The organism is Saccharopolyspora sp. NPDC000995 (assembly GCF_053599315.1).
This window is the reverse complement of sequence record NZ_JBSFLZ010000025.1, coordinates 1-55658: the sequence shown is the minus strand read 5'-3', so window position 1 is coordinate 55658 and position 55658 is coordinate 1. Positions and strand designations below refer to the sequence as shown.

Sequence of the window (55658 nt, the reverse complement as noted above, 5' to 3'; positions counted from 1 at the left end):
GGTGGACAGCAGCGACAGCGTCGGCCGGAACAGGGCCTGCTGCAAGGTTACGAAGGCGACCAGCGTGCCCAAGGTGATCAGCGGGACGCCGAAGGTGGTGGTGACGCCGGCCGCCCAGTAGATCAGCGCGGGGAGCGCTGTCATCACGATCTGGATGCTCGACATCCGCCACCGGCCCGCCATGCTGGAACTGACTTCGATGCGGGCCAGCTCGGCCGACTCGGCGGCGAAAGCATCGGTGAGCGATCGCGCTCGGCCCGTCGTGCGACCCAGCAAGATTCCGCTGACGGAAAGGGATTCCTGCACGCCGGCGGACATCGATGCGAGTTGGCGCTGCCGCTTCGCGGTGATCCTCTTGCGTTCCCGGCCGATCCGGCGGCTGACCCACACGAACACCGGCAGCAGGGCCACCGACGCGATCGTCAGCCGCCAGTCCAGCGCGACCATCGCGATCAAGGTGGCCATCACGGTGGTGAGGTTGGAGACCAGCGAGGTGGCGGTGGACGTGACGGTGGCCTGCATGCCGCCGATGTCGTTGGCGATGCGGGATTGGATCTCGCCGGTTCGGGTGCGGGTGAAAAACGCCAGCGACATGCGTTGCAGCCGGGCGTATACCGCGGAACGCAGTCCGTGCATCACGCTCTGCCCGATCTTGGTGGACAGGTACGTCTGCGCGACGTTGAACACGCTGGTCGCGATGGTTACGCCGATCATTGCGAGCACCAGTGCGGTCAGCAGGCGGAGCCGTTGCTGCGGGATGGCGACGTCGAGGACCTCGCGCAGCAGGAACGGCGACGCGACGGAGACCAGGGACGACGCGGCGACCAGCAGCGCGACGACCAGCAGCATGCCTCGGTGCGGGTGGAAGAGGTGGCCGATGCGGCGGAGCTGGGCGGGCGGGGGAGTGGTTTTCTCGGGCGCGGACATAGGCGGCTCCAGTGGTGAGCAGATTCAGAGGCGACTTCATATTTACCATAGTTCACTATTACTGTCACTCTGTTAAACTGGCCGGGTGGATGCCGGTGGTGAAGAAGAACGTCTCGGCGGGCTGTTCCTGCGGCTCGCCAAGGCCGCGCATGTCCTGCAGCGGCGCGGTGCCGGGGATCTCGGGCTGACCCCGGCGCAGGCGCGTGCGCTGTCCGTCCTCGGCAGGTGCGAGACGCCACCGCGCATGGCGGAGCTGGCGGAACTGCTGCACGTGGTGCCGCGAGCGGTGACGCCGATCGTCGACGCCCTCGAGGACACGGGCCTGCTGCGGCGCGAGGTCGATCCCGGCAATCGCCGCTCCACCCTGCTGGAGCTGACCGGGCAAGGCCGCAAGATGTGCAAGCGGCTGGCCGACATCCGAGCCCGCGCGGCGGCGCAGCTGTTCGCCCCGCTCACCGCCCAACAACGGCAAACCCTGCTGGAACTGCTGGAAAAGGTCGACCCGGCGATGACGGGCTGACCGACCGCGTCAAGTTGTCGTCGTAGGCGATGGCGACGGTGTTGTTGACCGCGTTGTAGGCCCACACGCGGTTGTCGCCCTTGGTCCCTCTGCCGCGGTCGCCCGGAACGGATCGCCGTTGGCAGCGGTCGTGCTCATCCCGGTCGGCCTGTCCTTCGCCGGTCGCAACGGGTTGGGCCCGGTGGTGATGAGGCTTGCGATGGCAACCGGCGGTTCCGCCGGGTCGTTCGCGCCGATCAGCCTCTTCGGCATCATCACGACCAGCATCGCCGGGCGCAGCGGGATCGACGTGAACGTCGTCGCGGTCGACCTCGCCCTGGGCGTTGTCCTCTCGCTGTGCTACGCCGAGAGACCGCGCAGGCGGCCAAGGAGATCGACTGGTCCACGGTCCTGCTCATGGGCGGCATCGCCACTACGTTGGTGTCCTGGAGAGCAGGGGCCGGTGCGGATGGTAGCCCAGACCGGCGCCGTCATCCCGATCCCGGTGCTCGGCGGGCTGATCTCGGCCTTCGGTTTTACCACTTCGCTGCTGGCGATCATCATCCCGCTCGCGCTGCCCAGGTGGCGGCCGGTGGAGTGTCCGCGGCCGGGGTGATCTGCGCGTTGGCGCTGTCGTCGTCAGTTGTTGACCTAAACCCGAGGCCACCATCGGTGCCACCGTGTCGCCTCCAGGCCAGAGCGGATCTGCCCGGCGATGCGGAGTTCTTCTTCCGCTGGGGATTGCCGATGGTCCTGGTCGGATCCGTCGCCACCTGCGCCCTCCTGGTCCTGCCCGGCGTGCTGGCCTGACGTCCCGGGAAGACCCGAGGCCGAAGCGGTTACGCCTCCTCGGGTTCGGTCGCGAGGAGTTCCTGGAGTTCCTGGAGTGCTCGGGTGAGGTTCGCGGCGAAGGCGAACATCTCATCGGCGACCGGCCGCGGGGTGCTCAGGTAGATGTTGAAGCGGTCCGGGAGCAGCACGTAGGCGATGCCGATGCACTGGCTGCTGGTCGAGCCGAAACCGAAGTACTGGATGTTCGTCGACGGCGCCGAGCTGGTGCTCAGGTAGTCGTCGCGCATCTTGAGCCAGCCCGGCGTTTCATACAGGTCCAGGGGCTCGGTGGCCCCCAGTTCCGCGCCGCGTCGCCGCTGGATCAGCTGCAGCTCCCACAGGTGCTGCTCGGGCGCTTGCCCCAGTTGACATTCCTTCGCCCGCACGACGTGCTTTTGCGCAGCCGCGCGGAAAGCCGCACGGCGGGTCTGAGCGTCGGCGTTCGGGGCCTCCATGGCTGCCACGAACCGCAGCACCTCGGGCGTGACGACGCGCATGGCTTCGGTGCGTCCGTTCTGGAACTGGCGGGTGGCGATGGATTCGTAGGTGGCACCGGTCAGGCCCCTGGACCGCTTGTGGGCGAGTTGATAGGCCAGCTGCACGAACGCATCCGGTGACATGCCGAGTTGTTTGGCGCGGTTCGCCCCGAAGTCTTCGAACGACAGGATGGTGGTGGCGGTGTTGTCGGTATATTCCGCGAACGCGGTGGCAGCGGCTTGGACATCGGCGCGCTGGTCGGCGTCGAGCGCGAACTCGATCGGCTCCACGGCCGGCAAGCCCTGCGACGCGCGTCCTTCCACTGCAACGTGCTGGAGCAGCGTGTCGACGAAGTTGAGGATCGTGGTCCCGTCCAGGCCGCAGTGCTCGACGTTGATACCGGCGGTGCCATCGGCGAACACGATCAGCGAGACCGCCTTGTCGAACCACCGGTTGCCGCTGTCGCCGTGCAGCAGTTGGTCGCATGCTTGCAGGGTGCTCTCTGGCAAGAGATCCTCGAGGCACAGGCAGAACAGCGCGATCTCGATCGTGTCGAGCGCCACCGCGTTGCCGGGGTTGGCCAGCAGCGCTTCCCGGCTGGCGGCCCATTCGGCTCGGGCCTTGGTGGTGAAGTGGCCGACGGAGGCGTCCGTCGCGGCCCGCGCCGCCCCGGCCTTCATGACCATGCGCAGGCCGGCCGCGAGGTCGTCCGGCGTGTGCGGCCGCCCGTCCTGGTCCAGCACGTCCATCCGGAACAGGTTGCCGCGGTAGAACACCGCGATGTGGCGGGCCGGGGACGGACCGGGCCATTCCGCGGAGTAGGGCGTGCGCACCGTATCCTGTACCGCCCTGGGGATTCGGGTGGTCGAGAACAGGAACTTCTGCTGCTCCATCGAGTGTAGCTGTCCACGTTGGACGATCGGGGGAATGCGCTCCTCGTCGAGCAGCTGCTTGTAGGCCACCGCCGCGGCGACGAGGGCGGCCGCCCGCTCCACCTGCTGCAGCGGCGATTCCTTGAACAGGAAGAAGAAATTCGCGTTCAACGCGATCCGGTCGCGGCGGCCCAGGTACCGGTACGGCCAGAACGCGTCGAGCCAGCTGCGCACATCCGGCTCGGCGTCGTATTCCGCAAGCGCTGCGTGCAGGGCCCGGGCCGGGCTGTCGGGGCGCAGGAACGCGGCCACCGCCGCTTCGGTCACCGCCAGCTCGTCCGCGTCCAGCAGCGGCGCGCACCACTCTATGAACCGTTCGCAGCTGTCCTCCAGGGTCGGCAACGGCACGCGGGGCAGCCGGCCCTCGTTCTCGAAGGTGCAGGTCGCTTCACTGCTGTTCAATTTCATCCTCGACTTCGCTGGGGCGCTCGTTGTTCTCGCGGCTTTGAGATGTGGAGCTGGGCGTAGAGCCAGCCGTCGGCTTCCAGACCGCGCGGGTCCACGCCGGCGGTCGCGAGCGTGTCCAGGACCAACGACTGCTCCTGTGCGGAGGCGAACCGGCGCTGCTTGAACACGCCGACGATCGGCACGGTTTCGTACCCCGAGTCTGCCAGCCGTCGCGCCATCGGGTCGAACGGGAACATCCGAAGCACGAAGTGCGCCATCCACGGACCATCGCTCGCGTCGGCAATCCTTCCGAGGGTCCGTTCGCCGACGTAGCCGATGCAACCGGTTGAGATGACCAGGTCGACTCCGGCGAGCTGATCGCGTTGCGCGGCGGTGGGTTCGTCGTTCTCCAGGTCGGCGTGCATCCCGTCATCTAGGAATCCCGCTGCCAGTGCGTATGAAAGGGCCGTCGCGGAGCTGTCGAGCCCGACGAACCGGGTGCGCATCAGCTGGCCGCGTGAGCGGACCCAGCCCCGGTCGCGGGCTAGCAGCCGGTCGCGGTCCGCTTCGCGGGCAACGGAACTGCCGTAGTGCTCGTAGAGTTCGTCGATGGTCGCGTCGCAGCGCAGCAGGGCGGCGTTGACACCGTAGGAGCAGCCGATGTCCAAGACGGTAGGCACTTCGATCCCGGTTTCCTCGCGGTATTCCTGGATCAGCTCCAGGAAATGGGGCTTGGCCAGTTGAGGGATGCAGTAGTCGAGTTCGCGCAGGGTGGCGAAGTAGGCGCGCGGATCGGGTCGGGTGTAGATCTGTTCGAGCGAAACCTTGCCAGTGGCATCGAACTGCACGTGGGTGCTCCTCTTGACTCGACCGGTCATTTAGTCAGTCCAGCAGCTGGTCGCCCCGCACGGCGCGGCCCTCGGCGGCGAGGTGTGCGGGCAGGACCCGGCCGAAGATCTGCTTGGTCCGCGCGACGCTGCCGATCATGCCGGGGCGCTCGCTGTAAGCGAAGATGGCGGTGCGCCGGTCCTCGCGGCCCTGCACGGTCGTCACGCGGTGCAGTGAGAAACGGCCCTTGAACAGCTGGAGATCGCCGGGGCGCAGCTTCAACCGCCGGGTCAGGTGCTCGCCGCGCCCGACTAGCACCGCCCGGACGTCGGTGAAGTTCTCCGTCCGCGCCGAGCGGATGTTCGGGCAGTACTCGAAGATCCCGCCGGCCTCCGGTTCCTGAGTGAGCAGGCTGACCGCGAACTCGTTGGTGTCGAAGTGCCACGGGTGGTCCATGCCGGGCCGCACCACGTTCAGGCAGAGTCCGGCCAGCGGGTCGGCGAGCTCGTGGATGGCGGGCAGTTCGATGCAGTCGGCGATGAACCGCTTGAACAGCGGACTGGTGTAGAGCCGGTGGATGATCGAGTTCACCGGGATGTTGTCGCGGGCCACGAACGCGTTGCCACGCGCCATGGTGGTGCGAGCAGGGTGATCTGTCGGCAGGTCGGTTTTCGTGTCGATGTTGTAGGCGTTGACGACTTCGACGTCGTAATGCGCCAACGGGGCGATTTCCGCGCCTTCCCGCCGCAGCTCGTCCTGCCGGGATGGGCGGATGAAGTTAGCCAGTACGCTGCAGCCTTCGTCGTGCAGGTCGCGCCGGGCCCGGGCTATGGCGTCCCGCCAGGCGGCGCTCGTCGGATCCGCCAGCGGGTAGCGCGCCGTGTCAACCACCTGCTCCACCAGTTGAGCTTCCGATGCGCTCATGAAGTTCCTCCCCACGTGCAAAGCTCGTCACCGCCGGATTCGGGCGATCGCCGTTGATCACGCCAGCACTTACGGGTCAACGACCGGTGAGTGTGCCGGTTACTACGCGAAATGGCGGCGGGAGCAGTGATGGTGACCATATTGCGCACGCCGCGTGACCGTAGCAGTGGCGTTCCGTGTTCGGCGCCATCGGAGGTCGCCTGATCGTGCAGAACTCGGCGGGAGCCGCGAGGATCTGGGTAACCGATGAGGAAAGGCGGAACCGGCATGGACGAGGAGACCCGCCACCGGCTGGCCGAGGTGCGTTCGCTGGCCGAGGAGCTGCACCCCGAACAGATCGAGGCCGAGATCGGCCGCGCGCGGGTCGAGGCGTACCAGGAGGGCATGCGGTTCGCCGCCGACTACGTCGAGCGCGGACCGCGGCAAAGCGAGCGCGCGGACATCCCGCTGCCCCGGAACTGAGTGCTCCACAGTGGATTGTTGAGGGTCAGGGCACGGGCCGGACCGCGGGCAGGATCACTTGGTCCACGATGTCCGCGATGTCCTGCGCGGACAGCGACAGGCCCTGCAGCAGGCAGGTGTGGATGATGACGGCCGGTCCGGCTTGGATCACGAACGGGGTTGCCGCACCAGGACGGATTTCGCCCCGGTGGGCGGCCCGCTCGAAGATGGTGTGCATCGTCCGGGTCCGCGGCGCGATCACCTGCTCCCGGGCCGCGGCCTGCAGGTCCGGTGAACCCTTGAGGTCGCCGAGGATCGAGCCGACGACCTGGCCGACCGGCCCGGACAGCGTTTCGTTGATCCGGTTGAGCGCGGCGATCAGCTCCTCGCGGAGGTCGCCGGACTCCGGGACGACCGCCGCGTCGGGCAGCAGCCGGTGCACCGCAGCGGCGACCAGCTCCTCCACCGAGCTCCACCGCCGGTACAGCGATGACTTCGCGGTGCGAGCGCGGTTTGCGACGCCCTCCATGGTCAGCCCGCCGTAGCCGACAGCGGAGAGCTCGGCGAACACGGCGTCGTAGATCGCGGCCTCCAGGGCTTGGCCGCGCCGCCGCTGGCGGGTCTCGGGTGCTGATGTCACGAGGTGCATCCTACGTCCGCTATAAGAAACGATTGAGTTTCTTATAGAGTGGATATAGCCTTGTTTAGGCTACTAACACGTCTCTTGGAGAGGTCAATCATGACCGATGTAGATCTGTGGAGCCAGGACTTCCGAGCGGACCCGTACTCGGCGTATGCGGTCCTGCGAGCGGATTCACCGGTGCACCGGTTGACCGGGCCGATGGGCTTCGAGGCCTGGCTCGTCACCCGTTACGAGGACGCGCGCGCCGCGCTGGCCGACCCGCGGCTGGCCAAGGACATGGCGCACGCCCCGGAGTGGATGCGGGACCAGGGCATCGTCAGCGCTGAGGGGGAGGGGCCGATCGGCATCAACATGCTCAGCACCGACCCGCCGGACCACGCGCGGCTGCGCAAGCTCGTCACCAAGGCGTTCACCCGCCGCCGTATCGAGGGCCTGCGGCCGCGAGTCCAGGAGATCACCGACCAGCTCCTGGACGCCATGCCGACCGATGGGCGGGCTGTAGACCTGCTGTCCGCGCTGGCGTTCCCGCTGCCCCTCACCGTGATCTGCGAACTCCTGGGCGTCCCCGTCGAGGACCGCGACGACTTCCGGGCCTGGACCCGGGAGTTGGTCTCGGCGCCGCTGTCCGACGAAGGCCCCGCGATCCGCGAAAAGGCCAAAGCGGCCCGGGAGGGCTACCTTGTCGACCTGATCGCGAACACCCGGGCGCGCATCGACCCAGCCGTCGACGTCGACGACCAGCCGAACCTGGTGAGCGCGTTGATCGTCGCAGCAGACGAGCACGACCGGCTCTCCGAGCGGGAACTGATCGGCACGATCCAACTGCTGCTGATCGCAGGCCACGAAACGACGGTCAACCTGATCGGCAACGGCGTGCTCGCCCTGCTGGCGCACCCGGGCCAGCTGGAGCTGCTGCGTTTGAAGCCGGAACTGCTGGCCCCCGCAGTCGAGGAGATGCTGCGTTTCGACGGGCCCGTCGAACGCGCGACGGCACGGTTCGCCGTCGAGGACGTCGAGATCGGCGGGGTGACCATCCCAGCGGGCAGCGTCGTGTCCGTGGTGCTCGGATCGGCCGACCACGACTCGGTGCACGCCCAGGACGGCGGCCGCTTCGACATCACCCGTACCGACGGCGGCCACCTGGCCTTCGGTCACGGCATCCACTACTGCCTGGGCGCATCCCTGGCCCGCCTCGAAGGCCAGGTGGCGATCGGCGCCCTGCTGGCCCGCTTCCCGAACCTCTCCCTGGCGGCCGCACCCGAAGACCTCCGGTGGCGGCCCGGCGGCCCGGCCAACATCCTCCGAGGCCTTGAATCCCTCCCTGCGCACCTGGCGGCTTGATGAGTGAAGGACGCCGTCTGCCGACGTAATCGGCGAGAGGTCCTCACCTCAGCTCTGTGGCACAAGCCGGTCCACACCGGCAGGTTCCGCGGCGGCATGTACGGCAACCCGGATGGGCGTCCGCTCTACGAGCTCGCCGACCGCTACGGCGTCGACCTCGTCCCAAACGGCCACGACCACACCTACCAGCGGTTCGCTTTCCCAGGACGTCGACGGCAACGCCAAGTTGGACCTCGCTGCCTCGACCGGTTGACTTGCTCTACGACGAGACCGAAACCGCGTCGGTGTTGTCCCAGCGGAACATCACCCCACCGCCAGGCGGAACTACCAGCAGGTTGCGCTGGTCCGGGGGTCGCGCTCGACCATAAATCCCCGGCAAGATCGTCGACCACCATGTTGTGCAGGCCATAAGGGAACTGGCCCGTTTGCGCAGGTCAGCGGGTGGGGCCGGTGCGCCTCAGGGCGTCTTCTCCACCGATCCCCGCCACAGACATGGCTGCGCAGCCACGGATCGCGGGCAGAGTGATACCCGGATGTCTGGAATGAGTAGCGAGATATCTCGCTGGGTCAGGTGCAAGCGATCCATGCGAGTGCGGTTTCGTGCGTCAGCTGAAAGTCAGGCGAAGCCGTTGTGCTCAGCGCGCAAGCCCCCCGAGACGGCGCCTGGACCCGGAGTTCGAGCTGTACTTGCGACCCGCAGCTCCTACGAGCTCCTCCGGTTACGTCGGCTGGCTGTCCGTAGCCGTGGCGGCTGACGACATGCGATCTCGGTTGGCCTGGAGTAGGCAGTCCTCTTGGGGCAGCTGATGGACCACGTTCGCAGACTGCTCCATTCGAACCGAAACTACGGGGGTTCAGAAATGACACGTCAGATGAGCACCGAGATGCAGCAGTGCATCGACATGTGCAACAAATGCCATGACAAGTGCGAGCAGATGTTGTCCCGCTGCATGGAGATGCGCAGTGAGCAATCGATGCAGATGAGCATGATGTTGATGTCCTGCGCGGAAATGTGTCGCATGTGTGCGGACATGATGATGCGCTGTTCGAGCATGGCGAAGGCCGGTTCGGACATGGTGCAGATGTGCGTGCGGATGTGCGGAATGTGCGCCGACATGTGCGAGATGTCCGCCGACATGTGCAGGCAGATGGATGCCAAGGAGATGACGGAGCTGGCGGATCTGATGACGCAGTGCGCCGGCATGTGCCGTCAGGTGACGCCGCAAACGATGCAGCCTGCGTGACCGGGCAGGACCACGTCCACTGCCTAGTGCCTTCAGGGCGGAGGACGTGGTCCTTAACTCGCATGATTGCTCAGCACGTGATGGCTGCGGTGCAAACCCGCTTCACCGACGCTACGCAGTGGTGCCCAGGGCTGCGTCCGGGCTGCTCGGGTGGAGTATTCGACCGAGGAATGAGCGGGTCCGGGGAGTGCTGGAGATTGCCCATCGCCTTCTGCGATGGGCCGTCTTCGACGACGCCCCACGTCCATGAAGACCACGCGGTCCGCGATCTCGCGGGCGAAACCCATCTCGCGCGTGACGACCGGCATCGTCAGCCCGTCGTCGGCGAGGCCCCGCATGACGCTGAGCACGTCGCCCACGAGTTCCGGATCGAGCGCGCCGGAGGGCTCGTCGAAGAGCATCAGGTGATGGTGAAGTCGACTCCCCGCAGGACTTCCACGGGGCCGCGCGACTTGTGCAGGTCGCGGATCTCGATCGCGGCGGGATGTTGGTTTCGTCCTTGTACTCGTCGGCTGTGGCCATCGGGTCATGCCGTCACCGGGCCTTGGAATGGTGGGCGCGAGCCGGCGGGCCAGGTAGCCGACGGAAAGGTGGTGATCAGTTAGCACCGGCCCGCTACGAAGATCGGCGTCGTGTTCGCCTGCTGGCTGGCCAGGTCGCGGCCGAACTCGGTGAGTTCCCGCTGTTGCAGCGTGACGCCGAGGAGCAGCACGAGGGAGGAATACTTGAACAGGAGGACGAGCTCGTCTCCCGCGCAACGGACGGTTCGAGGAACTGCTGACGGAGTCGTCGTCAGTCTCCCCCAACGACGTGGCACCGACGCCCCCTCGGACCTGGAGCGCTTGGCTGGCGTCGAGGTAGGGGCCGAAGAAATCCAGGTTCTGCTTCCGCTCATCGTTGATCGTCATGTCTGTCGCCGATCTCGCCGTCCCGTTCGAACTGGAACGGCGGAAAGGGATCTGCCGCAGCCGTGGCCTTCCTAGTCAGCGATGACGCCAGTTTCGTCACCAGGACCGGACTCGGTGTGGACGGCGAGCGACGAACCCGGTAGCTCGAGTGGAAGCGCTGAATTAGTAGAACTCCGGGCTGCTGGCGTCCTTCCAGGTTCGGGGAACCATGACGTGGAGGGCGTTGCGCGCGACCGAGAAGCGTTGCGGGGTGCCGTCGACAAGTTCGCCATCGACGTTGATCGGCAGGTCGGGTTCAGTCACCACGTCGACCCGCGTGGTGCGGAGGTGATGGATGTGCTCGCTGTCCAGCGCACCGCGTTTGAGATCGCGCGCGGCGATGACCAGGTCGTGGAGACTACCGTGCCGCATCACGGCGATGTCCAGCGTCGCGTCGTCGATCCCGGCGTCGTGCGCCGCGAGTTGCCCGCCGCCGAAGTAGCGGCCGTTGGCGATCGAGAGCTGCAGCAGCCCATGGTGCTCCTGCGGTTCATGATCGCCATCAGGGAAGACCAGACGCGCCGAGAACCGTTGGTGTCGCAGCAATGCCTTGATGGTCGCCACCGGGTATGCCAGTGCTCCGGTCCACTTTTTCAGCGTCGACGACATCGCTTCGGCGACGCCTGCGCCGAGACCGACTGATGCGCGGTTGACGTAGTAGTTGTTCCCGCAGAGGCCGAGGTCGATGTCGACCATTTTGCCGTGCGCGATGGTGTGGCAAGCCTTGTCGAGATTCGTGGGGATATGCAGGGTGCGGGCGAAGTCGTTGGCGGTGCCCAGCGGAAGCAGGCCCATCGGCACTCCGCGGTGTGCGAGGACGTCGACCACCGAGCTGACGCTGCCATCACCGCCGCCAAGGATGATCATGTCGTGGCCCGCGTCCACGGCTGCGTTCACGGTTTCCGGCAGGCGGGCCGGATCGTGCAGCGGAAAGGTCGAGTGCAGCGGCACGCCCAGGCCGCGCAGCTTCTCGATCGCTCGCAGGTATGCCTTGCTGCCCGTGCGGGCCCGTGCATTGACCACCAGGGCTGCTCGCGTGGCGAGACCGTCGGCTGAAATGACCGCTCCTCACGAGAACAAGCTGCCAGTAACTGCAGTGTAAAGGCATCCGGCGCGTGCCTCAGCGGCTCGACCGAGTCCCAGGCTATGAGGCACCGGCCGCCGCGTATTGCGATGACCTCCGGGACGTCCTCCGCGACGCTCCTCGAAGTAGATCGCGCTCAACACGATGATCAACGGCATCGGGCTCGCTCCCGGAGGTGGGGCCGAGCATGTCTCAGCTTCCGCGCCATCGACATCGGTGAAGCATTTTAGTGAGATGAATCCGGCTTAGAGTGAAGTCAAGAGCGCGGTACCGTCGATCGCCGAGCGCCAGGAGGTCTGGTGTCGGCTGTTGGCTACTCTGCGACTGCCGCTGTGGCCCGCAACAGCGCCCGTGACCGGTGCCGGTGTGCTCCCTAGTGTGAATGTTGTTCCAGTACCAGGCGGGGCCACGGTCGTCGAACCGGCTGATCTATTCCAAGCTGAAGCCGACGGTGTTGGCGAACGGCTGCGGCAGCTGCAGGACAGGCACTTCGGACGTCAGGCACGTGGTGAGGTCGATGATGCTGATGCGGCCGAACGTCAGCGCCCGGAGCAATTCGTTGAGGACGGCCACGTTCTTCGCCTCCGGGGTCCGGGAGTTTGACGCGACGTGCGGGCACTTCCTGCCTGAGTCGCGCACCAGGAATCGTTCGGCGAGCAAAGGATAGCGACGAGCGGATCTTCCGCCCGGAACGCGCGACCCTCGCCGAGGGTTGGGTGCTGGCGGTGTTCTCGGTCCCGGAATCCGAACGGCAGAAGCGGCACGTGCTGCGCACCCAGCTGGCGCGCCTGGGCTTCGGCATCGCCGCGCCGGGATTGTGGATCGCCCCGGCCGACCTGCGGGACGCGGCGAGCTGCGTACTGCGGCGCTACGAGCTGGCCGACTACGCCGATCTGTTCCACGCCGAGCACCTCGCTTTCGGTGATCTGCGGACCAAGGTGGCGCAGTGGTGGGAGGCCTTCGCCGACTACGTGCGGATGCTCACCGACTGGCGCCGATTGCCCTACCTCGACCCCGGGCTGCCCGCCGAGCTGCTGCCGAAGAACTGGAACGGGACGGTGGCCGCGGAGATGTTCTTCACGCTGAAGTCCTGATTGGAGCAGCAGGCCCACGAGCACATCGAGGCCGTCACGGTGCGCTGATCGGTTCTGGGATCGCGGCGGTGCCCTTGAACTCGACCAGCGCCTCGGCGCCCCAGCGGCGCTGCACGCCGATTTTGGCCATCGCTGGGTAGTCCCGCCCGACGAGTTCGCGCCACACCGCGCGGAATTTCCCGGTCGTGCTCGCGGTAGTCGTCCTCGTCCACGATGTAGACCGTCAGCTCCGTCATCTGTTTCGGCCGACCCCGGCGGAGCCCAGCGCGGTGAGTAAGTTGCCAGTGCTTGGCGGAACTGCGACGCCGTTTCCGACGATCTTGCGGTTCGGCGTCGAGCGCCGTCTGGCCCGCGAGGAAAACCAGGCGGCAGTTCGAGGCCACCAGGAGGAGTCGGGTGAGCGAATCGAAGTAGCGGGACAAGCAACGGCAAGCTCAAGCGCTTCGTGCTCCGCGAGCTCGCTCGAGCCTGACCTCGCGAAGCGGGTTGGATCGTCACGGCTTACCGCGTTCGTCGAGGAGTTGGTGGAGTGCTGAGAGACCGTTTTGGACCTCGACGAAACTGGTACTCAGCGGGGCGAGGCCGATGCGGATTCCGTCGGGCGCGCGGAAGTCCGGGATGACACCGCGTTTCCAGAGCAGCTCGGTGACCTCCCGGAAGTCGGCTCGGCACACTGTGATGTGGCCGCCGCGCCGCTCGGGTTCGTGTGGTGAGGCCAGCTGCACGCCCCAGTCGGACAGCCACGCGTCCGCCAGTTCGAGGGCGTATTGGGTCAGCAGCGACGACTTCGCGCGGACTGCTTCGATCCCCGCCTCCTCGAGCATGTCCAGGCCGGTGAGCAGCGGGAGCATCGCCAGGATCGGGGGCGTGCCGCTGAGCAGGCCGCGGATGCCATCGGCGGGTTGGTACCGGGGCCCCATCGTGAACGGTTCGCGATGTCCCATCCAGCCCCAGATCGGCTGCTGTGCGAGCCCGTGGTGGCGCTGGTTGACGTAGCCGAAGGAAGGAGATCCGGGCCCGCCGTTGAGGTACTTGTAGGTGCAGCCGACGGCGAAATCGGCGTCCCACGCGTCGAGGTGCACGGGTACCGAACCGACCGAATGGCAGAGGTCCCACAGCACCAACGCACCGACTCGGTGTGCCGTGCGCGTGATGGCCTCGGCGTCGGCCAGGTAGCCGGAGCGGTATGCGACATGGCTGAACACGACCAACGCGGTGTCCGGGCCGACCGCTCCGGCGACCTGTTCGTCGGTGATGCCCGCCGCCGGATCGGTTTCGATCCATCTGAGGGCCAGGCCGCGTTCGGCGACGATGCCTTCCAGGACGTAGCGGTCGGTGGGGAAGTTGTCGGTGTCGAGGATGATTTCGCGTCGGCCGGGCCGGGCGGCGACCGCGGCGCGGGCGAGCTTGTAGAGCATAACGGTGGTGGAGTCGGCTACGACGACTTGTCCGGGTGCGGCGCCGAGAGCGACCCGGCCGAGGCGGTCGCCGATCGCTTCCGGCCAGTCGAGCCATTCGTCGGTCCACCCCCGGATCAGGCGTTGTCCCCACTGCTGGTGGATGAACTGGTACATGCGCTCGGGGATCGCACGAGCGGGTCGTCCCAGGGAGTTGCCGTCGAGGTAGGCGACGACGTCCGCGCCGTCGGGCGTCAAGAACCGTTCCTGAAAACCGCGCAGCGGATCGGCTTCATCGAGCACGTGCGCTTTCTCCAGGAGGCCGGTGCGGTAGGACATGCGTTCCTCCTTTGGTGGTCTAGTCAGGATGTCAGGGTCGGGTCGAGGACTCGGGCGGTGCGCACGGAGCTGGCGAACCGGGATGGCGCGCGATCGAGTCCGTTCGGGACCCAGCAGGAAGGACGACATTGATGGCTCGAGCGTCGAACTGGTGTTGTTCACCCATGGCGGCGTCGGCGTCGATCACCGAATGCACCTCCCGGAAGCTGCCCGGCGGCGCCAGGAACGATCGCTGGGATATCCGCCCGGCGCGGTCAGGAAGGCTCCGACCGCCCGGATCTGCGGCGACTTCGGATCGTCGGCGGCCGGCAGTTCCGCGATCAGGGCGGGAACGCTGCCCAGGTCGTCAACCTGCGCGATGCCGCTGGCGCGGACGGCGCGGAGGTCCACCAAGCTCGAGTGCACGTGGGCGTCGCGCAGCCCGGGAAGCAGGGTGCCGTCGACGTACCGGACCCGTGCGCCTCGCGGCACCGGCCAGGGTGGCAGCGGCCCGGCACCGGCGGGGCGGCCACGGCGCAGGCGCACCGCGCACCGGTCGAACCACCGTCCCCACCACGCGGAATCAGCGCTCACCCATTCGTCCGCGTCGCTGGGCATCGTGGTCCTCTTGGCCGTCTACCGGGTGATCTCGGTGCGCACCGCGTAAAGCTCGGGGAAGAAGGTCAGGGCTAGCGCGTCGCGGAGGAAGGGTACGCCGCTGGACCCACCGGTGCCCTGCTTGAACTCGATTGTGCGCTCCACCGTCTTCAGGTGCCGGAAAGCGCCAGAACTCGAAGTTCTCCTCCCCGGTGAACACGGTCTTCAACTCAGGCGCGTGGAGACAAGTCAAGCCCGGCGAGTGCCCCGGCGTCGACAGCGATGTGTCGTCGTGGGCGTGGGTGCACACGATCGCCGTCACGCGGCGATCCCCGACTCCTCCTGCTGGAGCGCGACGTCAGCCGCGCACACCTACATGCCTGAGCTCGTGCCCGTCTTACGGAAGATTTACGAGTCGGTCGCGGAGAACTGGGAGGCCTACTCTGCTTGCCCTGCCGGGCGAAACCACTGTGCATGCCGGACATGGTGACTCGACCACCATCGGCGCCGAGGCGCCGCACCTGGAGGAGTGGATAGCGCGGGGCGCTGACTTCTCTCGAATTCCGGGTCTCGAATTCCGGGAGAAGTTCCCCGGGCTGTTGACCGCGCCCTTCGCGGCGGTTAGCGTGACGTTTGATTGATATATCAATCATCGCACACAGATACACGGGAGGTCGGCCGCATGTCCGCAACGGTTGATCGTCAAGCGGTAACGAGCGCCGAACGCGCGCTCGGCCTGCCGCTGGCGGAGACGGACCCGGAGGTCCATGCGGCCATCAACCGGGAATTGGCGCGGCAGCGCGACACGCTGGAGATGATCGCGAGTGAGAACTTCGCGCCGCTGAGCGTGATGCAGGCCCAGGGCTCGGTGCTTACCAACAAGTACGCCGAAGGGTACCCGGGGCGTCGCTACTACGGTGGCTGCGAGAACGTCGACGAGATCGAGCAGCTGGCGATTGGGCGGGTCAAGGCGCTCTTCGGGGCCGACTACGCGAACGTGCAGCCGCATTCCGGCGCTCAGGCGAACTCGGCGGTCATGGCTGCGCTGCTGGAGCCGGGCGACACGTTCCTCGGTCTGGATCTCGCGCACGGCGGGCATCTGACGCACGGAATGCGCCTGACCTTCTCCGGGAAGTACTTCGACGCCGTGGCGTATCACGTGCGCGAAGACGACCACCTCGTTGACATGGCCGAGGTGGAGCGGCTGGCGAAGCAACGGCGGCCGAAACTGATCATCGCGGGTTGGTCGGCTTATCCGCGGCAGCTGGACTTCGCGCAGTTCCGGCGGATCGCCGACGCGGTCGGCGCCTACCTGATGGTGGACATGGCGCACTTCGCCGGGCTGGTGGCTGCGGGGCTGCACCCGTCACCGGTGCCACACGCGCACGTGGTCACCTCGACGACTCACAAGACGCTTGGAGGCCCGCGCGGCGGGGTCTTGCTAGCTCAGGGGGACCTGGCGAAGAAGCTTAACTCCAGTGTCTTTCCCGGCTTGCAGGGCGGCCCGCTCGAGCACGTGATCGCGGGCAAGGCGGTAGCGTTCAAGCTTGCCGGCGAAGCCGCCTTCCGCGAGCGGCAGGAACGCACTCTAGCCGGCGCCAAAATTCTCGCCGACCGGTTGCTGCAGGAGCGCAACGTCGGCGTCGTCTCTGGTGGCACCGACGTCCACCTCGTGCTGGTGGATCTCCGCAACTCCGAGATGGACGGGAAGCAGGCCGAGGACCGGCTGCACAGGGTTGGCATCACGGTGAACCGCAACGCCGTCCCGTTCGACCCGCGCCCGCCTATGGTCTCCTCCGGGGTGCGCATCGGTACTCCGGCGCTGGCTGCGCGCGGTTTCGACGATGAGGAGTTCGTGGAGGTGTCGGACATCATCGGGCTGGCGCTACGTCCCGAGACCCCGGAAGCCGGCCTTGACGCCCTCGCTGCGCGCGTCGCGGATCTCGCCCAAAGTCGTCCTCTCTACCCGGAGCTGCAGGCATGAGTGCAACCACCACGCCTCCTGGCGCGCATCTGCCCGAACATCCTGACTTCCTCTGGCGCAACCCGGAACCGAAGAAGTCCTACGACGTGGTCATCGTCGGTGGCGGCGGGCACGGCCTGGCGACCGCGCACTACCTGGCGAACAACCATGGCATCACCAACGTCGCTGTTCTGGAGAAGGGCTGGCTCGCGGGCGGCAACATGGCCCGCAACACCACGCTGATCCGCTCCAACTACCTGTGGGACGAATCCGCGGCGATCTACGAGCATTCCCTGAAGCTGTGGGAGGGCCTGGAGGAGGACCTCGGCTACCCGATCCTGTTCTCGCAGCGCGGTGTGCTCAACCTCGCGCACACCGAGCAGGACGTCCGCGACTCGGTCCGCCGCGTGGAGGCCAACAAGCTCAACGGGATTGACGCGGAGTGGATCGGGCCCGAGCAGGTCAAGGAGATCTGCCCGATCGTCAACATCTCCGCCGATATCCGCTACCCGGTCCAGGGCGCGACCTATCAGCCGCGCGCGGGCATCGCCAAGCACGACTACGTGGCCTGGGGCTTCGCTCGCCGCGCTGACGAGGCCGGGATCGACGTGATCCAGAACTGTGAGGTGACCGGGTTCGCAGTGGACGGTGACCGGGTGACCGGGGTGCGCACCTCCCGCGGTGACATAGCTTGCGGCACCGTCGCACTCTGCGCGGCCGGGCACACGTCGGTGCTGCTGGACATGCTCGGTGTGCGCACCCCGCTGCAATCGCACCCGCTGCAGGCGCTGGTCTCCGAGCTGCTGGAGCCGGTGCACCCGACGATCGTGATGTCCAACGCCGTGCACGTGTACGTCTCCCAGGCGCACAAGGGCGAACTGGTGATGGGTGCGGGTGTGGATTCCTACAACGGCTACGGCCAGCGCGGCGCCTTCCACATCATCGAGCGCCAGATGGCTGCTGCGGTCGAGTTGTTCCCGGTGTTCGCGCGGGCGCACCTGCTGCGCTCCTGGGCGGGCATCGTGGACGTCACCCCGGATGCGAGCCCGATCGTCGGCCACACCCCGTACGAGAACCTGTTCGTCAACTCGGGGTGGGGGACCGGCGGTTTCAAAGCCACGCCGGGGATCGGTTGGTGCTACGCGCACACCATCGCCCACGGCGAGCCACACCCGTACGTCGCCCCGTTCTGCCTCGACCGGTTCACCACCGGCGCGCTCGTCGACGAGCACGGCGCCGCGGCCGTCGCCCACTGAATCCGAGGACTGCCATGCAACTCATCAACTGCCCGTGGTGCGGCCCCCGCGAGGAGGTCGAGTTCCGCTACGGCGGCCAGGCCGACATCGCCTACCCCGAAAAGCCGGCCGAACTGTCGGACCAGGAATGGGCGGAGTTCGTGTTCTACCGAGACAACCCCAAGGGGCCGTTCGCAGAACGCTGGAGCCACAGTCTCGGCTGCCGCCGTTGGTTCAACGCCCTCCGCGACACCCGCACCTACGAGTTCCTCGCCACCTACGGGGTCGGCGAACCGGGCGCCGGCGTGGCGCGGGCCGAACAGGAAGTGACCGCATGAGCCGGGTCGACGGGTACGGCCGCATCGACCGCAGCCGCACGCTCGCCTTCACCTTCGAAGGCCGGACCTACACCGGCCACCCGGGTGACACGCTCGCCTCGGCCCTGCTGGCCAATGGCGTCCACCACGTCGGCACCAGTGTGAAACTGGGCCGCCCGCATGGGATCGGAGCCGCCTGGACCGAAGACCCCACCGGCCTCGTGCAGATCGAGGAGCCGTTCCCGGAGCCGATGCTGCAAGCCACCACGGTCGAGCTCACCGAGGGGCTCGTCGCCCGTGGCGTCAACGGGCAGGGACGTCTCGCCGACGTGCCCGACCCCGCCCGCTACGACCGCAAGCACACCCACACCGACACGCTGGTGATCGGCGCCGGACCGGCCGGCCTGGTCGCCGCCCGCAGCGCGGCGCGCGCGGGGGAAAGCGTCGTTCTCGTCGACGATCGCGTCACCGCTGGCGGCAGCCTCACCGGTACCGAGCGCATCGACGGCCGTCCGGCCCGGGAGTTCGTCGACGAGGTCGTCGCCGAACTGGCGGGGAATCCGGAGGTGCTACACCTGCAGCGCACCACCGCGTTCGGGCAGTACGACGACGGGTTCGTGCTTGCGCTGGAGCGGCGCACCGATCACCTCGGCGCCGCAGCGCCCGCGAACCGCTCCCGGCAGCGGGTGCACCGCATCCGTGCGCTCAAGGTCGTCGTCGCCACCGGCGCACACGAGCGGCCGATCGTGTTCGAGGACAACGACCGCCCCGGCGTCCTACTCGCCTCCGCAGCACGGGACTACCTGCACCGCTACGGCGTGCTCGCCGGACGAGAGATCGTCGTGTTCACCAGCGACGACACCGCCTATGCCGCGGCGATCGACCTCGCCGACGCTGGCGCGCACGTGACCATCCTCGACGCGCGGGACACCACGCCCGAGGAATGGAAGAATCGCGCCGTGGCGCGTGGAACCTCGGTCCATCCGTCCACTGTAGTCACCGGAACCGAAGGTGAGGAGCGCGTTTCCGGCGTGCTCGCCCGCAACGCCGGCGGTGCGGTGCGGCTGCCTGCTGACCTGCTGCTGGTCTCCGGCGGCTGGAATCCGGTGGTGCACCTGTTCAGCCACATCAAGGGAGCGCTGGCCTACGACGCCGAGCTCGGCGCCTTCCGCCCGTCCGCAACACTGCCCGGTGTCACCGTGATCGGCGCCGCGAACGGCACCTTCGACCTGGCCGGGGTGGTGCGCGAGGGCGCCGGTGACGGAGCTCCGCCCGTCGATGCCGAACCCGCCCGCACGCCGACGAAGGTGTTGTGGCGGACCGAAGGCGACCCGTACCGCCAGTTCGTCGACATCCAGCGCGACGCCACCGTCGCGGATATCCAGCGGGCTGTCGGCGCTGGACTGCGGTCGGTTGAGCACATCAAGCGCTACACCACCATCGGCACCGCGCACGATCAGGGCAAGACCTCCGGCGTGATCGCCTCCGGCATCACCGCCGAGCTCCTCGGCCGCCCGATCGAGGAACTGGGCACCACCACCTTCCGTCCGCCGTACACGCCCGTGGCGTTCGCCGCGCTAGCCGGGCGTGAGCACGGCAAGCTGTTCGACCCGGAGCGCACCACCTCGCTGCACGCCTGGCACCTAGCGGCCGGGGCGGTATTCGAGGACGTCGGGCAGTGGAAGCGCGCGCGTTACTACCCGAAGCCCGGCGAGGACATGGACACTGCGGTGCTGCGCGAATGCGCCGCCACTCGGGCGAGCGTTGGCATCCTCGACGGCTCCACCCTGGGCAAGATCGACGTCCAGGGTCCGGATGCCGGGGTGCTGCTCGACCGGCTCTACACCAACATGATGAGCACGCTGAAGCTCGGGCGGGTGCGCTACGGCGTGATGTGCGGCAACGACGGCATGGTCATCGACGACGGCACGGTGCTGCGGATCGCGGAGAACCGCTTCCTGGTCACCACGACGACCGGCGGCGCCGCATCCGTTCTGGAGTGGATGGAGGAGTGGCTCCAGACGGAGTGGCCGGAGCTGCGCGTGCACCTGGCTTCGGTCACCGAGCACTGGGCGGTCTTCCCGGTCGTCGGCCCGCGGTCGCGTGAGGTGGTCGGTGAGGTGTTCCCCGACCTCGACGTGTCGAACGAGGCGTTCCCATTCATGTCCTGGAAGGACACCGCACTTGACGGTGTGCCGGTCCGCGTCGCGCGGATTTCCTTCTCCGGCGAGCTGGCCTACGAGGTCAACGTCACCTCCTGGTACGGGTTGTCGCTGTGGAAGCGCTTGCTGGAGGCCGGGAATCGCTTCGGCATTACCCCATACGGCACCGAGACCATGCACGTGCTGCGCGCGGAGAAGGGTTACCCGATCATCGGGCAGGACACTGATGGCACGGTCACGCCTCAGGACCTCGGCATGAACTGGGTGGTGTCGAAGAAGAAGGAAGACTTCATCGGCAAGCGCTCGTTCGCCCGGCCGGAGAACCACAACCCGCTTCGCAAGCAATTCGTTTCACTGCTGCCGACCGATGGACTCACCAAGCTGCACGAGGGCTCGCAGATCGTGGAGCTCCGCGAGGACGGGACGTTACCCGAGCCGCCGGTCCCGATGCTCGGCCACATCACCTCCAGCTACCACAGCGCCGAGCTCGGGCGACCGTTCGCGCTCGCACTGGTCAAAAACGGCCGCGCCCGCATCGGTGACCTGGTGCACGTTCCGATGGGCGGCAAGCTCATCGAGGCCGAAATCGGAAACACCGTGTTGGTGGACCCGGAAGGAGCACGCCGCGATGGCTGAAACCCTCTACCTCGCGCACCCCCTGCAGGCGTGGAAAGCGGCTCTGGCCGAGCTGACGTGGGCGGTTGACGGGCTGATGGTCAAGCCCGAGGAGCCAATGGCTGCGGTGGACCTGCGCGTCGATGCTGCAGGACCGGGCGCCGCGGCAGTGGAGCGCGCGTTGGGTTCGGCGCTGCCCTTCGAACCCAACACCTGGACCCACACCACGGAGGGCCAGATCATCTGGCTAGGACCCGATGAGTGGCTGGTAACCAGCAAGAACGCCCGCCCGCACGAGCTGGAGGACTCGCTCGGCCGGGTCGTATCCGCTCACGGCGGCGCGGCCGCGGACGTGTCCGCGCAACGCACCACCATCCGGCTGAGCGGTGAGCGGGCCCGAGAGCTGCTCTCGTTCGGGTGCTCGATCGACCTGCGATCCTCGGCCTTCCCCAAGGGATCGAGCGCGCAGACCAGCATCGGGCAGACCGGTGTGCTGATCCTCGCCCTCGGCAACGGCGACGACTTCCGGCTTTTCGTCCGGCCGTCGTTCGCCGGGTACCTCGCGGACTGGCTGCTCGACACAGCCCAGGAATTCCGGCCCGCCCACTAGCTCCCAGGCGACCTTGATCGTCGGCAGGGCCCGATCTTCCATCCTCCACAGGCATCTTCGCAGCGGTCGCAGTGGATTGTTCATTTAGGAGAGACCCGTCATGAGCACCACCCCTCGCGTCGTCATCATCGGAGCCGGGATCGTCGGTGCGAACCTGGCCGACGAGCTCACCGGGCGCGGCTGGACCGAGGTCGCTGTCCTCGATCAAGGGCCGCTGCCGCTCACCGGAGGCTCAACCTCCCACGCGCCCGGTCTGGTGTACCAGACCAGCGCTTCGAAGGTCATGACCGAGCTGGCCACCTACACGGTGGAGAAGTTCAAAAGCCTCGACGTGGACGGCGCCTGGTGCTTCAACCAGGTCGGCGGCCTCGAGGTCGCCACCACCCCGCAGCGCCTCGCCGACCTGCACCGCAAGCAGGGGTGGGCCACCTCCTGGGGTGTGCCCGGTGAGATTGTCGGGCCGCAACGGTGCGCCGAATTGCACCCGCTGCTCGACCGCGAGCAGGTGCTCGGCGGGTTCCACACCCCGACGGACGGCCTGGCCAAGGCGTCCCGCGCCGTCGTCGCAGTGGCCCGCCGCGCCGAGTCCCGCGGCGCGGTGTTCCGCGGCTCGACCCGCGTCATCGAGGTCCTCCAGCAGGGCGGTCGGGTCACCGGTGTGCGCATTGATGTCGGCGAGGAGATCCCCGCCGACATCGTGGTGTCCTGCGCCGGGTTCTGGGGGCAGGCCGTCGGTGAGCTGGTCGGTATGAAGGTGCCCTTGCTCCCAATGGCCCACCAGTACGTGCGCACCGGGCAGATCGCTGAGCTCGTCGGACGCAACGACGAGCGGATCGAGGCACGGCTGCCGATCCTGCGCCACCAGGACCACGACCTCTACTACCGCGAGCACAACGACTGCCTCGGCATCGGCTCCTACGCCCACCGCCCCATGCCGGCGCGGCTGTCCGAGCTGCCCGAAGTCGACGACGACGATCTCACCGAGGCGGCGATGCCATCGATGTTGCCGTTTACCGAGGAGGATTTCACGCCGTCCTGGGAGCACAGCAAGGTGCTGCTGCCGTCGCTGCGGGAGTCGAAGATCGAGTCCGGGTTCAACGGCATTTTCTCCTTTACCTCCGACGGCGGGCCGCTGGTCGGAGAGTCCCAGCAGGTGGCCGGGTTCTGGATCGCCGAGGCGGTGTGGGTGACCCACTCCGCGGGTGTCGCCCGCGCCGTCGCGCAGCTGCTCGTGGACGGCCGCAGCGACGTCGAACTCCACGGTTGCGACGTGAACCGGTTCGACGAGATCGAGACGACCGAGGCTTACGTCAGCGAGACCTCGCAGCAGAACTTCGTGGAGATCTACGACGTGCGGCACCCGCTGCAACCGAAGCTCTCGCCGCGCGACCTGCGGGTAAGTCCGTTCCACGCGCGGCAGAAGGAATTGGGCGCGTTCTTCCTCGAGGCGCACGCTTGGGAGCGGCCCCACTGGTACGAGGCCAATGCGCGCTTGGTCAAGGAACTGCCGACCCAATGGCAGCCGCCGTCGCGCGACGCTTGGTCAGCGATGTTCCACTCGCCGATCGCCGCGGCGGAGGCGTGGAAGACCCGCACCGCGGTCGCCATGTACGACATGACCCCGCTCAAGCGCATCGAGGTCAGCGGCCCGGGGGCGATCGAGTTCCTGCAGCGGCTGACCACCGGCAAGATGGACAAGCCGGTCGGCTCGGTGACCTACACCCTCGCCCTGGACAAGGCCGGTGGTATCCGCTCGGACTTGACCGTCGCCCGGCTCACCGAGCACCTGTTCCAGGTCGGCGCCAACGGCAACCTTGACCTGGACTACTTCCTGCGCGAGGCGTCGGAGGACCACAGCGTCCAGATTCGCGACATCACCGGCGGTACCTGCTGCGTCGGCGTGTGGGGGCCGCTGGCGCGTGACCTGGTGCAGCCGTTGAGCGGCGATGATTTCTCCCATGAGGCGCTGAAGTACTTCCGCCTGAAGCATGCACACATCGCCGGTATCCCGGTCACTGCGATGCGACTGTCCTATGTGGGCGAGCTCGGCTGGGAGATCTACACCAACGCCGAATACGGCCAGCGACTGTGGGATGTGCTTTGGGAAGCCGGGCAACCGCTGGGGGCCATTGCCGCAGGACGGGCCGCGTTCAACAGCCTCCGCCTGGAGAAGGGCTACCGGTCGTGGGGCAGTGATATGACGACCGAGCACAACCCTTACGAGGCCGGTCTCGGGTTCGCTGTGAACAAGAAGAAGACCGGCTACGTCGGGTACGACGCGATCGCTGGGCTGAGCGACGAAGCCGTCACCCGCCGTCTTGCCTGCCTGACCATCGACGACGGGCGTAGCGTGGTGCTGGGCAACGAACCTGTGTTCCTCGATGGCGAAGCCGCGGGTTATGTGACGTCGGCCGCGTTCGGCCACACGATCGGCAAGCCGATCGCCTACGCCTGGCTCCCCGCGTCGGCCACGGCAGACACCTCGGTGGAAATCCAGTACTTCGGGCGGAAGGTGCGCGCCACAGTCGCCGTCGAACCGCTGGTCGACCCGGAGATGGCCCGAATTCGCCGCTGAGCGGCCCCGAGCAGGGGGCGCGGTCTGCAAATGGTCGGTGTCCGTGCACCCCAACCGACTGCGGGCCCAGGCCGCCGAGAACGAAAACACCGATGCCATGCGCATAGAAGGTCTCGAAACCTTCGTGCAAGAACTCGCAGCTCGGGTACCAGCTCCCGGCGGCGGGGCGAGCGCCGGGCCGCACGCCGCCCAGGCCGCCGTGACCGACTTGGTGGCTGGGCTGCCCCCAGTGCCCGGCGGGGCCGGACCGGTGACCACGGCGTTGTGGCCGCGCCAACCGGTTGAATCCGCTTCGCGGAGCGCAATGTGACCGAGCCGCGAACCGCTGGCACCGACCTGAGCGCTCCCACACCTGGGGCTGATGTGGGAAGTCTGCTGAGGATGATGCGCGGCCGCGCAAACTGGTGTGCGCAATCCTAAACGTCACACCGGATTCGTTTTCCGACGGCGGCGCGTACCGGAACAGCGGCGCAGCCGTTCGGCACGGGCTGCGCTTGATCGAAGAGGGTGCTGACATCCTCGACATCGGCGGCGAATCCACGCGGCCGGGCGCCCGCCCAGCACCGCAGAGGAGTTCGACCGCGTTGTGCGGGTCATCGAAGAGTTGGCGCGGCGGACGGACACTCCGCTGTCGATCGACACCTCCCGCCCGGAGGTGATGAGGGAAGCGGTGGCCGCCGGCGCGACGATCAACGATGTGCGCGCACTGCGCTATCCCGGTGCAGTCGAGATGGCGGCCGGTTCGGGGGTGCGACGTCTGCCTCTCGCACATGCTCCGGCCGCCTCACTTGATGCAGCGCAGCCCGAGCTACGTCGACGTGCTTGCCGAAGTAAGGGAGTTCCTGTGCGAACGGATCGAAGTGTGCGCGGGTGCGGGCATCGCGCGCGAGCATGTCGTGATCGACCCTGGTTTCGGCTTCGGCAAGAACCGGGAGCACAACTTGACCTTGCTCCGGTCGCTGAGCGCGTTCACCGAGCTCGGTGCACCTGTCATGGCTGGACTGTCGCGCAAGGAAGTGCCCGGGGAAATCACCGGGCGACCGGTGCCGGAGCGAGAGGCAGTTTCATCACAGCCGCCGTGCTGGGGGCGCAGCGTGGCGCGAAGATCCTCCGCGTGCACGACGTGGCCGCCATGGTCGACGCGCTCAAAGTGCTTTCCGTGGTCGAAGACTGAGCCGCTCGCGATGCGGGCCGTCAGATGATCGCCCGTATCGCCTTCTCGAATCCGGTGACGTGGTCTCGGGCGATCTTCTCGGCCCTCCGGCTCTCGCCATCGGCGACCGCTCGCAGCAGGCCCACGTGTTCCTCGATGTGCCGGTCGAAATGCGTGATGCGTTCCAGGAACACGCAGAAGATCCGGGTCGCGAGGTTGTTGTAGCGAACCAGCGTGTCCTCGAGGTGGGGGTTGCCGGCGGCGCGGTAGATCCAGCGGTGCACCCGCAGGTCCCACTGCATCAGCTCGTTGCGCGACATGATCAGCACGTCGTTGTCCTGGATGGTGTCGGCGAGCTCGGCCAGCTTCTCGCGCACGGCCTTCCCGGCGTTCTCGGCGGCCCGGCGGGCGGCCAGCGGTTCGAGCTGCACGCGGATTTCGGAGATGTAGGCGAGGTCGGTGATGTCCACGCCGGTCGCGAAGGTGCCGCGGCGCGGATACGAGATCACCAGACGATCCACCTCGAGACGTTTGAGGGCCTCGCGGACGGGTGTGCGTCCAATGCCGAGCGACTCGCTGAGAGCCAAGTCGTCGATCGGCGCCATCGGCGGGATGTCCAGCATGATCAGCTGGTCCTGGATCGCGGCGTAGGCGCGGTCGGCCAGCGAGGTGGTCGACGATTCGAGTTCCTGTCGGGCAGTGGTCACGGGCATCATCTTAGGGCCTGAAATCCATGGGGACATGCCCTGGCACTTCTTTGAAGCCGGTCTTGCATCAGATTGATATATTAATCCAATATCTGAGGGAGCGATGAAGCGACCAGGGAGCGTTGATGACCATCTCCGTGTTCTACCCGCTCAAGGTCGGGATCGGAACCTCGAGTTCGCACACGGTCGGCCCGATGCGGGCCGCTTACCTGTTCGTCACCCGACTTCGCGGGTCCGGGGCGCTCGGCCGCGCGGCCAGGGTGCGTTGTGAACTTTTCGGGTCGCTCGGCACCACTGGCCGCGGCCACGGCAGTGTCAAGGCGGTGGTGCTAGGGCTGGCTGGTGAGCATCCGCACCTGGTCGATCCCGTGGCCACCGACCCGGCGGTCGAGGCCGTGCGCGCGGACGGCCGGATAAGCCTTGGAGGAAAGCATGAGATCTCGTTCTCCGCTGACGACGTGGTGCTGCACCGCCGCAAGCGACTGGACTTCCACAGCAATGGCATGGTTTTCGCGGCCTACGGTTCTGACGGCGCCGAGCTCGACCGTCGCGAGTACTACTCGGTTGGTGGCGGGTTCGTTCTCGACGAGGACGAGGCTGGCCGGCCGGGGCTGGTCGACGACGACACACCGGTTCGCTACCCGTTCACCACGGGCGACGAACTGCTTGCGCTGACGATATCGAGCACAACCTGGGCCTGACATACGACCCGGTCGGTGGGCTGGTGCAGATCCCCTGCATCGAGCGCAATGCCGTCGCCTCGGTCAAAGCGATCACCGCAGCCCGGATGGCTGTGCGCGGCGATGGTGCGCACCACGTGTCGCTGGATAAGGCGATCAAGACCATGCGCGAAACCGGCGCGGACATGAAGGACAAGTACAAAAGGACAAGTACAAGGAGACCGCCCGCGGCGGGCTGGCTCTCAACATCGTGGAGTGCTGAGGAGATTTGCGTGAGTCACACCTTCACCCTCACCCTGAGCTGCCCCAACCGGACAGGCATCGTGCGCGCGGTGAGCGGATACCTGTTCGAACTAGGATGCGACATCGGTGAGCACCAGCAGTTCGACGACGGTGTTCGTGACCGGCTGTTCATGCGCACCCAGGTCACGGCGCCCGACGGCATCGATCTGGAGGAGCTGTCGCGCGGATTCGAGCCGGTGGCTGCTGAGTTCCAGATGACCTACGACTTCAACGCCAACCGGAACGCCCGGATCCTGGTCATGGCATCGAAGCTCGGCCACTGCCTGAACGACCTGATCTACCGGTGGCGGGCCGGAAGCCTCGGGGGTGACATCGTCGCAGTGGTGTCCAACCACCAGGACCTGCGCCCGATGGCCGAGGCCGCTGGCTTGCCGTTCGTGCATATTCCAGTCACCCCGGAGACGAAGGGGGCTGCCGAGGCGCGCCTGTTGCAGCTCGTGGATGAGTACGACGCCGAGCTGGTCGTGCTGGCGCGGTACATGCAGATCCTCTCGGACGAGACCAGCAAGGCTCTGTACGGCCGCGCAATCAACATCCACCACTCGTTCCTGCCCGGGTTCAAGGGCGCCAAGCCATACCACCAGGCGTACCAGCGCGGCGTGAAACTCGTCGGTGCCACCGCGCATTACGTCACCTCGGACCTGGACGAGGGGCCGATCATCGAGCAGGAAGTTATCCGGATCGACCACACCCACGACCCCCGTGCACTGCAAACTGTGGGGCGTGACGCCGAAGCGCTCGCGTTGTCCCGCGCGGTGCGCTGGCACTGCGAACGCCGGGTGCTGCTCAACGGTCACAGCACGGTCGTTTTCCCGTGACCACGGTGCCTGATCGGACTGCCCCGAGGATCGCTAGAACCCGCCCCTTCGGCGGGTCGGGGCAATCTCGTGCGTACCGGGACGCGCTGCTGGCAGCCCTCGGCAGGGACAGGGCGATCCGTGATCCAGCCGCTGGGTTTTGATCTCATCCAAAGTGGACCCATTGGTCCTGCTTGGCAGTGGGGTCGGCCGCAACGCCGGTGACCTTCACTTCCCCTGTCCCAGCTGGCGTGGAATCCGACGAGACGGTCAGGGGGCAACAGTGGCTTGAGCTCCGTGATTGGGGCAGAAAGGCCTTGGTTCGGTTCTGCTGTGCTGCGGCAGTCCGGCGAAATGAGGGCGCTGTGCAACGGCGTTTGACCAGCTTCGTCATCTGGAGGCCGGCTTGGGCCGGAGTCACATGAGCGATCTTGGTGGCCGGTGGTGTGGCTGAGGGATCTCCTGGTAGCGGCTCGGAGGGTTCGATGATCGGGTCCGATCGCGGGAACGGCCACGGGTCGCTGCGCTTCGCTGGGAGGGATACTGCCTGACCCCATCTGGCGTTGATCAGCGCGGCCTGCGCGATCACCGAGCAGGCGATGACGCGGTGACGATCTGGGGAGCGCTCGCTGGCGGGTTCATCGGCACCCTGGTGCTGACCACGGCGTTGCGCGCGGCGAATGAGCCCAAAATGACCCGCATCGACATCCCCTTCCTGCTCGGCACCTGCGTAACAGTCAACCGCTCCCGAGCGAAAGCCGTCGGCTACCTGGCGCACTTCGTGTTCGGGGAGCTGTTCGCCTTGGGCTACTACGGGCTTTTCGTCGCCCTGGAACTAGCAGCTGTTGGTTGGGGGCGCTGTTCGGTCTGGTCCACGGCATGTTCGCCGGCACCGCGCTGGTGAACATCCTGCTGCCGGTAGTGCACCCGCGAATGGGAACCAACCTGACCAGCGCTCCCCAGAGAGCGCACTGCTCGAACCGCCGGGTTTCCTCCTGCTCAACGCAGTGGTGACACCGATCTTCAGCCTGGGGGCATGTCCTCTACGGCGACCTCGTCGGTGGATTCATCTCGTACACCGGCTGACCGGGCGATGCGGATAGGGCAGCGGCAGTGCACCCGTCGTTGAAGCGCTGGTACCGGTTGGTTAGTGGCGGGTGGGCACCCGCGTGATGAGGCGGAGGGCATTGGCGAGGCCTTCGCGGTGTTCGCTGAAGGTTTCCGGGGAAATCCCCTCGGTGGCAATGGAAACGAGGTGGTCGGTCGCCGCGCGCAGCACCGCGCTCGTGGCGGCGGCCTGCATGCGGACTTCGAGCGCGTCGGCCGGCATGCCCATGCGCTCGGCGAGCACGTCGGCGAAGGCGGACTCGTCGCGCTCCCGCAGCACGAGGTAGGCGGCGCGCAGCGCGGGTTCGTCGTGCGTCATGCGGACCACGGCCAGTACCGCCTCGACGTCGGAGTCGGAGGAGTCGAGCACGGTCGTGTAGGCCGCGCGTAGGTGCTCGGCCAGCTCCAGTTCGGGCGGCCAGGTGCGCAGGACTTCCTGGAAAGCGTCGATCGTCTTCGTCAGCAGCGGTTCGATGCAGCTTTCCTTGCTGCGGAAGTAGCGCCACAGCGTGCGCTCGGAAACTCCGGCGGCGCTCGCGATCTGCTCGCCTGATGTCGCGGCCACGCCCTGCTCGCGGAACAGTCGCACGGCGTGGCGGGAAATGTCGAGCCGTTGCTGTTGGCGTTGCTGGTCGCTTACCGGTGGACGCCCGCGGCGGGTCTTGCGGTCGTGTCGCTCAACCACGAGCACCTCCACCAGCAGATCGAGGGTTGCGCGTTGACACACCCTAACCGACTCAACATTACTGACAGTGACTGCCAGTAATCGGTAGGGTTGGTGCTGCGAGACACCACAGGAGGAAGCCATGAGCGTTGCCGCCGAGCGCCTGCAGTTGCCCTTCGCGAGGCCGAACGTGCTTGATCTCGCACCGCTGTACGAGGTGCTGCGCCGAGAAGCGCCGGTCACGCCGGTCACCACGCCGGCCGGTGACCCCGCCTGGCTGGTCACGCGCTTCGACGAGGTCCGCGACCTGCTCAGCGACAAGCGCCTCGGGCGGTCGCACCCCGAGCCCGAGCGGGCATCGCGCATCACGACCGCAGCGGTGCAGGACGGCCCCACAGGCAACTACGAGACCGAAGAAGCCGACCACACGCGGATGCGCCGACTGCTAACCCCGGCGTTCTCGGCCAAGCGGATGCGGCTGCTCTCCGGTCACATGCAAGACCTGGTCGACGACTACATCGACCAGTTGGTCGCCGAGCACGACGCCGCGCCCGACGGGATCGTCGATCTGCACGCCGGGCTGGCCTTCCCGCTGCCGGTCGCGGTCATCTGCCAGCTGCTGGGAGTACCCGAGAGCGACCGCGAGCATTTCCGGTCGTTATCCGATCGCATGGCCAGCTACGCCAGCGGGAACGACGCCCACCAGGCGCGGGACGAGTTCGGCACGTACATGGCTGGGCTGGCGGAGGGCAAACGCACCGAGCCGGGTGAGGACGTCATCTCCGACATCGTGCGCGCCCAGAGCGCCGACGAGGGGTTCGACTACTACGAGATGGTCCGCCTGTGCGTCGGACTGCTCTTCGCCGGGCACGAGACGACGGTCAACCGCATCGGACTGGGCACCCTGTTCCTGCTCACCCGCCCCGATCAGTGGCGGTCGCTGACCGCCGACCCCACCGGCCGGGTCAACACCACCGTAGAGGAGATCATGCGCCTGGGAGCACCGGGCGACCTCGGCCTGCTGCGCTACGCCCACACCGACCTCGACGTCGCGGGCACCACCATCCACCGCGGCGATGCCGTCATCCTGTCCATCAACGCCGCTAACCGGGACCGGGCCACCTACTCGAACGCTGAGACCTTCGACCCCGACCGTGAGGAACGCGCCCACCTCGGGTTCGGGCACGGCTCGCACTTCTGCATCGGTGCCAGCCTCGCCCGCACCGAACTCAGGATCGTCTTCGCCACCCTCGCCCAGCGCCTTCCCGGTCTGCGCCTGGCCAAGGACATCGACGAACTGGAGGTGCGCACCACCATCACCGGCGGCGTCATCGAACTGCCCGTGACCTGGTAGCCGCGCCACCACGGAGGAGACGGTCCGATGAAGGTTGCAGTGGACCGAGCAGGACGTTGCGCTGCGCGGTGTTGCCGCGGAAGAGGGTGAGGAAGGGCGCGGCGGGAGGTTTCCCACGCTCCCTGGACATTCTCGAACTCGGGCGTTTCGGCGACCCGGAGCCGGATCACCAACCCGATGACGACCGGCACGATGCTTAGCCCGAACGCGATCCGCCAGCCGTAACCGAGGAACTGCGTCAGGCGGACTGCGCGCTGGTCCGGCAGGTGGGGTCAGTTGACACTCCAGGTGGGGTCTGCTGCGGTTGGCGCGTGATGGTCGCGACGTTGTTCACCAGGTGTCGCCACGTGGGCTTCCACCGCGTGGCGGCGCAGACTTGTCGTTCTTGACCCGGGCTCCAGCCCGTGCCTGCTGATCGGGCGACGTTCCACCACGCCTCGGTGCATCCGTCCACAACGGACTTTGGCGATCCGGTTCCGCACACCGGCCTTCGACTTCAGCCTCCGGCCGCAGCACAACCAGGTGCCAGGACGTCCGCACCCGGAGATCGGATCGCAACTCCACATGCGGGAGATATTGGACCCGGGAACGCTGGCCGACGCCGTCGGGCCGATCGGCGGCTCGGTGGGCCGGTTGTTCGACGCCTGGTCACGGGCCGTCCGGGGCAGGTGAGACCAGGGCGGCGACCGCGGGATCAGCCGCGATCGCTTGCCCCCGTGGTGGTCAGTCCTCCTCCGGTTTGGCGTGGTCCGGCACGCCCGGGTGCGGGTCGCAGGACAGGTCGATCAGCGGGTGCACCCCGGCACCCTCCGGTGCGGCGTGGCTGTGCCTGCCCGTCTCGGCCTCGTTGCTGGGACGGTCGGGTTCGGTGCTCATGTTCTCCTCCGGTCGACCGGAGCCGGTGCGGCAACGGCCAGCGATCACCCTGCACGAGCCGATCGCCCTGCAAGCCGTCGTGGCGGTCCGCTCACGGCTCAGACCGGTGGTAGCTGCTGTTCGACGTCGAGGAGGGACGCGAAGGGGTCCCCGACCGTTGCGATCCGGTCCAGGACGGTGCGGATCGTCCACCGGTCGGGGGTCAGGTCCGGGTCGTCGAGCTCGTCCCACTCCAGTGGGACCGACACCGGGGCGCCCGGCTGGGGGCGGGCGCTGTAGGGGGCGACCAGAGTCTTGTTGATGACGTTCTGGGTGTAGTCCAGCCGCGCCAGGCCGCGGCGGTCGGTCTTCGTCCACGCCCAGCTGACCAGCTCGGGGACGGTGCCGCCGACGGCCTTGGAGACCTTCTCGACCCAAGCCCGGGTTTCCGTGTAGGTGTAGCGCGGTTCGACCGGTACCCAGATCTGGATGCCGCGCTGCCCGGTCACCTTCGGGCGGGCCTCGACACCGAGGTGCTCCATCGCGGTCCGGTGCAGGCGAGCGAGGACGAGCACTTCCTCGAACGTTGTCCTGCTGCCCGGGTCGATGTCGAACAGCGCCCAGGTCGGGTGGTGGACGTCGGACGCGCGCGAGGTCCACGCGTGCAGTTCCAGCGCAGCGTAGTTGGCCAGCCAGGCGAGGGCGGGGACGCTGTCCGGGATGAGGTACCACTGGGTATCGTCCGGGTCGGCATCCTCGTAGCGCCAGCGACGGAGCCAGTCGGGGGCGTGGCTCGGGGCTTCCTTGTGCCAGAAACCGGGTTCGTCCACCCCGTTCGGGAATCGATGCGAGTTCAGCGGCCGGTCGGTGAGGTAGGGCAGCATCACCGGGGCGATCAGCGCGTGGTAGCGGATCAAGTCGCGCTTGGTCACCGGTGCCTCGCCGTCGCGGGCCGGGAACAACACCTTGTCCAGGTTGGTCAGCGCGAGGTTCCGCCCGGCCAGCCGCCATCGGCCCTTGCTGCCGAGCTCGTCGAGCGCCGCCAGCTCCTCGCCGGTGGGCGGATCCCAGTGCGCCTTCGCGCGGGACTTTTTGGCACCCAAGGGAATCTCGGCTTCCGACGGAGGTAGATCGCTGCGCCACATCGCTTCCGGCGCGGCGGCGACCTCCTCGTTGGTGCGGCCGCTGTTCACCGACCGCGGATGATCCTCCGGATCCCAGCCCGGCTCGGCGTGCTCGTCCTTCTTGTGCAGCAGCAGCCACTGCTTCTCGCCGCGCCGCACCAGCACGAACCGGCCCACCAGCTTGTCGCCGTGCAGGTCGAAGTGCAGCGTCCCGGCCTCGATCGCGGCGGCCGGATCGTCCTCCACGGCGTCCCAGGTGCCGCGGTCCCACACGATGACGTCGCCGCCGCCGTACTCGCCGACCGGGATGGTGCCCTCGAAATCGGCGTACTCCAGGGGGTGGTCCTCGACCTGCACGGCCATGCGCCGCGCCGTCGGGTCCAGCGTCGGCCCCTTGGGCACGGCCCAGCTCAGGAGGACGCCGTCCAACTCCAGCCGCAGGTCGTAGTGCCGACGGCGGGCCCGGTGCCGCTGCACGACGAAGCGGTCGCCGGTCGCGCGCACCTCGCCGTCGCCGCTGGGTTCGGCCGTGCGGGTGAAGTCGCGCATCTTCCGGTACTTCGCCAGCCGCTGGTCGTTCACGTCTCCCGGATACCCGATATCAGGCGGCAGCAAAAATCGGGGACCTCACTCCAGCACCAGCAGCTGGCGTTCGGCGGCGATCTCGGCACCGGCCGCTCGTAACTCGGCGACCTCCGGCGCGTCAGGGTGGGCCAGCGGATTGGTGTTGTTGAGGTGGGTGAACAGGAACCGCGACCTCGGGTGGCGGGCGATCTCCGGCAGGGCTGCCCGGATCGGCAGGTGCCCCATGCTGCTCGCGGGGCGGTCGCTGCCGGAGGCATGCGTCAGCTCGGCCTCGGTGAAGAAGGTGCCGTCCAGGAGCACGACGTCGGCGCCATCGATGACCTGCTCGAACGCGTCGCCCCAGGCGGGCAGGCACGGCGCGTACACCAAGCTTCGGCCGGAGCCGGTGAACCGGTAGGCGACGACCCAACCGGTTTCGTGCAGATCGTCCGCGTAGCGGGGGCGCTTGTCGCCGACGACGGCGATCTCGGCAGCGAGCCCGCCCGCCAGCACTTGGCGTTCGGAGACGATTTCCGGCTGAACGGCGGTGTAGCTGCCGATCACCTCGGTGATCGGGAACGCCTGCCGAAGCGCCTGGTGGACGGCGGCGGTCGCGTAGATCGGCAGCCGCGCGGCTTCCCGCAGGGTGAGCAGGCCGAGGGTGTGGTCCAGCTCGGCGCTGGTGAGCAGCACGCCTTCGACGGGGGTGTCCCGGGTGCCCGGCGGTGGACGGAGTTCGGGGGTGCCCAGCAGCTGCGTTCGCAAGTCCGGCGATGCGTTCACCAGGTACCAGGAGTTTCCGTCGCCGCTGATCGCCAGGCAGTCCTGGCTGAGTTGCACGCCGAGTTCTGCGGCCCGGCAGCAGCTCTGGCAGCCGCAGTTCCACTGCGGAAGGCCGCCGCCTGCCGCAGTGCCCAGGACACGTACCCGCATCACATCCGCCTCCGGACTGCGGGCAGCGGTTCGAACCCGGTTCGGATCAGGTCGTGGTGTTCGGACAACGAGCAGGCCGGATCGGTAACCGCCGCGTCGCCGACCAGCTGGTAGGCCTGGCACCGGCAGCCGCCGAAGTCGACGTCCTTCAACGCGCAGCTGTGGCAGGGGTCAGGCATCCACTCGGTGCCCCGGAAGCGGTTGAACGCCGCCGAATCGAACCAGACCGCCTCCAGCGCCGAATCGCGCACCGAGGGAACGTCCAGGCCGGGCAGCTGCCCGGCGGCCAGGCACGGGAGCACGTCGCCGTTCGGGGCCACCGTTAGTTGCCGGCTGCCCCAGCCGTAGTTGCATGGTTTGGGGCGCGGGCTGAAGTAGTCCGCGGTCACGTACACGATCTCCAACCGCTCGCCGTAGAGCTCGCGGGCCAGCGCCGCGTCCGCGTCCGCGAGCCGCACCTGCTCCCGGCTGGGCATCAGGGCGGCGCGATTACGCAAGGCCCAGCCGTAGAACTGGGTGTTGGCCAGCTCGACGCGTTCCGCCCCGAAATCCACTGCGAGTTCGACGATGTCGAGCAACCGCTTGATGTTCCCGCGGTGCAGAACTGCGTTGACGGTCATGGGCAATCCGGTTTCGGCGATGCTGCGCGCGACGATCATCTTGCGGGCGTGCGCGCGACGTCCGGCGACGGCGTCGGCCGACATCGCGGCCGAGTCCTGCACGGACAGCTGGATGTGGTCCAGGCCGGCCTCGGCCAGTTCGTGCAACCGCTTCGACGGCAGGAAGAACCCGCTGGTGACGAGGTTGGTGTACATGCCGAGTCCGCGGGCCGCCGCGACGAGGGAAACGAGGTCCCGGCGCAGTGCCGGTTCGCCACCGGAGAGATGCAGTTGCAGCACGCCGATCGACCTCGCCTGCTCGATGACGCGCAACCAGTCTTCAGTGTCGAGTTCGTCCTGGTAGTCGGCGAGGTTCAGGGGGTTCGAGCAGTACGTGCACTGCAACGGGCACCGATAGGTCAACTCGGCCAGCAAGCCCAGGGGCAGCCCGGATCGCGGAACCTTTAGTTGCGGGCCGGATTCCGCTACCTCCGCCGGTTCCGCCCCCAGCATTCGGCGACGCTCCAGGTCCGCGAGCATCTCGAGCACGGATTCGGCGGTCACTCCCTGGTACGCGGCCGCGAGCTCGCTGACGATGTCGGTGACCGTGCGCTTGGTGTCGCACCTGCTCACGATGTCGGCCGCGGTGTCGTTGAGCAGCAACACGCCTTCCGGGTACAGCAGGGCGTGCCTCGCGCGGACGCGATCATGCACGTACCGGACACCGCGCCGCAACCCGGGGCGGCTGTCGGCGGTCACGTCCATGACTGTCTCTTGTAGTCGACGGCGTCCAACATTGCCCAAAGCACATCGCATTTGAAGGCCAATGCCCGCACCGCGGCGTCCTGCTGCTCGCGTGTCGCGCAGTGGTCGAGCACGACCTGCAGCGTCACGGTGCTGTCCGCGCGGGCGGCCGGAATCCGTCGTTCGAAGTATGCCAGCCCGGCGGGTTCGATCCAGTCGTAGTAGCGCCGCCAGGCCGCCATCCGGTCGGACATGTGATCGGGCGAGAACATCTCGGTCAACGCTGCGGCCACACTCTCGATCCATGGCTTGCGCCGGCAGAAGTTCAGATACGCGTCAACGGCGAACCGAACGCCGGGCAGCACGTGGCGCTCGTCGAGGACCTCGGACCGCTGCAGGCCGACTGCTTCGGCGAGCACCAGCCAGTCGTGCAGGCCGCCTTGGGCGTCGCTGGGTCCGTCCTGGAAGCCTATCCGCTCGACCCAGATCCGCCGCACCTCCGGAAGCGGGCAGTTCGCCGCGATGGCCGCGTTCTTCTGCGACAGGTGCCGCTGGTAGTACCACCGGTTGGCCACCCATAGCCGGATTTCCGGCGGGCTGCAGCGGCCGTCGTGCAAGCGCCGGTGGAACGGGTGCTGCGCCCAGTAGCGCTTCGCCAACCGCTGCAAGGATTCCCGGAACTCGGTCTCGCCCAGCGGCTGGCTCACCGACTGCCGTCGTGCGCGTAAGCGGTTACTTCGGGACGGGTTTCGCACTGCTCGACCAGCGGCGGAGTCCACCTCGGCGGAGCGGGGGCGGGAACGGTTTCCGAAGAAGCGGCCATCACGAGACCTCCATTTCGCAAGAAGGGCAAGCGAAATCGAACCGTACTAGCGCCGAACCGCAAGAATCAAGGTTGCAAACCTTGAACAACACGACCGCCGCAACGGGAACCGCCGATCAGCCGAAAATTTCGCCGCCCGGCTAAGGCAACGGAAAACCGCGCTGCCGGGCAGCCTCGTACAGCAGTACGGTTCCCGCTGAAGCCGCATTCAGCGAACTCGCGGCGCCCCCGATGGGAACCCGGACGACCTCGTCGCACATTTCCTGCCAGGTGGTGCTCATCCCGGTCGTCTCGTTGCCGATAACCAGCAGGACGGGCCGGGTGAGATCGCATTCGGTGATCTCGTAGGTGCCGTTCTCGTCGGTGCCGACGACCGCGATCGGCACCCCGCACCGCCGGTGTTCGGTGACCCAGTCGAGGACGCTGCGCGGTGACGGCACCCGGACCGCAGGCACCGAGAACAGCGACCCCGTGCTCGCGCGCACCGACTTCGGGTCGTAGACGTCTGCGGCATGACCGCTCACGATCAGGCCGTCGGCGCCGAAGGCGTCCGCGGATCGCACCAGGGTTCCGATGTTGCCCGGGCTGGTGGGCCGGTCGAAGACCACGCCCAGGAAGTCCTGCTCGACCGGCAGCCGGTGGAGGTCGTCGGCCCCCAGTTCGGCGACGGCGATGAGTTCCGGTGGCTCGGATTCGCGCTCGCCGAGTTCCCAGAGCAGATCCGGGTGCACTTCAACGGTCTTGGCGGCGCATTCATCGATCAGCCGCCTGGCCCAGGAGGAGAGCTTCCTGCCCGACGGGTACAAGAGATTGCGCAGTGGCCAACCGCGCTCCACCGCGAGCGTAATCGGTCGCACACCGTGGATCAGGAATTCGCCGGAACGCTGTCGTTTGGTGCGGTTCGACAGCAGTGCTTGCCACTGCTGGAAAAGTGCGTTGCGGGTGCTGACGCGAAGACTTTGGCCGGAATGCATTCCTGCGCTGCCCTTGCCGCGGATTTTCCCCGGATCACGTCTTGCGTCTGGCACCGCGCAAGGCTAACAGGCACTGCGGAAGGCGACTTCACTGCGATTCGATGTGACTTGGGACACTGCTCGTCACGCTACTTCGTCGTGTCCCGTTCCTTGTTCGCACTCGGTTGCGCGGATTCTAGAGACGGAACCACGGCGTTTCGGATCGTTGTCGTTGGGGCTGGTTACACCGGGTTGGCCGCGGCGAACCTCCCGGCCCGGTGGACCGATGCCGAGGTGACGTTGATCGACGCGGGTGATCGGTTCGACGAGCGGGTGCGGTTGAACCAGCTCGCCGCCGGGCGGCAGTTCTGCGGGACCTGCCGTTGGCGGAGCTGGTCGAGGGCACCGGCGTGACGTTGGTCGTCGACCGCGTGAGACGGGATCGACGCTTCGGATCGGGTCGTGCGGCTGGCGAACTCGTCGCGCGTCGTGCAGTACGACCTGCTGGTTTACGCACTGGGCATTGCTGCGGACATGGGCTCGGTGCCCGGCGTCGCGGAGCACGTCTACACCGTGGCGACCGCCGATGAGGCCGCGCGGTGCGGGAGCGCATCCTCGGTAGCGATGTGGTCTCGGTGGTCGGTGGTTGCTCTACAGGGAGGCCACGCTCTACAGGGAGGCCATGCTCTACAAGGAGGCCTCCGCGGCACCATCCTGTTCGAGCGGAACCCGGTCATCCCGACCTCGTTCCAACGGTACCGGAGGGCCCGGGTTTCGGCCGGTGAGCTGGCGATCTTCCGGACAGTAGAATCTGCTCGTGGAGCTTTTTCGCGGTGCGCTCGGGGTCGGCGCGGATCAGGCGCTGGAGGTCGCGGTCGCGCATGCGATGTTGCGCGGCGTCAGCAGAGGCGAGTCGGGTCCGGCGGTGCGGGTGTACCGGCCGGACGCCCGAGTCGTCGCCTTCGGACGGCGAGACACGCTGCTACCCGGCTTTCCCGATGCCGTCCGTGCCGTTCGGGACGCCGGGTTCACGCCGGTGGTGCGCGCCCCGGGCGGCCGCGCGGTGGCCTACACCGAGCGGTCTCTGGTGGTCGATCACGTCGGCACCGACCCCGGTTACCTGGGGGGCATGGACGAGCGGTTCGTGGGCTACGCCGAGCTGTGGGCCGGGGTGCTGCGCAACCACGGCGTCGGCGCGCAGGTCGGGGCGGTGCCGGGGGAGTACTGCCCGGGCGCGCACAGCGTGAATGCGAGAGGCAGCGTGAAGCTGGTCGGCACTGCGCAGCGGATGGTGCGTGGCGCATGGCTGTTCAGTGCGGTAGCGATCTTCGACGACGCCGAAGTGCTGCGCCCGCTGCTGACCGACGTCTACCGCCACCTGGATCTGCCCTTCGACGACGACTCGGTGGGCTCGGTGGCCGCGGAGTCGCCCGGCGTATCGCTCGACGACTTCGAAGCCGAGGTCGTTGCGGTCTATGACGAACGATTCGGCTTGGTCCCGACGCGGTTGGCCGACGACCTGTTCACCAAGGCCGGCGAGCTGGCCGACGACCACCGCATCTGAAGCGCGTTCAGGCGGCGGTCACCTCGGGCGCGCAGGCCGCCGGTTCCGGCTCGGGCCGTGAGCGCTTGCGCAGCACCACCATGGCCGATGGCCGCGAAGAGGACCACGCAGATGGCGCCGAAGACGGAAACGATGACGAGCACCGCGCCGTGGCGGCGTCCGCGGTCCGCACGTTCCTGCAGCCCTTCGCGCCGGAGAATGGCTAGAACCGGCGATTACGGGCCGACGTGGATGTGGGCTGCCCAAAGGCGCGGGTCGTGGGGGTGGAGTTGCCGCATCGCCTGCACCGTGCGGTGCAGGGCCTCGGCCGCGTTGGCGGTGTCCAGCACGCCATCTTCGGCCAGGTCGGTGTACAGCGCGTCGATGATCGAACCGTCGCCGTCGACCGACCACAACGGACCGATCACGTGCTGGAAACCCCCGGCGTGGTGGAGCAGCGGCAGCAGTTGGGTGATCGAGTCGGGCGGGTTGCCCGGATCCAGCGCGACCTCGTTCGCTGACACGTAGGCGAACTCCGCCGACGATCGCAGGAGGTCGGCGATGGGCAGCGGGCTGCCGTCGGTGCCGGACAGCCGGCTCGACGCGGAGTCGTGCGCCTTCTGGGTGCCTCGGCAGGCGAAATGCACCGGCCCGGGTTCGGCCAGTGCGGCGAGCACTGCTGCGCGGGTCGATTCGGTGAGTTCGAGGACCTTCGCGGTGGGCCAGCGTTGGGTCACCGAGTCGCCTTCGGCCCGAGCGGTCGCGTGATTGCCGAGGACCACGCGGGGATCGAGGCCGGTCTGGAACTCGGACTGCCGGGCGTGCAGCAACGACTGCAACGTCGCGGTGTAGGACGGCACCGTGCGTTCCAGGACCGACCGTCCGGTGCCGGGGAGTGTCGCGGTTCCGGCCGCGTGCAGCGGCAAGAATGCGGCTGGGCCGGTGGGGCACCACCAGATGCGGGGCCACCGCCGGTCGTCGGCGGGCACTCGGCCGAAGGCGGTGACGTAGTAGTAGCTGAGCACGTTGAACACCGGCTCGGCCACTGAATGCCAGAGCCAGTCCAGCACCTCCCGCACGTCGGCCGCGTTGTCGGCCGACAGCAGGAGCCTGGTGTACTTCGCGGTGCTGCGGACGTCGAGGCTGCGCAGGGTAACCCCGACCGCCTCGCCAGCGGTGACGAGCAGGGCGTGCGATCCGTACGCACTGACGTTAACCAGGACCACGGGGCCGTCCGCGGCGGCGTCGCGGAGTTGCCCGAACGCGGGCGGTGTCAGGTACCGCTCGAAGCCGGGTTGCCTGCGGACCTCGTCCACCAGCTCAGCCCACCGGTCGGCCAGGCGGCGCTGGCGCCCGACTGCCTTCCGCCGCACCGCTGCCCCCAGCAGGTTGTCGGGGAGGTAGTCCAGTTGCCGGCGGACGCGTTGCAGATCCGCCGCGAGCGTGGGGAGTTCGCGGCGCAGCGCGGTGTGCTCATCGCCGGTGCCGAGCGCCTGCGCGAGCAAGAGGTTCCGGCCGTGTTCCAGCAGTTCGACGGCCTGTTTGGGGGTGCCGTCGTGCACCGCGCAGGCGGCCATGTCGGCGACCAGGGCGGTCAGTTCGTATCGCCGAGCGGCGTCCGGGGGCGGCCCGAACCTGGTGACCAGCGGCAGCAGGGCCATCGCCGACTTGAACATAATTGCCGCGTCTTCCCACCGGCCGGTCTCGGCGGCGAGGTGCCCGGCCAGCACCGCAGCCCGCATCCGAGTCGCGGCAGGTGCCGTCGGCAGCTCTGCGGCCGCGCGCAACGTGGCGTGCGCAAGCCGGTAGGTGCGCCGCCGGTTATGCGTGGATTGCCGCCGCAAGACGTTGCACAGCTCGACCGACACCGCCGCACGTTCAGGATCATCCGCTGGCATCGCCGCCAAGACCCGCTGGTACGCGGTGATCGCCGCATTGAGGGTCGACTTGGCCTGTGACTGCTCGAACTCGTGCACGGCGAGGCGGCCGCGATGCATCCAGTAGCCCAACCGCACCGGGCCGTCGGCAGGTGCCAGTCGATCGAGTTCGGCCAGGGCAGCTTCGGCGCGAGCGAGGTCGTCGGCCGCGCCTGCGTTCTCGAAGCGGCAGAGCAGGCAAGCCACGAAGACCCGCAGCGCGCAACAGCGATCCTCGTCCGGCGCGTCGGCGCGGGAAGCGGCCCGGTCCGCGAAATCCACTGCGGCATCGAGCGTGCGTCCGTCCCTGGTGATTGCGAACTGGCGACGCAGCAGTTCGCTGAAGGAAAGCAACACCGCAGAGAGCCGGGGGTCGTCGCCGCGAATCCGCTCGACCGACCGGTCGAGCACCTCGACCGCTTCGTCCAGCGCGCCGCGTTCCGCGGTGCAGTCGAAGTGCTCCGCGCCTGCGCCAGCCAGATTGAACAGCGCCGTTGAGAGGAGCCCGTCGTCGCGCGGGCTGCTCGTCGCAGCGCGGCTCAACGTGTCCACCGCGTATCGGAGGTCTTCGGGATCTCCGTCTTCGTCGAAGCGCATGCGCAGGGCCACGCCGAGCCGGCACAGCGCCACCCGGAGATCCGCTCCGCCGGGCAGCTCATCAGCGGCGTCGTGCAGCAGTTGAATGGCGGCGTCGAGCTTCTCGACGTCGGAGTCCTGGTTGAAGCAGTTGACCAGCGCAGTGCCCACCCGCAAGAGCAGGGTCGGCCGCTCCGGCAGGTCGAGCGGCGCGTCCGCGGCAGCTTCGCGCAGCACGTCAACGATTTCGTCCGTTCCGGTGCCGCCGAGCCGGCGCATCCGCAGTGCGTCTACCAGCCGCAAGAGCGCCGTGACGCGATGCCTCGATCCCAGCGACGCGAAGTCGGCCGCTTGCCGGGCGGCCGTCACGGCTTCCTCGGCGAGGTCCGGGCGTCGGCTGCACCGCGCCTGCTTGAGCAGCGCGAGGCTGAGATTGGACCAGTAGAGCCGCCGCTGCGGATCGGTGCGTCGCGCCGAGTCAAGAGCTTCCCGGTAGTACCTGATAGCTTCGTCCAGATCCGCCGGGCGGCCGTCGGCTTCGAACCAGAGGTGCATGGCATTGCCGAGGTTGTTCACGGCGGCGGCACGTTGCGCGTCGTTGAGTGGAATCTCTGCCACGATGCGCGACAACGCCTCGGTTGTCTCTGGGAGCGCAGCGAGATCACGGCTTCGCACCATGTGCTGGAGCGCGGCGATGACCGCGTCGTGGCTCGCTGCCTGCGGACCGCTCGGCGAACTGGTCATCAAGCTCCACTAGGTTCGGACACATCGGTGACAGGTGGCAGGGTGCGGCCAATCCGGCAGCTTTGGCATCCGCCGAACGGCGGTGCCCGGCACCCGCACGGCCGGTGCCGTTCGCCGATCGGTGCAGCGGAAATGTTTGGAGCGCTTGCGGAAACGCGAGGTCGGTCCGGAGGTTGCAGGTTGCTGCCGCACAGAGGTTAATCGCTTGACCGACCCACCGCTGTCCGGCAGATTGAGTTGTAATACCTTAACAGCGAGGTTGCTTGGAGAACCCGTGCCTGGCGAACCCGGCTCGTTGACCGACGATGCACGTCGATGAGGAGGCCGAAGATGTTCCGCACGACCACATCGGGCATCCCGAGCGGCCTTCGCGCGTTGCCCGCCGATCCCCCTCACCGCATCCGGTTGGACTAGTCGGTCGAATTATCACAGTGGACTGATTCGGATTCCCTTCTTAGTGCGCGGGAATTCGCTGTTCTGTCGATTGAGAGTTGAGAGGAAGGAAACGCAGTGTCGATTCAACAATCCAATGTGGAGGTTCTGGACGGCGCGGACGAGGCGTCGAGCGAACACTCCGCGTTCGAGGCGGACTTCGATCTGGACGAGAGCCACCTGGTGCGTGGCTACAATTGACGCACCGGTCGGTCAGCCCGTCGGCTGGTGGGGGCCGAGCCCCTGACGGGTGTAGGCCACGTGGTCCCGCATCAGCTGCTCGGTTCGAAGCACATCCCCGCCCAGCACCGCGTTGAGCAGGTCGCGGTGCTGATCGGCTGCGTGGCGCAACCCGCCCTCGTGCGCGAGCGCACGTGCCGAACAGCCAGGTCTGGTCGCGCAGCCGGGCCATGTTGTCCAGCAGGCGCCGATTCCCGGCGAGCTCGACGAAGTCCCAGGGCAACGTCCGGTCCGCCTCCAGAACGAGTCCATCTCGCCGGCGTCGGCGTAGCGCTGCATCTCCCGGGCCAGCTCGTCGAAGTGCTCCCGGTGCGTCACCGGCGGGTTGGTGGCGAGCTTCGTCAGGCTGGCGACTTGCTGAAGCTCCCGCGGCTCGTAGACGTCGTCCATGTCCTGCGGCGGTCAACTCGACGACCCGGTATCCGCGGTTGCGGACCGGGATTAACGGGCCCCCGTTGACGAGTTCGAGCAGCGCCTCGAGCACCGTCGTCACGGAGACCCGAGTTCGGCGGCCGTGGCCTGCGCGGAGTAGATCTTGCCGGGGCTGATGCGGCCGGTGACCAATGAGGTCCGGATGCGGCGGCGCGCCTGCTTGCGCAAGCGGAGACGCCCACCGGAGACCACCTCGGTCATGCGTCTGGCCCCTCTGTCCCTGTCGTGAACTTTCAATCACTGTCGCACGCAAACCGAAAATTTTTGATATAACTCCTCGCGCTCCGCCCAGGGTTGCATCGGGCGGGAGCCGTCGCGGCAACGCGTCCTGTTTGGACATTGGAATTCGGTCGAGCACGGTCGTCCAGGCAGGCACCGAAGCCCTGCGCCGAGCCCGGTGTTGGCTAGGATTGCCGGGTAAGCGCGACCAGCACGGCAAGGCGGCGGATGAGCGTGGCAGACACCCGAGGGCCCTCGGTTGCGGGTGCCCAGACCCTCGACCGGGGAATCCGTATCCTCTGGCACTTGGCCGAGCGGCCGAACGGCGAGACGCTGACCGAGATGGCGCGTTCACTGGGGATCAACCGCAACGCGTTGCACCGGATGCTGGAGGCGCTCGCCGCGCACAACCTCGTCCGACGGACCGAGGACAAGCGGTTCCACCTCGCCCACGGGCTCGTGGAGCTGGCATCGGCGGTGGACAGCGATCTGCGCGGGCTGGCTTACCCCATCATGGCGGCGTTGGCCGACTCGGTCGACGCGACGGTGCACCTGATGGTGCCGATCAGCGATATCGAGGTGCAGGCGGTGCTGGTGGTCGAGCCGCGGCTGGCCGCGGCGCACATCGCGTTCCGGACCGGGCAGCGCCACCCGATAGACCGGGGCTCCGGCGGCATCGCGATCCTGGCGGCCCGCCCGGCTCGCGACGACGATTCGGCCGAGGTGATGGCGGCTCGCGAGCAGGGCTACGCAGTGTCCACCGGGCATGTGATCCCGGGCGTCATCGGCGTTTCGGTACCGGTGGAGACGCCGTCAACGATGTCGGAGGTCAGCATCGGCGTTTCCCTCGTCGACCCGGACGCGGTCGCCCAGGTGGCGCCGCAGGTGGTGAAGGCGGCCCGCGAGCTCAGCGCCCAGCTGTTCGCCTCGCGCTCGCGGGTGCGCTGATCCGGGTGCGCGGCCGGGCCTGTTCGCGCACCGCGACCAGGCGTCACGGCCGGCAGACCGGATCTGTCCCGTCCCGGCGGGAGCGGACCCAGGCGGGGTTCAGGCTGTCGGTGATGCGCTCCACCCGGACCTCGTCGAAGACCACGACCCGGTCGGCGATGCGCCACCGGCCCTCGCGGCGCTCGAACCGGTCCACGTAGCGGCACCGGATGCTCGCCAGCTCCTGGTCGGATGCGCCGTCTTCCGGCGCCTGCCGGAGGTAGCAGAGGCAGTACGACTCGACCTCGGCCGTGTCGTCGCCAGTGAAGTCGATGAGCACGTTGCTGATGAAATGCTGGGACGAGTCGATCGTGGCGTGCCGCCGCCGGATGTCCTCGACCAGCCCGCTCACCGGACCGTGGTAGCCGCCGTGGTTGTCGATGGCGTCGGGGAAGTAGCAGTCCCGGATGCCGTCGTAGTCGAGCCGGTCCACCGCCCTCGCGTAGCGGTACAGCACCTGCTCGATGGCGACCCGATCGTCCGATGTGGTCATGCGGCGCTCCCTGCCGCATTAAGCCTTCGTGCTGCTTCTTGCCCCGCGACCCGGCCGAGCACCAGGGCGTGGGCCACGGAATTCCCGCCGCCCACGTAGCGCTCGCCCAGTATCCCCCCGGCTGCTTCACCCGCCGCGAACAACCCCGGAACCACTTGACCTCCGGTGTCGAGCACGCGTGCGCGGCTGTCGATGCGCAGCCCGGTGTGCGTGCACACCAGTTCCGCCGGGAACATCCGGACCGCGTAGAACGGACCGGTTTCCACCGGGGGCAGCCGCGGGTCGACCTGCTTGGCGGCCAACGACTCATGCCGGAGGAAGTCCTCGTCGTGTCCCCGCCCGAACATGGCGTTGAACCGCTCGACGGTGCGGACCAGGTTGTCCTCCGGCACACCCATCCGCGTGGCGAGCTCGCGCAACGTGTCAGCGCGCCGGACGGCGCCTTCGTCGACCTCTTCTAGCACCCGGTCCGCGGACCAGTCGGCGTACCCGGGCGGCAGGCCGGTGCGGGCCGCTTCGTCGAAGACCGCCCAGACGAACCCGCCGTGGCCCTTGAGGATGCCGGGACTGACCGCGTACGGGGCGTCCTCGTCCATGCACCGGTGACCGTCGGTGTTGACGTGGATCCTGGACGCCGGCGGGAATCCGCTCTGCCAGTGGTGGAACCGCTGGAACTCGGCGGTTACCAGCAGCAGGCCCCAGCCGTGGCCAAAGAGCGACAGGCCGTGCCGCTCGGCCAGCGTGATGTGATCGCCCCGGCTACCGGGGGCGGCGACTACGAACAGGCTGTCGCCCGCGATGCCGGCGTCCGGGAAGTACTCCCGCACCAGGTCGGGGTTCTGCGCCAGCCCACCGCTTGCGACGATCACCGAAGGCGCGGTTACCTCCGCATCGTCGACGACCACCCCGCGCACCACCGATCCATCGCGGACCAGGTCGGTGGCGCGGCTGCCGAGGGCGAGATCGACCTTGAGCCGTTGGCGGGCGCGGTCCAGGGCCTGGACGAGCCCGTATCCTTGGTCTTTCGGCACGTGGCCGCGCCAGACGTCCTCGACGCCGGCGCGGGTCAACCCCGGCATGTGGGCATTCCGGGACAGCTGGGCGGGAATCTCGACACCGAGGTCGAGCAGCCAGTCGATGAGCGTGCCGGACTGCTCGCAGAACATCCGCGTCGGACCGGGCAGCACTCGCCACTGGTTGAGGTCCATGTAGTGCTGGTACATGCGTTCCGGGGAATCCTCGACGCCCAGCGCCCGCTGCACGCCGGTGGCCGCGGCGGTCAGCATCCCGGCGGAGAGCTGCGTCGAACCGCCGATCTCGGCCTCGGATTCCAGCACCAGCACACGCAGCCCCTGCTGCGCCGCCGACACCGCCGCCGCCAACCCGGCGCCTCCGGCGCCGATGACGACGAGGTCGTAGTCGTAACTCATGGATATACCTCAGATGTGCTGGGAGCCGCCGTCGACCGGGATTACCGCGCCGGTGATGTACCGCGCGCTGTCGGACAACAGGAAGTACAGGGCGCCGAAGACCTCGATGGGCGCGCCGACCCGGTGCAGCGGCACGGTGCTGAGCGCGCGGTCGAGCGCCGCCGGGTCCTCCCGTACCCACCGCGTCATCTCGGTGTCGACGAAGCCGGGCGCGATCGCGTTGACCCGGATGTTGTCCGAGCCCAGTTCCACGGCCATGCAGTTGGTCAGGTGCCGCACGGCCGCCTTGGATGAGTTGTAGGCCGCCCGGGTGGCCCGCACCCGGACCCCGGCCACCGAGGCCATGTTGACAATCGCGCCACCGCCGTTGGCGCGCATGTGCCGGGCCGCCGTCTGCCCGCCGTAGACGACGCCGTTGACGTTGACCTGGTAGGTGGCGGTGAGCTGTTCCGGCGGGATCTCGGTGAACTCGGCCTGCGGGAAGATCCCCGCGTTGTTGATCCAGAAGTCGACGCGGCCGAACTCGTCGAGCGCCGCGCGCAGCAGGCCGTTGTGGTCTCTGGGGTCGGTGACGTCGGCGCGGTGGCCGACGACCCGGCCGCCGTCGGTGATTCGTCCGTTGACCTGGTTGGCGACCTCGGGCGCACCGGTGAGGTCACCGGCCACCACGTTGATGCCGCGCCGGGCGAGCTCGATGGCGAATACCGCGCCCATGCCGCGACCCGCACCGGTCACGACGGCGACCTTGCCGACGAGTTCGGGGTAGCTCGCGAAGATGGGGCTGTCGTCCGCGCGCGTCGGGTTGGCCTGGTCGTTGGCAGTCGGTGCCGTCATTGGGGCTTCTCCAGGTGTTCGTAGGAAGGGCTGGTTCAGTCGCAGGTGACTACCCGCTCGGCGATCCGCCAGAGTCCGCCGTGGCGGACGAAGTGGTCGTCGACGGTGGTGACCCGGTCGATGGCCACCGCGTCGGAGTCCCCGCGCCGCGTGGTACGCACGATGAGCAGGTTGGCCTTGGCGTGGCACTCCTCCGCGCCGACCTCGCGGTCGATGCAGACGTTGGTGACGATGTGGTGTGCCCGGGGGTTGTTCGCGGCGAAGGCGGCGGCGAACTTGGTGAGCGCTTCCCGGCCGCGGACGGGCTCGGGATAGGTGGGGGAGCGGAACACGCCGTTGGGGGCGAAGGTCTCGGCCCACTGCTGGGCCGCGCCGCCGTCGATGGCGTGGGCCTGCTTCCCGAGCAGGTTCAGGATTTCAAGCAGCGGACCGGTCACGAGGCGTCCTCGGACAGGGCAGTGGTGATGCGGTGGTAGATGCCGCTGGACACCAGGCCGCCGTCGACCACTAGTTCGGTGCCGTTGATGTAGGACGCCTCGTCGGAGAGCAGGAATGCGACGGCCCGCGCGATCTCCTCGGGCGAGGCCACCCGGCCGGCGGGAACGCAGCGGAGGCTCTCGTCGACGAACCGGCTGTCACCGGAACGCAGCAGCGGGGTGTCGACCAGCCCCGGGTGGACGGAGTTCACCCGGATACCCCCGGCCGCGAACTCAAGGGACGCCACCTTGGACAGTCCCCGCACACCCCATTTGCTCGCCCCGTAGGAAGCCGAGAAGTAGCCGACCATCCCGGCGATCGAGGACACGTTGACCACCGACGCGCCACCGGCCTGGGCCAGCGGATCGGCGAGGAATTTCATGCCGAAGAAGACGCTGGAGAGGTTTATGTCCACGACCCGGCGCCAGTCGTCGACCGACGTTTCGGCGATGCCCTTCCGGAAGCTCACGCCGGCGTTGTTCACGAGCCCGTGCAACGCTTTCCCGTCGAGTGTCGCAGCGAGCCCTTCCCAGGCGCCGGGGTCGGCCACGTCGAGCTGGTGGGCCCGGCCGGTGCCACCCGCCGCGGTGATCTCGTCGGTGACGGCGCGGGCGGCATCCAGATCGATGTCGGCGACCAGCACGTCCGCGCCTTCCCCGGCGAGGCCGAGCGCCTCCGCCCGGCCCATGCCGCTGCCGGCGCCGGTCACCACGATCCGGCGGTCGCGAAACCTGGCTGTCATAGCGCGAGTTCCCTTCCCTTGGTCTCCTTGAGGAAGAACGAGGTGACAAGGCTGATCAGGGCGCAGGCGACGAAGTACCCGGCGGGGGCGAGCTTGTTGCCCGTCGAACTCACCAGCAGCGTCGCGATGAACGGGGCGGTGCCGCCGAGCAGCATGTTGGTCACGTTGTTGCCCAACGCGATTCCGCTGTACCGGAAGCGGGCCCGCAGCATCTCGGCGTACGTGGCGAACGAGACGCCGTTGACCACCGAGACGCAGATGAACAGCACGGCCGGACCCATGATCGCCAGCGGCGCGGGACCGTCGGCCATCAGCATGAACATCGGCACCCCGAGCAGCGCCCCGGCCACGGAACCGCCGATGAACACCGGTTTGCGCCCGATGCGATCGCCGAGGTACCCCGAGATCGGCAGGGTGATCACGCCCAGGACCATCGCGATGCAGGTCGCGGCGAAGGCGAACTGCGGTGAGCGCTGCCCGGCGGTTTGCAGGTACGTCGCGGCGTAGACCGAGGCGATGTAGTAGCCGCCGGTGATCAGCGCGCCGAGCAGAATAATGGTGAGGATCTGCCGCCACGCGGTCGAAAGCACCGCGAACAGCGGGACCTTCACCACTTCGCTCTGCTGCTGGATGTCCTCGAAATGCTCGGTTTCGTCCAGCGAGTTGCGGATCCACAGCCCGACCAGGCCGATGACCAGGCTCAGCAGGAACGGGATGCGCCAGCCCCAGGCCGCGATCTGCTCGGCCGAGAGCCCCGTGGTGAGCGCGAGCGCCATCAGGGAGGCGCACAGCGACCCGATATAGGTACCGGAGTTGACCATCGACGTCTGGAAGGCGCGCCATTTGGGCGGGGCGTGCTCGGAGACGAACGAGTTGGCGCCGCCGAGCTCGCCGCCGGCGGCGAAGCCCTGCAGGCACCGCGACAGCGTAAGCAACGCGGTTGCCCAGACGCCGAGCGTGGCGTACGTGGGCAGCAGGCCCATCAGAGCGGTGGCCACCGCCATCAGCAGGATCGTCCAGGTCAGCGCCTTCTTGCGGCCGTACTTGTCGCCGATGTGGCCGAAGAAGATGCCACCCGGCACGCGGAGGAAGAACGCCACGGCGAACGCGGCGAAGGTGCCGAGCAGTGCCGCGGTCGGATCGTCCTCGACGAAGAAGTGGGCGCTGACCATGGTCGCCATGTAGCCGTAGATGCCGAAGTCGTAGTACTCGACGACGGTGCCCAGGATGGCGGCGCGGATGACCTTGGTGTGTGACTGCGCGGGCCGCGCGCCCGCTTGGTCGGCGGGTGCGACACCTTCGGTGGTGGAATTCGCCATTGAATGTCCTTCGGTGCGGTCCTCGCGGCCTCGTCCGGGACGGATGAGCGCAATGTTCAAATAATGAGCAAGATGTTCACTAATTGGGAGTATATGGACCGGCCGAGCAGCTTGGCAATGGTCGAGACTGCCCCACGAAGCCCAGTTCACATCCACGCGAGTTGACTAGCCCTGGTCGGGTGGATGGGGCGCGACGGAACCGAATGGCGCAGGGACAGCATCCGGTCGGTGCCGCACGGCCTCATGCCGGGGTGCAATCGTGTGCTGCGGCTCTGCCTTGATCCCGCATGTCGGGGGGAGGCGCGCGCTCGTGCGAACCGTCCGGAGCGCAGCGGTGGTGGTCAGGCCGTGATGTGGTCGCGCAGCTGTGTTGCCAGGTCGCGGATATCGCGGGCGATGACGTCCCAAGCTTCGGTGGGGCGCAGGTCGGGCCGCTGGGTGGTGCCGTACTCCTGCGGCCGCGCGACGAACGCTGTCCGAAGGCCCGCGCTGCGGGCCGCGGCCAGGTCCGAGTTGTGCGCCGCGCACAGCATGACTCGGTGCGGCGGCAGGTCGAGCAGTCGCGCCGCGCCGAGGTAGGCGTTCGGGTCCGGCTTGTAGGACCGGGTCACGTCGGAGCCGATGATGACGTCCCAGGGCAGCCCGGCGTGCTTGGCCAGGTTGGTCAGCAGTGCGAGGTGTCCGTTGGACAGCGGGCCGATGATGAAGTGCCGCTTGAGCTCGATCAGCCCGGGCACGCTGTCCGTCCAGCAGTCCAGCCGGTGCCAAACCCGGTTGAGCCATTCCAAGTCGGCCGGCTCGATCCGCTCGATGGGCAGGCCCATCTCCTGCGCCGTGGCGATCAGGTTCTCCCTGTGCAACTCGTCCAGGGTGGCGAACTCCCGGGCGCCGCTGCGGATGGGCTCCATCGAGAGCTGGTAGCGCGCTCGCCACCGCAGCGCGAACTCGGCGGCGTCGACCTCGAATCCATATCGGTAGGCGATCGCCTCCACGGCGTCGGCCACGCCGGACTTCCAGTCGACGACGGTGCCGAAGGTGTCGAAGACAACGGCGTCGACGATCCGCTGCGGAGCTGCCGGAGCTCCCGGTCCGATCGCCATCGCTGGGCCTCCCTCGTTGGGCCGCGCTTCGCAGGTCGACCCTAGCAAGGAGTCAAGGCGGAATGTAGATCCACTCCGCGAGATCTGCTCGCCAGTGACCCGCATTTGTCCTATGTGGACGGTATTCCACGTCGGCGGGGTGGCGCGGGTTTGCTCGGCGAGCAGTGCGATGACGTCGGCGATGTCGTTGCGGCGGGCGTGCGCCAGGCGCTGGCGGTGAGCGCCGCTGCCATCCCGCAGCGCGCGGTCGAGGAGGTCGGTCACCAGTCGGGTGTCACCGCTGGCGTCCAGGGCGGGCAGGGCTGCCTTGACTGTCTCGTCCAGGAGAGATCGTGCAGGCCTGAGCTTCCCGGTCACGTCCAGGCCCTGCCCCTCCAGTCCGTCGTGCGCGGCGCGCCACGTGGCGAGGCGGAGGTGCTCGTCGGGGAGCTCGGGTGCGGGGCGGTCCTCGGCGATGGCGTGCAGTGCTGCTGCGGCCAGTGCGCGCACCAAGAGCGCTAGCAGTAGTGCTTCTTCCGCTGTGGCGACGGCGTCCGCCACCCGAACTTCCAATGTGGACAGATGCGGCGCGGGGCGGGCGAACCAGTAGACCATGGCGTGGTCCAGCGCGGCGCCGCTGGCCAGCAGCGTATCGACGCAGCGTTGGTAGGAGGCCGGATTCCGGTGCATCGGCGGCGGTCCGGCCGATGGCAGCCGGGACCAGACGACCGTGCGCCAGCTGGCGTGGCCGGTGTCCCGGCCGTCGTAGAACGGGGAGTTCGCGGTGAGCGCGAGCAGCGCCGGGAGGTGCGGGCGCAGGTGGTTGGACACCGCGAGGCTGGTGGCCAGGTCGGGCATGCCGACGTGGACGTGGCAGCCGGCGGTGGTGTGCGAGTCCAGCAGTTGCCCGAAGTGGTCGCTGATGTGCCGGTATCGGGGAGTGTCGGTGATCGGGACGGAGTCGGGGATGCCGAGCGGGGAGTACCCGGTGGAGACCAGTCGAAGGTTGCGACGGTCGGCCGCGGCGGCGAGGGTGCGCCGGGCCGCGAGCAGGTGTTCGCGGGCCTCGGCGGCGGTGCGGCAGACGGGGGTATTCGATTCCAGCTGGAAGCGGGTGAACTCGGTCTTGAAGGTGCTCGTGGCGTCGCCTTCGACCGCCGCGATTTCACCGAGGGCCTCTGCGGCTCGTGGTGCCGGGTGGCCGGTCTCGGGGTCCAGCAGCAGGAACTCCTCTTCGATCCCGAAGGTGGAGAGGGGCGAGCCGCGATGCATCGGATGCCCTTTCCGTCGGCTCGCCTGGTAAGTCTACTGTGGACGCATTATTCAGGCCGGCCCGGTGCGAGTCGGGGTTCAACACCGGGCCGGGGACTTTTGGGACCGGCGCCAGGGGCGGCGGGCCGGAGCATGCGTTCGCCAGGGACCGAGTGATCCTCACGTGCTCGGCCGCCGATCGGTCTCCCCGTTCTCGGTCACGATCGAAAGTATGGAGAAGCCAGCGCGCGCATTTCAAGCAATCCGCGCAACATCCCGGTATTCCAACCCGAACGGCCCAGTTGATCACGACAGTTGCATCACCCGGTTCGGCTGTTTGAGTTGCGCGACGGGCCGACGCTTGACCGAATGCAGGTATTGCACAGACGATGCATGAGTCTTCCGAACAAGGAGGAGCAAGTGAAGTTGACCTTCCAGGGAACGACGTCGCACGCCGGTACCTGCCCCACGCTGTACAGCACCGACCAGGGAACCTACGTCGTCCAGGGCTACAAGGTCACCGATCCGGAAGCGCTTGCCGCACTTAGGGAGCGCGGTCTTCCCGACCACGAGACCGCGGTGGAGGTTCCGGCTGCTCTGCTCAACTTCGTGCCGAAGGCAGCGCCGTGAGTACCTGGGTGTTACCCGGCGCGGAGTTCGAGGAACTCCTGCGCTCGTTCCGGCACCGGGCGTGGCGGTGGGAATGCCAGGGCACCTACCGCCAGCCCGCCGAAGCCGAACCCTGGCGCCGCTGGCGGGCCGGCGAACCGGACGACCTGACCTGGCTGAGGCCCTGGCTCGACGAGGTCGCGTCCGCGACCCGGGCGGGCCGGATCTTCTCCCGGGTCCGGGTCTTCCGGGATCCGCCTACCGAATACCAGCGCTGGCAGCTCGACGTCAGTCCGGCCAACATCGCTGCCGGCGAGGACCTGCAAGTGCTCACCCAGGCCGAGGCGGACGCGCTGGACCTGCCAGCCCGCGACTTCTGGCTCTTCGACGAGACCAAGGTCGCGTTGATGCACTTCGAGAACCAGCGATTCGCTGGCACCGAGATCATCGCCAGCCCGGGGGAGGTGAACCGGTATCGGGCCTGGCGGGACATCGCATGCGATCATGCGATTCCGCTGATGGTTTACCTGCACGACCTGACCCAGAGGAGCCGGTGACCGACTTCGACACTCGCCGCCTGGCGTTCGGCGACGCGCTGCGTCGGCTGCGCCTGGCGGCCGGGCTGTCCGGGAAACAGCTCGCTCAGCATGCCGGGTGGACGCCGTCCAAGGTCTCGCGGGTGGAGACGGCGAAGCAGTCCGTATCCGACGCGGACGTGGTCACCTACTGCCGGCTGACCGATGCTGCCGAAGATGTAGTGGCCGATCTGCGGCAGGAGCTGCGCGAGATCCGCATCGAGGCAGCGAGCTGGAAGCGCCAGCTGCGCACCGGGAACCGGGCCCGACAGGAGTACAGCCAGCAGATCGAGCACGGCGCCGAGCGCATCCGTCTGTTCGAGATCGCGCTGGTACCCGGTCTGGTGCAGACCGCCGAGTACGCCCGGCACGTCTTCGAGGTGGTTGCGGACCTGCACCAGAGCCCGCGGGACGTCACCGAGTCGGTCGAACGGCGAATGTCCCGCCAGAGCGTGCTTTTCAGCCCGCGGACCGCGGTCGAGATCCTCTGCTCGGAGGCCGCGCTGCGGCATCCCATCGCCCCGCCCCAGGTCATGGTCGCCCAGCTGGACCGGTTGCTGGCGCTCGCCGGAATGTCGACGATGCGACTGGCGATCCTGCCGCTGGACGCGCAGCTCACGGCGGTTCCGCTGCACGGCTTCGTCATCATCGACGACCTCGCGCTGGTGGAGACGGTCAATACGGAGATGACCGTCACCGAGGCCGAAGACCTGGCGCGGTTCCACCGTCTTTTCGACGCTCTGTCGGCTGCGTCGTTGGAGGATGCTGCGGCCCGCTCGCTGTTGCGGCGGCTCATCGCGCACTACGCCGCGTCCGACCAGCCGTGAGTCTTTGAACTGGGCGAGCGGCGATCGCGAGGAAAACCGCGGCGAGCGCCCTCCGCCCAAGCACGCGCCTGTCGCGATTGCGGACCTGGTGCAGGCCCGTCAGCGGCTGCGCCGCGAAACCATTGTGTAACTACGCTGGCCGCCGACCGATGATCCATAGCACCGGGCCGCTGCGGTGGGTGTGCACGGCTCCCACTCCTGCGGCCTGCAGCGACTCGGCGACCTCGGCGGCGTCGAAGAACACCAGGCCGGACCGGTCGCCGACCAGCCTCGCCGCGTGATGCAGCAGGCCGCCGCGCGGCGTCGGCACCATGACTGCGATCCAGCCGCCGGGGGCGAGCACCCGTGCCATCCCGGCCAGCACCTCGTGCGGGTTGGGGATCAGCTGCAGCGCGGCGAAGCTGGTGACGAGGTCGAAGGTGCCGTCGGGGAACGGTAGCTCGCGAGCGTCGGCGCGGATGAACCCGACGTTTTCGGTGGTCTCGGTGCGGGCGGCCCGCGCCAGCATCGCCCCGGAGACGTCGATGCCGATCGCGAGCCCGGTCGGGCCGACTGCGCGCCCCAGCCGGGCGGTGACGTTGCCGGGCCCGCAGCCGATGTCCAGCACCCGCCCGCCGGCGGGCGGGTGCGCCTGGGTGGGCAGCCCGAACCAAATCGGGAGCACGAACCGGGCGAGCGACTGCGCGTGGTCGTAGAGGGCCGAACCGGGTCCAGGTATCCGCGGCTGGTGTCCGGATGCTCTGGTGTGGGCGTCAACAACGGCAGCACCCGCTCGAAAACTGCAGGCACGGACTCGTCGGTCATGCGAACCTCCCGCCGGTTGGCACCACCCAGCCTAGGGCGACGGCGCCACCAGCGACCAGTCGTCCGGGCCGGACGCCGCAGGGCCTGCACCGCCCGGAGAGATTGCCTGGTTCGAGATCTTCACAGCGCGCGTTCCAGAGGAGAGGATTTAGCGACTTTGCACGTTTCGCGCTGCCCAACCGGTCACGGAGGAGTGCCCATGACACCCCCTGTGTCAACCTTAAGATCGAAATCAGGCAGCGACCGGCGTGTTCGTGGTCTGTCGGGCGCCGCCGTGCAGGATCGGGTCGTAGGGCGTGCCGTTCTGCCAGCAGCGCCACATGACGCGGACCCAGGCTCGGGCGAGGATGCGCACGGCGTGGGGGTGGTCTTTGCCATCGG

56 protein-coding genes and 6 pseudogenes (1 of these 62 running past the window's edge) are annotated in these 55658 nt (G+C 67.9%); 30 read left to right on the top strand and 32 right to left on the bottom strand.

Going from position 1 to position 55658, the window contains the following annotated elements:
- A protein-coding gene (locus ACWDKQ_RS11780; protein ID WP_450138718.1) for an ABC transporter ATP-binding protein crosses the window boundary here: on the bottom strand, window positions 1-927 show its 5' portion. The gene continues 855 nt to the left of window position 1, outside the view; 927 of the gene's 1782 nt are visible here — the first part of the coding sequence; it begins with the start codon at window positions 925-927; the stop codon falls past the left edge of the window.
- An 85-nt stretch (window positions 928-1012) separates the two neighbouring features.
- On the opposite strand from ACWDKQ_RS11780, the gene ACWDKQ_RS11775 reads away from it, so the two are divergent.
- From ACWDKQ_RS11775 to ACWDKQ_RS11765, 3 genes are all read left to right on the top strand, one after another.
- Window positions 1013-1447 carry a MarR family winged helix-turn-helix transcriptional regulator gene (locus ACWDKQ_RS11775; protein WP_450138717.1) on the top strand — a complete coding sequence of 145 codons (435 nt, stop codon included), beginning with the start codon at window positions 1013-1015 and terminating at the stop codon, window positions 1445-1447.
- Between the two features lie 118 nt (window positions 1448-1565).
- Window positions 1566-2042 (top strand): hypothetical protein, encoded by a 477-nt coding sequence (locus ACWDKQ_RS11770; protein ID WP_450138716.1) that lies wholly within the window; start codon window positions 1566-1568, stop codon window positions 2040-2042.
- A 56-nt stretch (window positions 2043-2098) separates the two neighbouring features.
- On the top strand, window positions 2099-2236 hold the full coding sequence (locus ACWDKQ_RS11765; protein WP_450138715.1) for a hypothetical protein: 138 nt from the start codon (window positions 2099-2101) through the stop codon (window positions 2234-2236).
- 29 nt (window positions 2237-2265) lie between these two features.
- On the opposite strand, the gene ACWDKQ_RS11760 is transcribed toward ACWDKQ_RS11765, so the two are convergent.
- From ACWDKQ_RS11760 to ACWDKQ_RS11750, 3 genes are read right to left on the bottom strand one after another with little or no spacing between them, the layout of a single operon-like run.
- On the bottom strand, window positions 2266-4074 hold the full coding sequence (locus tag ACWDKQ_RS11760) for a choline/carnitine O-acyltransferase (protein ID WP_450138714.1): 1809 nt from the start codon (window positions 4072-4074) through the stop codon (window positions 2266-2268).
- Window positions 4071-4901 (bottom strand): class I SAM-dependent methyltransferase, encoded by an 831-nt coding sequence (locus ACWDKQ_RS11755; protein WP_450138713.1) that lies wholly within the window; start codon window positions 4899-4901, stop codon window positions 4071-4073. The genes ACWDKQ_RS11760 and ACWDKQ_RS11755 overlap by 4 nt, the downstream gene beginning before the upstream one ends.
- Before the next feature lie 34 nt (window positions 4902-4935).
- Window positions 4936-5805, bottom strand: a complete 870-nt coding sequence (locus ACWDKQ_RS11750) for a HalD/BesD family halogenase (protein ID WP_450138712.1) — start codon at window positions 5803-5805, stop codon at window positions 4936-4938.
- Between the two features lie 246 nt (window positions 5806-6051).
- On the opposite strand from ACWDKQ_RS11750, the gene ACWDKQ_RS11745 reads away from it, so the two are divergent.
- Window positions 6052-6267: a hypothetical protein gene (locus ACWDKQ_RS11745; protein ID WP_450138711.1), complete on the top strand. Its 216-nt coding sequence runs from the start codon at window positions 6052-6054 to the stop codon at window positions 6265-6267.
- A gap of 25 nt (window positions 6268-6292) precedes the next feature.
- Here the strand turns inward: ACWDKQ_RS11745 and ACWDKQ_RS11740 are convergent, their stop codons facing one another.
- Complete coding sequence (locus ACWDKQ_RS11740) at window positions 6293-6886, bottom strand: TetR/AcrR family transcriptional regulator (protein WP_450138710.1); 594 nt, start codon at window positions 6884-6886, stop codon at window positions 6293-6295.
- Between the two features lie 84 nt (window positions 6887-6970).
- Between ACWDKQ_RS11740 and ACWDKQ_RS11735 the strand changes: the two genes are divergently transcribed.
- The gene (locus ACWDKQ_RS11735; protein ID WP_450138709.1) at window positions 6971-8230 is read left to right on the top strand and encodes a cytochrome P450 family protein; all 1260 of its coding nucleotides are present in this window, start codon (window positions 6971-6973) and stop codon (window positions 8228-8230) included.
- A 48-nt stretch (window positions 8231-8278) separates the two neighbouring features.
- Here the strand turns inward: ACWDKQ_RS11735 and ACWDKQ_RS11730 are convergent, their stop codons facing one another.
- Entirely contained in the window at window positions 8279-8455 is a 177-nt protein-coding gene (locus tag ACWDKQ_RS11730; RefSeq protein ID WP_450138708.1) for a hypothetical protein, read from the bottom strand.
- A 647-nt stretch (window positions 8456-9102) separates the two neighbouring features.
- Between ACWDKQ_RS11730 and ACWDKQ_RS11725 the strand changes: the two genes are divergently transcribed.
- Complete coding sequence (locus ACWDKQ_RS11725; protein WP_450138707.1) at window positions 9103-9474, top strand: hypothetical protein; 372 nt, start codon at window positions 9103-9105, stop codon at window positions 9472-9474.
- A 111-nt stretch (window positions 9475-9585) separates the two neighbouring features.
- Here the strand turns inward: ACWDKQ_RS11725 and ACWDKQ_RS11720 are convergent.
- The 3 genes and pseudogenes from ACWDKQ_RS11720 to ACWDKQ_RS11710 form a co-directional block, all read right to left on the bottom strand.
- Window positions 9586-9878: pseudogene (locus tag ACWDKQ_RS11720) on the bottom strand (hypothetical protein); the annotation flags it as partial.
- Window positions 9879-10544: 666 nt separating this feature from the next.
- Window positions 10545-11444 (bottom strand): diacylglycerol/lipid kinase family protein, encoded by a 900-nt coding sequence (locus ACWDKQ_RS11715; RefSeq protein ID WP_450138706.1) that lies wholly within the window; start codon window positions 11442-11444, stop codon window positions 10545-10547.
- Window positions 11445-11862: 418 nt separating this feature from the next.
- Window positions 11863-12078 (bottom strand): annotated as a pseudogene (locus ACWDKQ_RS11710) (cyclase family protein); the annotation flags it as partial.
- Between the two features lie 86 nt (window positions 12079-12164).
- Between ACWDKQ_RS11710 and ACWDKQ_RS11705 the strand changes: the two are divergent.
- A pseudogene (locus ACWDKQ_RS11705) lies at window positions 12165-12599 on the top strand (PaaX family transcriptional regulator C-terminal domain-containing protein); the annotation flags it as partial.
- 34 nt (window positions 12600-12633) lie between these two features.
- Here the strand turns inward: ACWDKQ_RS11705 and ACWDKQ_RS11700 are convergent.
- From ACWDKQ_RS11700 to ACWDKQ_RS11685, 4 genes are all read right to left on the bottom strand, one after another.
- Window positions 12634-12765, bottom strand: coding sequence for a hypothetical protein (locus ACWDKQ_RS11700; protein ID WP_450138705.1), 132 nt, complete (start codon window positions 12763-12765; stop codon window positions 12634-12636).
- 328 nt (window positions 12766-13093) lie between these two features.
- Entirely contained in the window at window positions 13094-14335 is a 1242-nt protein-coding gene (gene kynU / locus ACWDKQ_RS11695; RefSeq protein ID WP_450138704.1) for a kynureninase, read from the bottom strand.
- Window positions 14336-14518: 183 nt separating this feature from the next.
- A complete protein-coding gene (locus ACWDKQ_RS11690; protein WP_450138703.1) occupies window positions 14519-14932 on the bottom strand; it encodes a hypothetical protein in 414 nt (137 codons plus the stop codon).
- Window positions 14933-14950: 18 nt separating this feature from the next.
- A complete protein-coding gene (locus ACWDKQ_RS11685) occupies window positions 14951-15076 on the bottom strand; it encodes a hypothetical protein (RefSeq protein WP_450138702.1) in 126 nt (41 codons plus the stop codon).
- A gap of 269 nt (window positions 15077-15345) precedes the next feature.
- Between ACWDKQ_RS11685 and ACWDKQ_RS11680 the strand changes: the two are divergent.
- From ACWDKQ_RS11680 to ACWDKQ_RS11635, 10 genes and pseudogenes are all read left to right on the top strand, one after another.
- Window positions 15346-15456 (top strand): annotated as a pseudogene (locus tag ACWDKQ_RS11680) (MBL fold metallo-hydrolase); the annotation flags it as partial.
- 137 nt (window positions 15457-15593) lie between these two features.
- Window positions 15594-16895 carry a serine hydroxymethyltransferase gene (locus ACWDKQ_RS11675; protein WP_450138701.1) on the top strand — a complete coding sequence of 434 codons (1302 nt, stop codon included), beginning with the start codon at window positions 15594-15596 and terminating at the stop codon, window positions 16893-16895.
- A complete protein-coding gene (locus tag ACWDKQ_RS11670; RefSeq protein ID WP_450138700.1) occupies window positions 16892-18130 on the top strand; it encodes a sarcosine oxidase subunit beta family protein in 1239 nt (412 codons plus the stop codon). Before ACWDKQ_RS11675 ends, ACWDKQ_RS11670 begins: the two co-directional genes overlap by 4 nt.
- A 14-nt stretch (window positions 18131-18144) precedes the next feature.
- Entirely contained in the window at window positions 18145-18447 is a 303-nt protein-coding gene (locus ACWDKQ_RS11665; RefSeq protein WP_450138699.1) for a sarcosine oxidase subunit delta, read from the top strand.
- Window positions 18444-21224 (top strand): 2Fe-2S iron-sulfur cluster-binding protein, encoded by a 2781-nt coding sequence (locus tag ACWDKQ_RS11660; RefSeq protein WP_450138698.1) that lies wholly within the window; start codon window positions 18444-18446, stop codon window positions 21222-21224. Before ACWDKQ_RS11665 ends, ACWDKQ_RS11660 begins: the two co-directional genes overlap by 4 nt.
- Window positions 21217-21813: a sarcosine oxidase subunit gamma gene (locus ACWDKQ_RS11655; protein ID WP_450138697.1), complete on the top strand. Its 597-nt coding sequence runs from the start codon at window positions 21217-21219 to the stop codon at window positions 21811-21813. Before ACWDKQ_RS11660 ends, ACWDKQ_RS11655 begins: the two co-directional genes overlap by 8 nt.
- A 100-nt stretch (window positions 21814-21913) precedes the next feature.
- Window positions 21914-24388, top strand: coding sequence for a GcvT family protein (locus tag ACWDKQ_RS11650; protein WP_450138696.1), 2475 nt, complete (start codon window positions 21914-21916; stop codon window positions 24386-24388).
- Window positions 24389-24431: 43 nt separating this feature from the next.
- The gene (locus ACWDKQ_RS11645; protein WP_450138695.1) at window positions 24432-24698 is read left to right on the top strand and encodes a hypothetical protein; all 267 of its coding nucleotides are present in this window, start codon (window positions 24432-24434) and stop codon (window positions 24696-24698) included.
- 94 nt (window positions 24699-24792) lie between these two features.
- Window positions 24793-25082 (top strand): annotated as a pseudogene (locus ACWDKQ_RS11640) (dihydropteroate synthase); the annotation flags it as partial.
- Between the two features lie 97 nt (window positions 25083-25179).
- Window positions 25180-25590: a dihydropteroate synthase gene (locus ACWDKQ_RS11635; RefSeq protein ID WP_450138694.1), complete on the top strand. Its 411-nt coding sequence runs from the start codon at window positions 25180-25182 to the stop codon at window positions 25588-25590.
- Here ACWDKQ_RS11635 and ACWDKQ_RS11630 read toward each other — a convergent pair.
- A complete protein-coding gene (locus tag ACWDKQ_RS11630) occupies window positions 25583-26257 on the bottom strand; it encodes a GntR family transcriptional regulator (protein WP_450138693.1) in 675 nt (224 codons plus the stop codon). The two genes, ACWDKQ_RS11635 and ACWDKQ_RS11630, sit on opposite strands and share 8 nt — an antisense overlap.
- 116 nt (window positions 26258-26373) lie before the next feature.
- Here ACWDKQ_RS11630 and ACWDKQ_RS11625 point away from each other — a divergent pair.
- From ACWDKQ_RS11625 to ACWDKQ_RS11615, 3 genes and pseudogenes are all read left to right on the top strand, one after another.
- Window positions 26374-27190: pseudogene (locus ACWDKQ_RS11625) on the top strand (serine dehydratase beta chain).
- A gap of 10 nt (window positions 27191-27200) precedes the next feature.
- On the top strand, window positions 27201-28049 hold the full coding sequence (gene purU, locus ACWDKQ_RS11620) for a formyltetrahydrofolate deformylase (RefSeq protein ID WP_450138692.1): 849 nt from the start codon (window positions 27201-27203) through the stop codon (window positions 28047-28049).
- Between the two features lie 586 nt (window positions 28050-28635).
- Window positions 28636-28932, top strand: a complete 297-nt coding sequence (locus ACWDKQ_RS11615; RefSeq protein ID WP_450138691.1) for a hypothetical protein — start codon at window positions 28636-28638, stop codon at window positions 28930-28932.
- Between the two features lie 243 nt (window positions 28933-29175).
- On the opposite strand, the gene ACWDKQ_RS11610 is transcribed toward ACWDKQ_RS11615, so the two are convergent.
- Complete coding sequence (locus ACWDKQ_RS11610; protein WP_450138690.1) at window positions 29176-29820, bottom strand: TetR/AcrR family transcriptional regulator; 645 nt, start codon at window positions 29818-29820, stop codon at window positions 29176-29178.
- 121 nt (window positions 29821-29941) lie between these two features.
- Here ACWDKQ_RS11610 and ACWDKQ_RS11605 point away from each other — a divergent pair, with 121 nt between their 5' ends.
- Together ACWDKQ_RS11605 and ACWDKQ_RS11600 are read left to right on the top strand one after the other, a co-directional pair.
- Window positions 29942-31153, top strand: coding sequence for a cytochrome P450 (locus ACWDKQ_RS11605; RefSeq protein ID WP_450138689.1), 1212 nt, complete (start codon window positions 29942-29944; stop codon window positions 31151-31153).
- Window positions 31154-31615: 462 nt separating this feature from the next.
- Complete coding sequence (locus tag ACWDKQ_RS11600; RefSeq protein WP_450138688.1) at window positions 31616-31825, top strand: hypothetical protein; 210 nt, start codon at window positions 31616-31618, stop codon at window positions 31823-31825.
- A 51-nt stretch (window positions 31826-31876) separates the two neighbouring features.
- Here ACWDKQ_RS11600 and ACWDKQ_RS11595 read toward each other — a convergent pair whose 3' ends face one another.
- From ACWDKQ_RS11595 to ACWDKQ_RS11570, 6 genes are all read right to left on the bottom strand, one after another.
- A complete protein-coding gene (locus tag ACWDKQ_RS11595; RefSeq protein WP_450138687.1) occupies window positions 31877-32029 on the bottom strand; it encodes a hypothetical protein in 153 nt (50 codons plus the stop codon).
- Between the two features lie 98 nt (window positions 32030-32127).
- Window positions 32128-33681 (bottom strand): non-homologous end-joining DNA ligase LigD, encoded by a 1554-nt coding sequence (gene ligD / locus ACWDKQ_RS11590; protein ID WP_450138724.1) that lies wholly within the window; start codon window positions 33679-33681, stop codon window positions 32128-32130.
- 78 nt (window positions 33682-33759) lie between these two features.
- Window positions 33760-34629 (bottom strand): pyrroloquinoline quinone biosynthesis protein PqqB, encoded by an 870-nt coding sequence (pqqB, locus tag ACWDKQ_RS11585; RefSeq protein WP_450138686.1) that lies wholly within the window; start codon window positions 34627-34629, stop codon window positions 33760-33762.
- On the bottom strand, window positions 34629-35993 hold the full coding sequence (gene pqqE, locus ACWDKQ_RS11580; RefSeq protein ID WP_450138685.1) for a pyrroloquinoline quinone biosynthesis protein PqqE: 1365 nt from the start codon (window positions 35991-35993) through the stop codon (window positions 34629-34631). The genes pqqB and pqqE overlap by 1 nt, the downstream gene beginning before the upstream one ends.
- On the bottom strand, window positions 35984-36679 hold the full coding sequence (gene pqqC / locus ACWDKQ_RS11575) for a pyrroloquinoline-quinone synthase PqqC (RefSeq protein WP_450138684.1): 696 nt from the start codon (window positions 36677-36679) through the stop codon (window positions 35984-35986). The genes pqqE and pqqC overlap by 10 nt, the downstream gene beginning before the upstream one ends.
- Before the next feature lie 256 nt (window positions 36680-36935).
- Complete coding sequence (locus ACWDKQ_RS11570) at window positions 36936-37769, bottom strand: TrmH family RNA methyltransferase (protein WP_450138683.1); 834 nt, start codon at window positions 37767-37769, stop codon at window positions 36936-36938.
- A gap of 231 nt (window positions 37770-38000) precedes the next feature.
- On the opposite strand from ACWDKQ_RS11570, the gene ACWDKQ_RS11565 reads away from it, so the two are divergent.
- From ACWDKQ_RS11565 to ACWDKQ_RS11555, 3 genes are all read left to right on the top strand, one after another.
- Window positions 38001-38162: a hypothetical protein gene (locus ACWDKQ_RS11565; RefSeq protein WP_450138682.1), complete on the top strand. Its 162-nt coding sequence runs from the start codon at window positions 38001-38003 to the stop codon at window positions 38160-38162.
- A 403-nt stretch (window positions 38163-38565) separates the two neighbouring features.
- Entirely contained in the window at window positions 38566-39312 is a 747-nt protein-coding gene (locus tag ACWDKQ_RS11560; RefSeq protein WP_450138681.1) for a lipoate--protein ligase family protein, read from the top strand.
- Between the two features lie 65 nt (window positions 39313-39377).
- Complete coding sequence (locus ACWDKQ_RS11555) at window positions 39378-39518, top strand: hypothetical protein (RefSeq protein ID WP_450138680.1); 141 nt, start codon at window positions 39378-39380, stop codon at window positions 39516-39518.
- A gap of 9 nt (window positions 39519-39527) precedes the next feature.
- Here the strand turns inward: ACWDKQ_RS11555 and ACWDKQ_RS11550 are convergent, their stop codons facing one another.
- Window positions 39528-42527: a CHAT domain-containing protein gene (locus tag ACWDKQ_RS11550; protein ID WP_450138679.1), complete on the bottom strand. Its 3000-nt coding sequence runs from the start codon at window positions 42525-42527 to the stop codon at window positions 39528-39530.
- Between the two features lie 510 nt (window positions 42528-43037).
- Between ACWDKQ_RS11550 and ACWDKQ_RS11545 the strand changes: the two genes are divergently transcribed.
- A complete protein-coding gene (locus tag ACWDKQ_RS11545; protein WP_450138678.1) occupies window positions 43038-43160 on the top strand; it encodes a hypothetical protein in 123 nt (40 codons plus the stop codon).
- Between the two features lie 12 nt (window positions 43161-43172).
- Here ACWDKQ_RS11545 and ACWDKQ_RS11540 read toward each other — a convergent pair whose 3' ends face one another.
- Together ACWDKQ_RS11540 and ACWDKQ_RS11535 are read right to left on the bottom strand one after the other, a co-directional pair.
- Window positions 43173-43589: a hypothetical protein gene (locus ACWDKQ_RS11540; RefSeq protein ID WP_450138677.1), complete on the bottom strand. Its 417-nt coding sequence runs from the start codon at window positions 43587-43589 to the stop codon at window positions 43173-43175.
- A gap of 99 nt (window positions 43590-43688) precedes the next feature.
- Complete coding sequence (locus ACWDKQ_RS11535; RefSeq protein ID WP_450138676.1) at window positions 43689-43832, bottom strand: hypothetical protein; 144 nt, start codon at window positions 43830-43832, stop codon at window positions 43689-43691.
- Window positions 43833-44084: 252 nt separating this feature from the next.
- Here ACWDKQ_RS11535 and ACWDKQ_RS11530 point away from each other — a divergent pair, with 252 nt between their 5' ends.
- Window positions 44085-44798, top strand: a complete 714-nt coding sequence (locus tag ACWDKQ_RS11530; RefSeq protein ID WP_450138675.1) for an IclR family transcriptional regulator — start codon at window positions 44085-44087, stop codon at window positions 44796-44798.
- Window positions 44799-44841: 43 nt separating this feature from the next.
- Here the strand turns inward: ACWDKQ_RS11530 and ACWDKQ_RS11525 are convergent, their stop codons facing one another.
- The 7 genes from ACWDKQ_RS11525 to ACWDKQ_RS11495 all read right to left on the bottom strand — a co-directional run bounded on the left by ACWDKQ_RS11525 (window position 44842) and on the right by ACWDKQ_RS11495 (window position 52483).
- Window positions 44842-45330 (bottom strand): nuclear transport factor 2 family protein, encoded by a 489-nt coding sequence (locus ACWDKQ_RS11525; protein ID WP_450138674.1) that lies wholly within the window; start codon window positions 45328-45330, stop codon window positions 44842-44844.
- Window positions 45327-46760 carry an FAD-dependent oxidoreductase gene (locus tag ACWDKQ_RS11520; protein WP_450138673.1) on the bottom strand — a complete coding sequence of 478 codons (1434 nt, stop codon included), beginning with the start codon at window positions 46758-46760 and terminating at the stop codon, window positions 45327-45329. The genes ACWDKQ_RS11525 and ACWDKQ_RS11520 overlap by 4 nt, the downstream gene beginning before the upstream one ends.
- A gap of 9 nt (window positions 46761-46769) precedes the next feature.
- Window positions 46770-47594: an SDR family NAD(P)-dependent oxidoreductase gene (locus ACWDKQ_RS11515; protein WP_450138672.1), complete on the bottom strand. Its 825-nt coding sequence runs from the start codon at window positions 47592-47594 to the stop codon at window positions 46770-46772.
- A 35-nt stretch (window positions 47595-47629) separates the two neighbouring features.
- On the bottom strand, window positions 47630-48031 hold the full coding sequence (locus tag ACWDKQ_RS11510) for a nuclear transport factor 2 family protein (RefSeq protein WP_450138671.1): 402 nt from the start codon (window positions 48029-48031) through the stop codon (window positions 47630-47632).
- Window positions 48028-48813 (bottom strand): SDR family NAD(P)-dependent oxidoreductase, encoded by a 786-nt coding sequence (locus ACWDKQ_RS11505; RefSeq protein WP_450138670.1) that lies wholly within the window; start codon window positions 48811-48813, stop codon window positions 48028-48030. Before ACWDKQ_RS11505 ends, ACWDKQ_RS11510 begins: the two co-directional genes overlap by 4 nt.
- The gene (locus tag ACWDKQ_RS11500; RefSeq protein WP_450138669.1) at window positions 48810-50132 is read right to left on the bottom strand and encodes an MFS transporter; all 1323 of its coding nucleotides are present in this window, start codon (window positions 50130-50132) and stop codon (window positions 48810-48812) included. The genes ACWDKQ_RS11505 and ACWDKQ_RS11500 overlap by 4 nt, the downstream gene beginning before the upstream one ends.
- Before the next feature lie 341 nt (window positions 50133-50473).
- Window positions 50474-52483: a haloacid dehalogenase type II gene (locus ACWDKQ_RS11495; protein WP_450138668.1), complete on the bottom strand. Its 2010-nt coding sequence runs from the start codon at window positions 52481-52483 to the stop codon at window positions 50474-50476.
- A gap of 399 nt (window positions 52484-52882) precedes the next feature.
- On the opposite strand from ACWDKQ_RS11495, the gene ACWDKQ_RS11490 reads away from it, so the two are divergent.
- Genes ACWDKQ_RS11490 through ACWDKQ_RS11480 form a run of 3 tightly spaced genes read left to right on the top strand, consistent with a single transcriptional unit; the run spans window position 52883 to window position 54473 of the window.
- Window positions 52883-53092 carry a hypothetical protein gene (locus ACWDKQ_RS11490; RefSeq protein ID WP_450138667.1) on the top strand — a complete coding sequence of 70 codons (210 nt, stop codon included), beginning with the start codon at window positions 52883-52885 and terminating at the stop codon, window positions 53090-53092.
- A complete protein-coding gene (locus ACWDKQ_RS11485; RefSeq protein WP_450138666.1) occupies window positions 53089-53628 on the top strand; it encodes a DUF6879 family protein in 540 nt (179 codons plus the stop codon). Before ACWDKQ_RS11490 ends, ACWDKQ_RS11485 begins: the two co-directional genes overlap by 4 nt.
- A complete protein-coding gene (locus tag ACWDKQ_RS11480; RefSeq protein WP_450138665.1) occupies window positions 53625-54473 on the top strand; it encodes a helix-turn-helix domain-containing protein in 849 nt (282 codons plus the stop codon). The genes ACWDKQ_RS11485 and ACWDKQ_RS11480 overlap by 4 nt, the downstream gene beginning before the upstream one ends.
- A gap of 130 nt (window positions 54474-54603) precedes the next feature.
- On the opposite strand, the gene ACWDKQ_RS11475 is transcribed toward ACWDKQ_RS11480, so the two are convergent.
- Window positions 54604-55137: a methyltransferase domain-containing protein gene (locus tag ACWDKQ_RS11475; RefSeq protein ID WP_450138664.1), complete on the bottom strand. Its 534-nt coding sequence runs from the start codon at window positions 55135-55137 to the stop codon at window positions 54604-54606.
- Window positions 55138-55658 lie beyond the last annotated feature (521 nt).

Coding starts and splice junctions, on each gene's coding strand:
- ACWDKQ_RS11760 (WP_450138714.1), bottom strand. CDS start 4,074: ATGAAATTGAACAGCAGTGAAGCGACCTGCACCTTCGAGAACGAGGGC.
- ACWDKQ_RS11750 (WP_450138712.1), bottom strand. CDS start 5,805: ATGAGCGCATCGGAAGCTCAACTGGTGGAGCAGGTGGTTGACACGGCG.
- ACWDKQ_RS11745 (WP_450138711.1), top strand. CDS start 6,052: ATGAGGAAAGGCGGAACCGGCATGGACGAGGAGACCCGCCACCGGCTG.
- ACWDKQ_RS11725 (WP_450138707.1), top strand. CDS start 9,103: ATGAGCACCGAGATGCAGCAGTGCATCGACATGTGCAACAAATGCCAT.
- kynU (WP_450138704.1), bottom strand. CDS start 14,335: ATGTCCTACCGCACCGGCCTCCTGGAGAAAGCGCACGTGCTCGATGAA.
- ACWDKQ_RS11690 (WP_450138703.1), bottom strand. CDS start 14,932: ATGCCCAGCGACGCGGACGAATGGGTGAGCGCTGATTCCGCGTGGTGG.
- ACWDKQ_RS11675 (WP_450138701.1), top strand. CDS start 15,594: ATGTCCGCAACGGTTGATCGTCAAGCGGTAACGAGCGCCGAACGCGCG.
- ACWDKQ_RS11670 (WP_450138700.1), top strand. CDS start 16,892: ATGAGTGCAACCACCACGCCTCCTGGCGCGCATCTGCCCGAACATCCT.
- ACWDKQ_RS11665 (WP_450138699.1), top strand. CDS start 18,145: ATGCAACTCATCAACTGCCCGTGGTGCGGCCCCCGCGAGGAGGTCGAG.
- ACWDKQ_RS11660 (WP_450138698.1), top strand. CDS start 18,444: ATGAGCCGGGTCGACGGGTACGGCCGCATCGACCGCAGCCGCACGCTC.
- ACWDKQ_RS11655 (WP_450138697.1), top strand. CDS start 21,217: ATGGCTGAAACCCTCTACCTCGCGCACCCCCTGCAGGCGTGGAAAGCG.
- ACWDKQ_RS11650 (WP_450138696.1), top strand. CDS start 21,914: ATGAGCACCACCCCTCGCGTCGTCATCATCGGAGCCGGGATCGTCGGT.
- ACWDKQ_RS11635 (WP_450138694.1), top strand. CDS start 25,180: ATGCAGCGCAGCCCGAGCTACGTCGACGTGCTTGCCGAAGTAAGGGAG.
- ACWDKQ_RS11630 (WP_450138693.1), bottom strand. CDS start 26,257: ATGATGCCCGTGACCACTGCCCGACAGGAACTCGAATCGTCGACCACC.
- ACWDKQ_RS11605 (WP_450138689.1), top strand. CDS start 29,942: ATGAGCGTTGCCGCCGAGCGCCTGCAGTTGCCCTTCGCGAGGCCGAAC.
- ACWDKQ_RS11595 (WP_450138687.1), bottom strand. CDS start 32,029: ATGAGCACCGAACCCGACCGTCCCAGCAACGAGGCCGAGACGGGCAGG.
- ligD (WP_450138724.1), bottom strand. CDS start 33,681: ATGCGCGACTTCACCCGCACGGCCGAACCCAGCGGCGACGGCGAGGTG.
- pqqB (WP_450138686.1), bottom strand. CDS start 34,629: ATGCGGGTACGTGTCCTGGGCACTGCGGCAGGCGGCGGCCTTCCGCAG.
- pqqE (WP_450138685.1), bottom strand. CDS start 35,993: ATGGACGTGACCGCCGACAGCCGCCCCGGGTTGCGGCGCGGTGTCCGG.
- ACWDKQ_RS11570 (WP_450138683.1), bottom strand. CDS start 37,769: ATGCATTCCGGCCAAAGTCTTCGCGTCAGCACCCGCAACGCACTTTTC.
- ACWDKQ_RS11550 (WP_450138679.1), bottom strand. CDS start 42,527: ATGACCAGTTCGCCGAGCGGTCCGCAGGCAGCGAGCCACGACGCGGTC.
- ACWDKQ_RS11540 (WP_450138677.1), bottom strand. CDS start 43,589: ATGGACGACGTCTACGAGCCGCGGGAGCTTCAGCAAGTCGCCAGCCTG.
- ACWDKQ_RS11535 (WP_450138676.1), bottom strand. CDS start 43,832: ATGACCGAGGTGGTCTCCGGTGGGCGTCTCCGCTTGCGCAAGCAGGCG.
- ACWDKQ_RS11525 (WP_450138674.1), bottom strand. CDS start 45,330: ATGACCACATCGGACGATCGGGTCGCCATCGAGCAGGTGCTGTACCGC.
- ACWDKQ_RS11520 (WP_450138673.1), bottom strand. CDS start 46,760: ATGAGTTACGACTACGACCTCGTCGTCATCGGCGCCGGAGGCGCCGGG.
- ACWDKQ_RS11515 (WP_450138672.1), bottom strand. CDS start 47,594: ATGACGGCACCGACTGCCAACGACCAGGCCAACCCGACGCGCGCGGAC.
- ACWDKQ_RS11505 (WP_450138670.1), bottom strand. CDS start 48,813: ATGACAGCCAGGTTTCGCGACCGCCGGATCGTGGTGACCGGCGCCGGC.
- ACWDKQ_RS11500 (WP_450138669.1), bottom strand. CDS start 50,132: ATGGCGAATTCCACCACCGAAGGTGTCGCACCCGCCGACCAAGCGGGC.
- ACWDKQ_RS11495 (WP_450138668.1), bottom strand. CDS start 52,483: ATGCATCGCGGCTCGCCCCTCTCCACCTTCGGGATCGAAGAGGAGTTC.